The following is a 55,030-nucleotide window of genomic DNA, read 5'->3' as shown; positions in this document are numbered from 1 at the left end:
CCCGCCCACGCCCTGGGTCGACCGGTTGGCTTTCTTCGAGCCCATCAGCGCGCCCGAGGACATGGCCCGCGTCACCCAGGACGCGGCGGCCAAGCTCTGCGCCCGGCTGGAGGCCGGCGGCCATGGCGCGCGCCGGTTCGAGATCGCCTTCCACAGGGTGGACGGGAAAACGCTGCCGCTCACCATCGGTCTGTCGCTGGCCGGCCGCGACGCGCGCCGCATCGCGCGGCTGTTCCAGCCCAAGCTGGAGACGGTCGACCCCGGCTTCGGCATCGAGTCGGTGACGATCTGCGCCTATGCCGTCGAGGCGGTGTCGGGCCGCCAGGCGCGCATCGAGACCGGGCCGGAGGCGGCGGTGGAGGATGGCCTGGCCCCCCTGGTCGACCGGCTGGTGAACCGCCTGGGGTCTGAGCGGGTGTGGCGGGCGGCGCCCGTGGAAACCCATGTCCCCGAGCAGGCGGTGGGCCGCCAGCCCGCTCTGGGGGCGCCTCTCTCCGAAGCCCGCCCTTGGGACCGCGAGACGCCCCGCCCGGTCCGTCTTTTCCGCCGGCCCGAGCCCCTGGAGCAGGTGTTCGCGCTGCTGCCCGACGACCCGCCCCGGCAGTTCCGCTGGCGGGGCCGCGTGCATCAGGTGCGTCGCGCCGAGGGCCCCGAACGGATCGGCGAGGAATGGTGGCGGCGCGAGATCGGCGACATCTCGATCACCCACGTCCGCGACTACTACCGCGTGGAGGATCAGGACGGCGGCCGCTTCTGGCTGTTCCGCGCCGGCCTCTACGGCGACCCCGACGCCCCGGCCAAGTGGTGGCTGCACGGCCTGTTCGCCTGAACTCGAGGAGACCCCATGAAGCCCAAGATCAGCCTCATCACCTTCGGCGTCCACGACCTGCCTCGCATGCTCGCATTCTACCGCGACGGCCTGGGCTTCCCGACCCACAACTACACGCCCGGCGACGACATGGTGATGTTCCGCCTAGAGGGGACATGGCTGGGCCTCTACCCGCGCGAAGCCTCCGCGGCCGACGCCGGCGTCTCGTCTGAAGGCTCCGGGCCCGGCGGGGTCGTGCTGTCTCACAACGCGCCCTCGAAGGCTGCCGTCGATGGCGTCTTCGCCAAGGCGCTGACGGCCGGCGCGACAGCCTTGAAGCCGCCGCAGGACGTCTTCTGGGGCGGCTACTCCGGCTACTTCGCCGACCCCGAAGGCAACCGCTGGGAGGTGGCCTTCAACCCGTTCACCGACCTGACGTGAGACACGCCCCGGGCGTATCAGCGCCAACAAGATTCAAAACACAGAAAACACGGAAAACACAGAAGGGCCGGGGATGCCCTGCGGCTCGGCCCCAGCTCGCCCCTTCCGTGTTTTCTGTGTTTTCCGTGGTTCAAAAAACTGCGCCTGCGGCGCGCTGTTAGGCCGTCACATGACCCGCTACGCCGAGCTGCAGACGACGACGAACTTCTCGTTCCTGCGCGGGGCGTCGCATCCGTGGGAGCTGGTCACCGGGGCCGATGCGCTGGGGTTGGAGGCCATCGGCATCTGCGACCGCAACAGCCTGGCCGGGGTGGTGCGGGCGTGGCGGCAGATGCAGGAGTTGCGCGAGAGCGGCTCGAAGATCCGCGCGCTCACAGGCTGCCGGCTCGACTTCGTCGACGGCACGCCCAGCCTGATCGTCTATCCCTCCGACCGCGAGGCCTATGGCCGGCTTACCAAGCTGCTCACCGCCGGCCAGATGCGCTCGCAGAAGGGCGAGTGCGAGCTGCACTGGGAAGACTTCGCCGCCCATGCGCAGGGCCAGCTCACGCTGGTGGTCCCGCCCGACCGGCTGGACGACGCGTTCGAAGGCGAGCTGCGCCGGCTGACCCACGAACTGCCCGACGTCTGGCTGGCGGCCTCGCGCCGCTATGGCCCCCGCGACCTGCACCGCCTGAGCCAGCTGGGCGCGCTCTGCGAACGCAGCGGGATGGCGATGGTCGCCACCAACGACGTCCACTACCACGGGCCCGAGCGGCGCCCGTTGCAGGACGTGCTGACCTGCATCCGCGAGACCTGCACCATCCACGAGGCCGGCCTGCGCCTGGCCGCCAACGGCGAGCGCCACCTGAAGCCGGGGGCCGAGATGGCCCGCCTGTTCGCCCGCTTCCCCGGCGCGATCGAACGTACGGTCGAGATCGCCCAGCGCGTCGGATTCGACCTGGACCAGCTGCGCTACGAATACCCCGATGAGCCCGTGCCGCCCGGCAAGACGGCGATCCAGCACCTGAGCGACCTGAGCTGGGCGGGGGCCGCGTGGCGCTATCCCAAGGGCGTGCCCGACAAGGTGAAGCGCCTCGTCGCCCACGAGCTCGCCCTCATCGAGAAGCTGGACTACCCCAACTACTTCCTGACCGTGCACGACATCGTCCGCTGGGCGCGCGAGCAGGGCATCCTCTGCCAGGGCCGCGGCTCGGCGGCCAACTCCTGCGTCTGCTTCTGCCTGGGGATCACCTCGGTCGATCCGACCAAGGAGGATCAGGACCTGCTCTTCTCGCGCTTCATTTCCGAGAACCGCAACGAGCCCCCCGACATCGACGTCGATTTCGAGCACGAGCGGCGCGAGGAGGTGATGCAGTATGTCTACCGTCGCTATGGCCGCGACCGCGCCGCCATCGTCGCCACCGTCATCCACTACCGCCCGCGCATGGCGATCCGCCAGGTGGGCAAGGCGCTGGGCCTGACCGAGGACATCACCGCGGCGCTGGCCAACACCGTCTGGGGCAGCTGGGGCGACGAAATCCCCGAAGACCACATCCGTCAGACGGGTCTCGATCCCAACGCCCCCGAAATCCGCCGCGCCACGGCGCTGGCCCAGGAGCTGATCGGCTTCCCGCGCCACCTGTCGCAGCACGTGGGCGGCTACGTGCTGACCAAGCGCCGGTTGGACGAGACCGTGCCCATCGGCAACGCCGCCATGGAGGACCGCACCTTCATCGAATGGGACAAGGACGACATCGACGCCCTGAAGCTGATGAAGGTCGATGTCCTGGCGCTGGGCATGCTGACCGCGCTGCGCAAGAGCTTCGCCCTGCTGCCGCCCATCGACGGCCGCGAGGTCACCGACGTCGCCCACATCCCGCAGGAAGACCCCGCGGTCTACGACATGCTCTGCAAGGCCGATTCGGTGGGCGTCTTCCAGGTCGAGAGCCGCGCTCAGATGTCGATGCTGCCCCGCCTGAAGCCACGGAAGTTCTACGACCTGGTGATCGAGGTTGCGATCGTCCGGCCGGGGCCGATCCAGGGCAACATGGTCCACCCCTACCTCAAGCGCCGCAACGGCGAGGAGCCCGTCACCTATCCCGAGCCGCACCCCGACCATGGCGACAAGGACGAGCTGCGCGAGATCCTTGAGAAGACCAAGGGCGTGCCGCTCTTCCAGGAACAGGCCATGCGCGTGGCCATCGTGGCGGCGAAGTTCACCGACGACGAGGCCGACCGGCTGCGGCGTTCCATGGCGACCTTCCGCAACATCGGCACCATCGGCGAGCACGGGCTGAAGTTCGTGAAGGGGATGGTCGACCGCGGCTACGACCGCGAGTTCGCCGAGCGGTGCTTCCAGCAGATCGAGGGCTTCGGCTCGTACGGCTTCCCCGAGAGCCACGCGATCAGCTTCGCGATCCTGGTCTATGTGTCGGCCTGGGTGAAGCACCACTGGCCTGACGCCTTCCTGGTGGGCCTGCTCAACAGCCAGCCGATGGGCTTCTACCAGCCCGCCCAACTGGTGCGCGACGCCCGCGAGCACGGCGTCGAGGTGCGTCCCCCCGACGTGATGTTCAGCGACTGGGACAGCACGCTCGAGGAGAAGGACGATCCGGGCGAGCGGCTGCGCCCCGTCCGCCTGGGGCTGCATCAGATCAAGGGCCTGAAGGAGAAGGCCGACGGCGCCGCCCTGGTCCGGGCCCGGGCGGCCGGCGCCCGGAGCGTCCAGGACTTCGCGCGGCTGGGCGGGTTCAGCCGCCGCTCACTGGAGCTGCTGGCCGAGGCCGACGCCTTCCGCAGTCTGGGCGTCACCCGGCGCGAGGCGCTATGGGCCGTAAAGGGCCTGGCCGGCGAATGGAACGCCGCGAAGGCCGCGCCCCTGCTGCTGCGCCAGAAGACCAGGGAGGCCCAGGTCCAGCTGCCGTTCATGAGCGCCTCGCAGGGGGTGGCCGAGGACTACCGCACCACCAGCCTGTCGCTGCGGGCCCACCCCGTGGACTTTTTCCGCGAGGCCCTGGCGCAGCAGGGGATCGTGCCCTGCGTGGCGCTGAAGACGGCGCGCGACAAGCGCAGGCTGGCGGTGGCGGGCCTGGTGCTGGTGCGCCAGCGGCCGGGGACCGCCAAGGGCGTCACCTTCATGACCCTCGAGGACGAGACCGGCATCGCCAACATCGTCGTCTGGCGCGACGTCTTCGAGGCCCACCGGCGGCTGGTGATGACCTCGTCGTTCCTGGTCGTCCACGGCCAGGTGCAGAGCGTCGAGGGCGTGGTCCACGTGGTGGCCGAGCGGTTCGAGGACCTCTCGGGTCAGCTCTCGAAACTGCGCGAGGACGGCGCCGAGATCGCCGCCCGCTCCAACGTCACCGGCGCGCTGATCCGCAGCCGGGATTTTCACTGATCCGAGGGCAATTGACCGAAACTTCGGTATGCCCCTAAGCTTCCAGCAAGGGGGAGCGACGGGGCCGGACGAGCCTCCCCATCATGCCGGGCGAACCTGGCTGGGAGGATCCTTCACCATGGCCGTCATCATCGATCGCCCCGTCATCCCCGCCGCCACGTCCGGCCGGACAGCGCCGCTGTCGGCGCCTTAAGGCTTAATTCGCCCTCGGATTGTAGGGTTACCTGATGCAAGGCGTCGCGGCAGAGCAGGTGCGACAGGCAGACAGGCGCCCGGCCCGGGCCCTTGTCGCCGCTGTCCTATGCCTGGGCTACGTGCTCAACCTGTGGCTCACCAACGTGCTGCGACAGCACGCGGGCGGCGTCGACACGATCTGGACAGCGAACGCCTTTGTCATCGGGGCCGTCCTGCTGTCGCCGCGCCGCTGGACGCTGGCGTGTCTCGCCGCCGGCTTCGCGATCCAGTCGGCCATGGTGTACGCCTTTTCCCACTCCGCGTTCGACGCGCTGGCCTTCTCGTTGCTGAACACCGTCGAGGCGGTGGTCGTGGTCACGCTGGCGCGCCGTCTCAATGCGGTGCGTCTCACCACGCCGGGACGCTTCGCGCGCCTGATCTTCATCGCCCTCCTCCCGATGCTGGTGGCGGGCACGCTGGTTCTGAGCCTCGTCGTCATGGCGATGAGCGGCGAGTTCCCGGTCGAGATGGCGTTGAGCCGCCTGGCCGCGAAGTTCCTCGGCATGTCGCTGATGCTTCCCGCCATCCTGCTGCTGGGCCAGCGGGCCGCACCGGCCAACAGCCGCACCCGCGGGTGGGAGCCGTTCGCCGCGGTCATTCTGCTGCTTGGCGTGGGCAGCCTGGTCTCCACGCCATTCGCGGGGCTGGCGCTGCTGGCGATCTTTCCGATCATCGCCGTGATAGGCCTGCGCTTGGGTCCGCGCGCCGTCACCCTGGCCATGGCCCTGATCACCAGCATCGTGCTGGTGTTCGCCGTCGTCCTGGACTCGCCCGCGATGATCGCCGGGAACAAGACCCCGGGCGGACGGATCAACATGATCCAGCTCTACCTGGCGATGGTGTTCGCCACCGGCCTCATCACCGGCCTCATGGCTACCCATCAGCAGCGCCTGCGCGCCATTCTCACCAACCGCGCCAGGAGCGACCGCCGCGCGCGCGACCGGGCCCAGGCCGCATCGGTGTCCAAGACCGAATTCCTGGCCACCATGAGCCACGAGATCCGCACGCCCCTGAACTCGATCATCGGTTTTGCCCAGCTGCTCGAGCGCGCCGATCTGCCCGACTCCGCCCGCCAGCAGGTGGGGGTGATCCGCCGCTCGGGCGACGCGCTGCTGACGGTGGTCAACGACATCCTCGACTTCTCCAAGGTCGAGGCGGGCCGCATCTCGCTGGATCCCAAACCCATCCAGCTGGCGACCGTGTGCCGCGACGCCCTGGCCATCGTGGCCGAGTCGGCCGAGCGAAAGGGCCTGGCGCTGGATATGGAGTCCACGGGCCCCGCCGACCTGGCCCATGTCTGCGACGACCACCGCCTGTGCCAGGTGCTGCTCAACTTCCTCAACAATGCGGTGAAGTTCACGGACCGCGGCGGCGTCACCCTGAAGCTCGACATCCAACCCGAAGGTCCCTCCGACCGCGTCCGCATCGCGGTCGTGGACACCGGCGTGGGCATCGCCCTCGACGCGCAGCCCACCCTGTTCGACCGTTTTCAGCAGGTCGACAGCTCGATCAGCCGGACGCACGGGGGCACCGGCCTGGGTCTCGCGATCTGCAAGGGTCTGGTCGAGGCGATGGGCGGCCGGATCGGCGTCATCTCCGCGCCCGGCAAGGGCTCCGAGTTCTGGTTGGACGTCAGCCTCCCACGTGCGCAGGCTCAGGAACTGGCCGAAGCGCAACAGCCTCGCGAAGCCCTGCCGGCGGCCCAGATCCTGCTGGTCGACGACCATCCCATGAACCGTGACCTGGGGGTGGCCGTCCTGGCCATGCTGGGGTGCGCGGTCGACGTCGCCTGCGACGGGCGCGAGGCGGTCGATGCGGCGCGCATGAAGCGCTACGACGCCATCCTGATGGACGTGCACATGCCTGGCATGGACGGCCTGGCGGCCACGCGGGCGATACGGGCCCTCGACGGACCGTTCAGCCGCACGCCGATCATAGCCATGAGCGCCGACGTGCTGCCCGAACAGGTGGCGCGGATGCAGGCCGCAGGCATGGTCGACAGCGTGGAGAAGCCGATCAGCCTGGAGGCGCTGCACGCTTGCCTCTCGCGATGGGTCGGCCGCGACAGCGACGGGGCGGAAGTCGCCGCCTGAGGTAGCCGGCGCAAGCCTCAAGGCTCACGCCGGCTCGGCCGGTCAGACGTTCCGGGTCAGAAGCTCAGCGCGCGGGCTTCCTTCACGTGGGGCAGGGCCTGGATCTTGGCCAGCAACTTGGCGTCCGGGGCTTGATCCACGCCCACCAGGGCGATGGCGTCATCGCCGGCGTCGATGCGGCCCAGGTTGAACGTGGCGATGTTCACGCCCGCCTCGCCCAGCAGGCCGCCCAACGCGCCGATGAAGCCCGGCTTGTCCAGGTTGTTGACGTAGAGCATGCGCGGCAGGAACGGGGCGTCCAGCTCCATGCCCTTGACCTCGACGATGCGCGGCGCGCCCGCCATCACCGTCCCGGCGAACGAGCGCTTGCCCTTTTCGGTGGTGACCGTGATCCGCATCAGGCTGTCATAGATCGGCGAGCTCTCCTGGCGGCTCTCCGAAACGGTGATGCCGCGCTCCTTCGCCACCGCCGGCGCCGAGACCATATTGATCTCGGCCAGCATGGGCCGCATCACGCCGGCCAGCGCCGCGGCGCTCATGGGCTTGGTGTTGAGCTTGGAGACCTCGCCCTCGAACGCGATGTCCACGGCCTTGATCCCGTAGTCAAGCATCTGGCCGGCCAGGGCGCCCAGCTTCTCGGCCAGGGCCACGAAGGGCTTCAGACGGGGGGCTTCCTCGGCGGTGACCGAGGGGCTGTTGAGCGCATTGGTCACCGCGCCGGTCAGCAGGTAGTCGCTGATCTGCTCGGCCACCTGCAGCGCCACGTTCTCCTGGGCCTCGTTGGTCGAGGCGCCCAGGTGAGGCGTGGCCACGAAGTTGGGCGCGCCGAACAGCACGTTCTCCTTGGCCGGTTCCGACGAGAACACGTCGAAGCCCGCCGCGCCGATGTGGCCGCTCTCCAGGCCGGCGCGCAGGGCCGCCTCGTCCACCAGGCCGCCGCGGGCGCAGTTGACGATCATCACGCCCTTCTTGGTCTTGGCCAGGTTCTCGGCCGACAGGATGTTGCGGGTCTTGTCGGTGAGCGGGGTGTGCAGGGTGATGAAGTCGGCGCGGGCCAGCAGCTCGTCCAGCTCGACCTTTTCCACGCCCATCTCCACCGCGCGCTCTGGCGACAGGAACGGGTCGTAGGCCACCACCTTCATCTTCAGGCCCAGCGCCCGGTCGGCGACGATGCCGCCGATATTGCCGGCGCCGATCAGGCCCAGGGTCTTGGCGTAGAGCTCCACGCCCATGAAGCGGCTCTTCTCCCACTTGCCGGCTTGGGTGGAGGCGTCGGCGGCGGGCATCTGGCGGGCCAGGGCGAACATCATCGCGATGGCGTGCTCGGCCGTGGTGATCGAGTTGCCGAAGGGGGTGTTCATCACCACCACGCCGGCGGCGGTGGCGGCCGGAATGTCGATGTTGTCGACGCCGATGCCGGCGCGGCCGATCACCTTCAATTTCTTGGCCGCGGCGATCACGTCCTTGTTGGGCTTGGTGTCCGAGCGGACGACCAGGCCGTCGTAGTCGCCGATGATGGCGATCAGCTCGTCCTTCGAGAGGCCGGTCTTGATGTCGGTGTCGATGCCGCGCTGCTTGAAAATGTCGACGGCGGCGGGGCTGAGGCTGTCAGCGATGAGAACGCGGGGCATATCGGAGCTCCATGTCCCCTCCCCCTTGCGGGGAGGGGTTGGGGGTTGGGGTGCGAGCGGGGAAAGGCGGGTGTTTCACCCCCATCCCCAGCGCTTCCCCGCTAGGGGGAAGGGTGCAGTGGGTCAGGCGGCGGCTTGCAGGTCGGCGAGGACCGAGGCGAAGGCCCAGTCGAGCCAGGGCGTGAGCGCATCCACATCGGACGTCTCTACCGTGGCGCCGCACCAGATCCGCAGGCCGGGAGGGGCGTCGCGGTAGCCGCCGATGTCGAGGGCGACGCCCTCCTTCTCCAACAGCGCGGCCAGCTTCTTGGCGAAGTCGGCCTGGGCGTCATCCGACAGCGCGGCGACCTGGGCGTCGACCACCTTCAGGCACACCGAGGTGTTCGAACGCGTGGCCGGGTCCTGGGCCAGGAAGTCCACCCACGGCGTCTTGGCGACCCAGTCGGCGAGGACCGCCAGGTTGGCGTCGGCCCGGCGCTGCATTTCCGGCAGGCCGCCGATGGCGTCGGCCCAGCGCAGCGCATCGATGGCGTCTTCCACGCACAGCATGGACGGCGTGTTGATGGTGGCGCCCGCGAAGATCTCGAGGTCCACCTTGCCGTTCTTGGTCATGCGGAACAGCTTCGGCATCGGCCAGGCCGGCGTGTGGCTTTCCAGCCGGGCCACCGCGCGCGGGCCCAGGATCAGGACGCCGTGCGCGCCTTCGCCGCCGAGCGCCTTCTGCCACGAGAAGGTGACGACATCGAGCTTGGCCCAGTCGAGCTGCTGGGCGAACGCCGCCGAGGTGGCGTCGCAGATCGTGATCCCCTCGCGGTCGGCCGCGATGAAGTCGGCGTTGGGGACGCGGACGCCCGAGGTGGTGCCGTTCCAGGTGAAGACCAGGTCCGCATCCTTGCGCACCTTGGTCAGGTCGGGCAGCTGGCCATAGGGCGCCGAGAGCACCTCGGCGTCGATCTTCAGCTGCTTGGTGACGTCGGTCACCCAGTCCTTGCCGAAGCTCTCGAAAGCCAGCAGCTGGACGGGCTTGGGGCCCAGCATCGACCACAGCGCCATCTCGACGGCGCCGGTATCCGAACCGGCCACGATGCCGACGTGGAAGTCGTCCGGGACTTGCAGCACGGCGCGCGTGCGGTCGATGGCGTCCTTGAGGCGCGCCTTGCCCAGCTTGGAGCGGTGCGAGCGGCCGAGGACGGCGTTGCTGAGGTTTTCGGGGGTCCATCCGGGGCGCTTGGCGCACGGGCCGGAAGAGAACTCGGGACGAGCCGGACGCATGGCCGGCTTCGGCAGGGTATTCATAGCGATGTCTCCCATCCTTGCAGATGAGCAGCGCCCCGTTGGGGGGGCGTGGCCCGCGGGCCAAGAGCCTCGGTTTGCGCTGCAGCGCAAGAAAAACTTTCCTAACAAGCGCTGAAGCAGGGCTGATCGGGGGCCTTCGCCGAGGGCGCGGGGTGGCCCTCGCTGCGACGATGTGATCCAAGCGCCGCTATGCAATCGCGGGCGTTCGACTGGGTGGTGATGGCCCTGCTGGTGGCCATCTGGGGCTCCGGCTTCGCCTTCCTGAAGGTGGCGACCCAGCACATCGACCCGCTGTGGACCTCGGCGATCCGAACCGGCGTGGCGACGCTCACCCTCGCGGCGGCCATGCTGTTGCAGGGCCAGCGCCCGCCGCCGCTCCGTCATCCGGCCTGGCGGACCTATCTGTTCCTGGGCGCCGTCGGAATGGCCATCCCGTTGGGCTTCTTCGCCTTCGCGTCCCAGAGAACGCCAAGCGCCGTGGTGGCGATCTGCAACGGCGCCTCGCCCATCTTCACCGGCGTGCTGGCCCACATGTTCCTGGCGGGCGACCGGCTGACGGTGCGCAAGACGCTGGGCATCATGGTTGGCTTCGCCGGTCTCACGACCCTGGTCGCCCCACGTCTGCTCGAAGGCGCCTCGGTGGAAGCGATGGCCCTCGCCGCGGCGCTCTTCGGCTCGTTCCTCTATGCGATCGCGAACGTCGCCACCCGCACGGCGCCCTATGTCACGCCGACGGTGGGCGCGTTCATGATGTGCGCCTGGGCCTTTGTCACCGCGCTGGGTCTCGCGGTCGCGTTCGAACCGCCGCCGGCCTGGCCGATCCCCACGCCTTCACTGGTCGCCGTCCTGACCCTGGGCGCCATCTCCACGGGCCTGTCGAACATCGGCTACGTCTTCCTGGTCCAGCGGCGCGGGCCGCTGTTCATGTCGATGTCGATCTATCTGGCGCCCTGCATCGCCACCGGCCTGGGGATGGCGGCCCTGGGCGAGCGACCGGGCTGGCCGGCGTTTGTCGCCCTGGGGTTGATCCTTGTCGGTGTCGGGCTGGCGACGATGACGCCGCGGCGCGCCCAGCCGACCTGATCGTCGGACGGCCGAGATCGGGCGTCACGGCCCCAGGCTCGAACAACTCAGGGTGTTGTCGACGCCGTGCTGGCGGCTTTGCGGCGGTTTATCACGCGGCGGCGCCAGGCCACGATCGTGCCGATGATGAGGCACGAGACGATGCCCAGGTAGTCCACGTTGTTGATCAGCGCGCGCAGGAAATCCGGCTTCCGCTCGGTCACGATGTAGAACGAATGCATGGCGAACTGCGCGGCGTAGAACAGCATCACGCCGCCCATCCAGAGCGCGCCGTATCGGACCGTGACGCCCAGCAGCAGCAGCGCGGTCAGGCCGTCGTTGACGAGGCGGATCTGGTCGTTGAGGCCCGGCGCGACCAGATGGCCGGTCTGGCCGATCACCACATTCGCCAGCACGGCGAGCGCGCCCATGCGTTCGGCCCGGCCGCCCTTCCACAATGCGAAGAGGCAGCAGAGGATCGCGAAAGTGTTCAGGATCAGCCGCAGATCAAACATGATTGAGCGCCCCTAATCAGGATTAGAGGCGCCCAACCAGTTAATCTATTGCAATGATCAGTCAGAAAATCGACCGATCTGCGGTCGGTCAGCCGACGTCCCGCATCACCGTCTGCTCGCGCGCGGCGCCTTCGACCGGCTTGTTCTCGAAGTCCATCTTCGTGCGGATGCCGAGACGGAGCTTCGCGTCGTTGAGCTCGGTGTGGACAGCCACCATGGCGGTGCGAGCTTCGCTCAGCGCCTTGAGAGCTTCCATCATCTTCACTTGCACGTCGTCGGCGAACACCAGCGAGGTGTTCACGTCCTTACGAGCCTTGAGCATTTCGCTCATCAGCTCGGACGCTTCGACCATCGCGCTGTCGACCGCTGCTTCGGTTTCGAAGAGCTTCTTGGCCACGCGCTTGGCCACAAAAATCTTGTCCATGTGGATACACCCCTTGAGAGAACCCGACACCCGTTAAGGTAAAGCAAAGGTTACCGCGCACGCAACTGACTCATCGGTTGTTAACCATATTTATTCCCGTGGCGGGTGGTATCGTGGCGCCAAAAGCACAGTTAGGCGGGACCACGCTGGGTTGAAATCGGTCTTGGAAGCGAAGCGTTAGCACCTTGCGCGCTATCCGTTGTGCATGGGCCTATTGGGGGACCACCTCGAAGACGAGGCGCCGCGAGCGTCGGCGCCGACAGCGACGTTCCACGCGCGAGTGGCCGGCGTGGGCCTTGTCACGACCGTCGTTGTCCTGGTCGCCGCCTGCCTCACCTTCATGCTCCAGCAGTGGGCCGTCGCCCGCACGCAGTCACACCGGTTCCACGAGGAACTGGCGGTGATCGCCGCCCAGATCGCGGCGCCCTCTGTGACCTCCGGACAGACGAGCAACCTCGCCCGAGATCTCGAGGCCGTGAAGATCAGCAAGGATGTCCGCACCGTCCGGCTGACCGACACGACCGGTCGCGAGCTGGCCGGCTTCCGCCTCACGGACCGGCCAAGCGCCTCGGTCGAGACGATCGACCAGCCGATCGTCCACCAGGGCAAGACCGTCGGTCACGTCGTCATGACGATCGAGCAGCCGTCGCTGGCGCCGATGCTGCCGCAGTTCATCGCGCTCACCTTCGTGCTGCTGTTCGGCGGCGTGGGGGTGGCGCTGTTTCTCGCGCGCAGTCTGGCGCACCGGGTGATCAAGCCGGTCCAGAGCCTGTCGCAGGCCATGCACGAAGTGGCCGCCGGGGGCAGCTTCACGCCGGTCACGGTCGACGCCTCGGACGAGCTGTTCAAGAGCCTGACCGAGAGCTTCAACCACCTGCTGGCCAAGCTCGCCGAGCGCGAGGACGACCTGATCCTGGCCATGCGCGACCTGGAAGTGGCGCGCGACGAGGCCAACGCCGCCAACGTCCTGAAGACCCAGTTCCTGGCCAACATGAGCCACGAGATCCGCACCCCGCTGAACGGCGTGCTGGCGATGGCCGAGGTGATGGCCCTGGGTCAGCTGGATCAGGTGCAGCGCGACCGCCTGGACGTCATCCGCCGCTCGGGCGGCCTGCTGCTGGCCGTGCTGAACGACGTGCTCGATCTGTCGAAGATCGAGGCCGGCAAGCTCACGCTCTTCGAAGAGGACTTCGACGTCGAACTCGCCGTCACTCAGGCGCGCGAGAACTTCGAAGTCATGGCCCGCGCCAAGGGTCTGGCCTTCGACGTCCAGGTCACCGATCCGGCCAAGGGCTGGTGGCGCGGCGACGCCGACCGCCTGCGCCAGATCGTCGGCAACCTCCTGTCCAACGCGGTCAAGTTCACGCCGCAGGGCGAGGTCAGCGCGGTGGTCGATGTCGGGGCCGCGGGCGGCCTCAAGATCGTGGTCCGCGACTCGGGCGTCGGCATCTCGCCCGAAAAGCTGCCCACGCTGTTCGAGAAGTTCACCCAGGCCGACAACTCGGCCACCCGCCGCTTCGGCGGGACGGGCCTGGGCCTGGCGATCTGCCGCGAGCTGACTCAGATGATGGGCGGCTCCATCAATGTGGAGAGCCTGGAAGGCGCCGGCTCCACCTTCATCGTCGAGCTGCCCCTGGAACGCGGCCGGCCGGCCTCGCTGCAGGCCGCCGAGACCGCCCAGGCCTCGGACGACGGCGACCTGCGCATCCTGGCCGCCGAAGACAATCCCACCAACCAGCAGGTGCTGGCCGCGGTCCTCGGATCGCTGGGCATCGAGGTCGACATCGTGCCCGACGGCAAGGAAGCGGTGGAAGCCTGGCGCACCGGCGCCTACGATCTCATCCTCATGGACATCCAGATGCCGGTCATGGACGGCATCACCGCCGCCTCGACAATCCGCGAGCAGGAACGGACCGCCGGCCGTCGCCGCACCCCGATCGTGGCGTTGACCGCCAACGCCCTGACCCACCAGGTCGAAGAGTACCTGGCCGTCGGGATGGACGCTCACGTGGCCAAGCCCATCGAGATCGCCAAGCTGTACGATGCGATCTCAGCGGTTCTCAACGCCGCCGCCACCGATGGGGTCGCGCCGGTCGCGCAGGCGTCTTCGGCGGCTTAGGCCGTCCCACGCCCTGACAATCGCGTCACGTAGATGAACCTCGCCGAACCGTGAGCCTCAGAACCGTTTCAGCCTGAAAGTGTTCTCCTGCCCCCACTGAAGGCCGAACCCAGCTCCTTGGGAAAGGCCGACACGGTTCTGGAGGACCAGATATGAAGACTCTGATGGCCACCCTGGCCGCCGTCGCCGCCGTGACGGCCGCCGCCCCTGTCGCCGCCCAGCCCTACGGCGACTATGATCGTGGCGACCGCTACGAGCATCGCGGCGAGGGACGCTACGACCAGCGCGACCGCTGGGAACGCGGCGGCCAGGTGAACTTCGACCAGCGTCGTCACCGCATCGACCGCCGCATCGAGCGCAATCTGCAGATGGGCGCCCTGACCCGTCGCGAAGCGATCCGCCTCAGCGAGCAGCTGAACGACATCGAGCGGCTGCAGAACCGCTACGAGCGCAACGGTCTCACGCGCTGGGAAGTCGTTGACCTCGACCGTCGTCTCGACCGCCTGGAACAGTGGGTCTACGCCCAGTCGCGCGACAACGACTACGCCTATCGGCGCTAACGGGTCCCGGCCGGCTCTCGGCTGAGACAAGGACGCCCCCGGAGCCTGGCTTCGGGGGCGTTTGCGTCTTCAGAGGCGCAGGCGGCTTTCCACCACCGTGACCGCACGGCCGCGGATCAGCACCCGGTCGCCCTGCATTTCGCATTCCAGGTCGCCGCCCCGGCCCGGATAGGCCTGATGGAACATCACCTTCGGCCGACCCAGCTTGTCGGCATAGAGCGGCGCCAGGATGCAGTGCAGCGATCCCGTGGCCGGATCCTCGGGGATTCCCGACCCGGGCGCGAAGAAGCGGTCGACCACGTCGTGGCCCGCCCCCGCTGCCGCGATCGCGGCCACGCCCACATTGCCCCGGCCGCCCGTCGCCGTGCTGGAGACGGCGTTCAGCGCGACTAGGTCGGGCTTGAGGCTGCGGATGACCGCGGGATCGTTGTAGATCGCGACGAGGTAGGCTGAGGCCCACACCTCGTCCGGCGCGACGCCCAGAGCCTCGGCCAGACCCGCCGGCGCATCGATCCGAACCGGCGGCTGGGATGGAAAGTCCATCTCGTAGCCTTCGCGGGAGCGTTGGACGACAAGCGGGCCCGACTTCGTCTCGAAGACGACCTCGCCCTCGGAAAGCCCCAGCTCGGCGAACAGCACGTGCGCGCTCGCCAGGGTCGCGTGCCCGCACAGGGGCACCTCCAGCATCGGCGTGAACCAGCGCAGCCCGAACCGCGCCGGGTCGGCTGTCCGGAGCAGGAACGCCGTTTCCGCCTGGTTGTTCTCGGCGGCCAGCGCCTGCATCCAGGCGTCCTGCGGCCAGGCGGCGAGGGGCTCGACCACACAGGCCGGGTTGCCCCGGAAAGGCTGGGCGGCGAAGGCGTCGATGGTCCACTGGCGCATTGGATCGGTCCCGGTTCAGTGAAGTGGTCCTTGCGGCCGCCGACGCCGGGCGGCAAGGGCCAGTTCCCGCGACACGGACCCACGACCATGCCCCACCAGACCACCGAAGCCGGCTTCACCCTCAGCGACGACCCGGCCCGCTTCGACCTCGCTCGCGCCCACGGCTGGATTGGCGGCCAGAGCTATTGGGCCCAGGGCATCCCCTTCGACACCTTCGCCAGGGCCTGCGCGGGCAGCCTGACGGTCGGCGCCTTCGCCCCGGACGGCGCGATGGCGGCCATGGCCCGGGTCGTGACCGACCGCGCGACCTTCGGCTGGCTTTGCGACGTCTTCGTCGACCCGGCTCATCGCGGCCGGGGCCTCGGCAAGATGCTGGTGGCCTACGTCAAGGCGCACCCCGACCTGCAGGGCTTCCGCCGCCTCCACCTGGCCACGCGCGACGCCCACGACCTCTACCGCCAGTTCGGATTCACCGCGCTCACCAGGGTCGAGACCTGGATGGAATACCGCGACCCGGACGTCTACCGGCGCTGAACCCCGACCCGCGCAGCCGGCTACGGCGCGATCACCTCGATCTCGGGCCAACGCGCCTTCGCGGCCGCGGCGATCTTCTCGTAATTCGGGCTTCGTCGCGTCGGATTCGGCCGCAGCGTCATGGCGAACAGGTCGCCCAGCCCGAACGGCGCGTGGACGGTCATGCGATCGGCCGCGTCAAGCTTCACACCGACCGCGAACAGCGGGCTCACGAACCGGCCCAGCGCCTCGGCGCTGGAGGTCAGCGGTTCGTAGGGCTCGTTGAAATGGTCCTGGAACCAGACGTGCACGCGGGCCTGGTTCCGCACCTCGACCAGATCCCGCAGCGGCGGCTCGAAGGCGGCGGCCACCCGTTTGATCACCACGTCCTCGGCGTCGTACGAGATGTCGGAGCCATCGAAATAGCCCACGTCATAGTCCTTGACGCCGTAGTCCAGCGGCCGGCCCGTCAGGTCGTTCAGCACCCGCTGGTAAATGGCGCCCGAGAAGACCAGCCAGTCGGGCGGATCCAGCCTGACCAGCGTGCGCAGCACGTGCATCAGCGGTTCGGATCGCCGCAGAACGGCCTCGAGCCGCGCCTCGGGCGCGCTCACGTGCGGCCTCGCAACGGCCAGCCGTGATCCAGCGGCCCATGCCCGGCTCCGAAGCCCGGCGCGCGCAGCATCGCCTCGTGCACATAGTCCCAGGCCCGCGCCACCGCCGCCGTCAGCGGCAGCCCCTGCGCCAGCCCGACCGCGCAGGCCGAGGCCAGGGTGCAGCCGGTGCCGTGGGTGTGGCGGCTGTCGATCCGCTCGCCCTCGAACACGGTCTCGCCGTCGGGCGTCATCAGGATGTCGACCACGCGGTCGCCGGGCACGTGGCCGCCCTTCATCAGCACCGCCTTGGCCCCCGCCGTCAGCAGCGCCTCGCCGGCCCGGCGCAGATCGTCGCTCGTCGCCACCGACAGCCCGGTCAGCGCCTCGGCCTCGGGCGCGTTGGGCGTGAGCAGGGCGGCGCGGCGCACCAGCCGATCGCGCACCGCCGCCACAGCCGCCTCGGCCAGCAGGGAGGCGCCGCCCTTGGCCACCATCACCGGGTCGATCACCGCCGGCGCGACCGTCTCGTCCAGGATCTCGGCCACCAGTTCGACCGTCGCCACATCGCCCAGCATGCCGGTCTTGATGGCGTCGGCGCCGATGTCCGACAGCACCGCGTGCGCCTGGGCGGCGATGACGTTGCGCGGGATCGTATGGACGCCGGTGACGCCCAGCGTGTTCTGCACCGTGACCGCCGTGATCGCCGTGGCCGCATAGCCGCCCAGCGCCGTCACGGTCTTGATGTCGGCCTGAACGCCCGCGCCGCCCCCGCTGTCGGAACCGGCGATGATCAGGACTCGACCCAGGGCTGTCATGCCCCTGACCTACCGCCTCCGTCCGCCGATTGCATCGGGATTTACGAAGGATCGCTTCGCCGCCAACGTCCGGCCCATGGACCCCCGCATGGACCCAGCCGCTTTCGCCACCGCCCTCGCCCAGGCGCATCAGGATATCTACCTGCACGCCGTGCGCCGGGTGCGCGACAAGCGCGAGCAGCTGACCCGCGAGACGGCGGCCTTCCTGCTGCACCTGGCCGAGGCCGGGCCGATGACGCTCACCGAACTCAGCCGTCACCTGGACCGCGCGCCCTCGACCCTCAGCGAGATGGTCGATCACCTTGAGGCCAAGGACCTGGTCCGGCGCGAGACCGACCCCGCCGATGGCCGCCGCGCCCTGATCTGGCTCACGGCCAACGGCCGCGAGGTCCAGGCGCGCGAGATGTACGCGCTGGACCGCGAGCATCTGGCGCGCGTCGCCACCCGCCTGTCCCCCGCGCGGCAGGCGCTCCTCATCGACCTGCTCGGCGACCTGGTCGCCGCCCTCAAGACGGAGAGACCCTGATGCACGACTGCGAGAGCTGCGGCATGCCGATCGAGAACGGCCGCTACTGCCAGTACTGTGTGGACGAGACCGGCAAGCTCCAGGACTTCGACACACGCTTTTCCCGCATGGTCGACTGGCAACTCCGCGAGAACGGCGGCGACCGCGCCGCCGCCGAACGCGACACGCTGGCCTACATGGCGACATTGCCGGCCTGGCGCGACCACCCGCGGGTGAAGGGGACAGCTTAGCGCCCATCGAGCGCTGCGCGTCATATATATTCTGCTTTAGTTATATTTCCTTTTGTATATATGTTTGGTCATGAGCCCCTTCGAAGCCTTGGCCGAGCCCAATCGCCGGCGCATCCTCGACGTCCTACGGGATGGCGAGCGGCCGGCGGGGGACTTGGTTGAGGCGTTGGCGCTCAGCCAGCCCGGTGTGTCCAAGCACCTGAAACTTCTGCGCGAGGCCGGCCTCGTCAGCGTTCGCGCCGATGGCCAACGGCGGCTCTATAGCCTGAAGCCGGACGGCCTTGCCGACCTCGAGGCCTGGCTCAAGCCCTACCGTCAATTCTGGGTCGGCCGGCTGGCGGCGCTCGACGAACATCTGGAGCGTGAACAATGACCTTGCTCGACAAGGACCTCGGCGAGGTCACCCGTGTGGGCGACACCGTCACCATCGTCTTCCGTCGTCGCTATGCGAAACCGGTGGAACGGGTGTGGGCCGCCATCACCGTACCCGAGCGGCTGGCCGATTGGTTTTGCGAGGTGGAGATAGAAGCTCTGCGCCCCGGCGCGGCGATCACGCTCTTCTTCCGCGAGGCGGACGTCAGGGCCACCGGTCGGATCACCATCTACGAGCCGATGCGCACCATGGAATGGACATGGCCCCAGCCCGAGGGCGGCGAGAGTGTCATCCGCTTCGATGTGGAGGCTGACGGCGCAGGAGCAAGGCTCACGCTCACGGAGTCGGGCCTCCCCCTGAAGGACGGGGCCGGAAACGCGGCCGGCTGGCATGCTCATCTGGACGGCCTCGAGGGCGCGATGGACGGCGTGCGTACGTCCTGGGCGGCGATCCTTGAGTCCGAGGGACGCGTGAACCAGATCTACAAGGACCGCGCGCCGGCATCGCTCGCCTGAGCGATCGCCGCCTGCACGTTCAACGCCTGGATCGTCTCGGCCACGTCATGGACCCGCACCGCGGCGACGCCCGCCGACGCTCCCGCCAGCGCCGCCGCGATCGAGCCGCCCAGGCGATGATCGGCGTCCGCGCCGCCCGACAGCGCCCCGATGAACGCCTTGCGGCTGGCCCCCAGCAGCACTGGAAAGCCCAGCGCCACGATCCGGTCCAGCCCGGCCATCAGCGGCAGGTTGTGGCGCAGCATGTGCTTGCCGAAGCCGATGCCCGGATCCAGCCAGATTCGCTCGCGCGCGACGCCCGCCGCCATCGCCGCCTCGGCCCGCTCGGCCAGGAACGCCGTCACCTCGGCCACCACGTCGTCATAGTGGGGCTCGGCCTGCATGGTGCGAGGCTGTCCTTGCATGTGCATCAGCACCACCTCGCAGCCCAGCTCGGCCGCGATCTGCAGACTGTCGGCCGCGTGACGCAGCGCCGTGACGTCGTTCCAGATCGAGGCCCCCGCCGCCACGGCCGCGCCGGCCACGGCGGGCTTCATCGTGTCCACCGAGATCGGGACTTCGCTCTCGGCGCGGATCGCCGTGATCAGCGGAACCAGCCGCTGGATCTCGACGTCGGCCTCCACCGGCTCGGCCCCGGGCCGGGTCGACTCGGCGCCCACGTCCAGGATCTCGGCCCCCTCGGCGATCAGCCGCCGCGCATGGGCCAGGGCCGCCTCGGGATCCAAAAACCGGCCGCCGTCGGAAAAGCTGTCGGGGGTCGCGTTCACGATCCCCATCACGCGCGGACGTCTCGATGCTGTGGAACTCATGAGGCCTCGGCCAAGTCATAGTGGTGACCGTGGCTGTTGGGAACGTCGGGAGGGATCATGGCGGACGGCCAAGGCCGCGGCTTCGCCTTCCATTGTCCTTGGCGTTCCCGGGCCCAAAGAGAAAGGGCGGTCGCTTCGTCAGCGACCGCCCTTCGTTTCGTTCCGGCTTCAGCCGTTACGCCGGCTCGGCGCTGGGCTTGGGCGAGATGGGGACCGCCACCGCGGGGCCTGTCGGACGCTTGGACTCCGACTCGTCGCGGTTGGGGGCCACGCCCTTCAGCGCGCCGATGATCTCGTCGCCGCTCAGGGTCTCGTACTCGAGCAGCGCCTTGGCCAGGGTGTGCAGGTCGTCGATCTTCTCGGTCAGGATGCGGCGGGCTTCCTTCTCGCCGCCTTCCACCAGCTTGCGGACTTCCTCGTCGATGATTTTCGAGGTCTCTTCCGAGACGTTCTGGTTGCGCGCCACCGAGTGGCCCAGGAACACCTCTTCCTGGTTCTCGCCGTATTCCACGGCGCCCAGGCGATCCGAGAAGCCCCACTTCGTCACCATGGCGCGGGCCAGCTTCGTGGCCTGGCTGATGTCGGACGAGGCGCCCGAGGTGATGTGCTCCTTGCCGAAGATCAGCTCCTCGGCCACGCGGCCGCCGAACAGGATCGCCAGCCGCGACGTCATCTGCTGGTAGCTCATCGAGTACTTGTCGCGTTCCGGCAGCTGCATGACCATGCCCAGCGCGCGGCCGCGCGGGATGATCGTCGCCTTGTGCACCGGGTCGGTGTTGGGGACGTTCAGCGTCACCAGGGCGTGGCCGCCCTCGTGATAGGCCGTCAGCTTCTTTTCCTCTTCGGTCATGACCATCGACCGGCGCTCGGCGCCCATCATGACCTTGTCCTTGGCGTCCTCGAAGTCGCGCATGGTGACCATGCGGCGGTTCTTCCGAGCGGCCATCAGGGCGGCTTCGTTGACCAGGTTGGCCAGGTCGGCGCCCGAGAAACCCGGGGTGCCGCGGGCGATGACCTTCACGTCCACGTCCGCGGCCAGCGGCACGTTCTTCATGTGCACGCGCAGGATCCGCTCGCGGCCGTTGATGTCGGGGTTCGGCACCACGACCTGGCGGTCGAAGCGGCCCGGACGCAGCAGCGCGGGGTCCAGCACGTCGGGACGGTTGGTCGCGGCGATCAGGATGATGCCCTCGTTCGCCTCGAAGCCGTCCATCTCGACCAGCAGCTGGTTCAGCGTCTGCTCGCGCTCGTCGTTGCCGCCCCCGAGGCCGGCCCCACGATGGCGGCCGACGGCGTCGATTTCGTCGATGAAGATGATGCAGGGCGCGTTCTTCTTCGCCTGTTCGAACATGTCGCGCACGCGGCTGGCGCCGACGCCCACGAACATCTCGACGAAGTCCGAGCCCGAGATCGTGAAGAACGGCACGCCCGCCTCGCCCGCGACAGCGCGCGCGATCAGGGTCTTACCGGTGCCGGGCGGGCCGATGAGCAGGGCGCCCTTCGGGATCTTGCCGCCCAGGCGCTGGAACTTCTGCGGGTCCTTCAGGAAGTCGACGATTTCCGTCAGCTCTTCCTTGGCCTCGTCCACGCCGGCGACGTCGTCGAACGTCACGCGGTTCTTGTTCTCGGTCAGCAGGCGCGCCTTCGACTTGCCGAAGCCCATGGCGCCGCGGGCGCCGCCCTGCATCTGGCGCATGAAGAAGATCCACACGCCGATCAGCAGCAGGATCGGCAGCGCGTTGAGCAGCAGGCCGGTCAGCAGGCCGCCGCCGGCGGGCTTCACCGAGATCGACGCACCCTGCGCCTCGAGGCGCTTGACCAGGTCTTCCTGGTTGTTGGGCGTGGTGGTGTGGAAGTCGCGGTTCGACTGGTCGGTGACCGTGACGCGCGGGCCCTCGATGATCGCGGCCTTCACCTCGCCGGCGTTCACCTTCGCGATCATCTGCGAATAGGGGATTTCCTGGTTGGCCGCGGCGCCGCCACGGGCGCCCGTCATCATGGAATAGAGTCCGATCAGGACGACGACGATGACGCCCCAGATGACCAGATTGCGGAGATTCATGTGCAGACCGTTCCCATGAAGGCGGCGCGAAAGGACCGAAGATAGGACGCCAACCGCTTACGGACCACTTTACGCGGGCCGGGCGCGACGAAAGATAGCGCCTGGACTGTATACGCAAAAAGGGCCGCACCGGTGGCGCGACCCTTCAAATAAGCATCATCCGTGCCAGCTTTTAGGCCCGGACAGCCGCCTTTTTAGCGCGCGGGCTTCTTCGGCGCCGCGATCAGGCCTTCACGCTGGGCGCGTTTGCGGGCCAGCTTGCGGGCGCGACGGACGGCTTCAGCCTTCTGGCGAGCGCGCTTTTCCGACGGCTTTTCATAGTGGACGTGCCGCTTCATTTCGCGGAACGAGCCTTCGCGCTGCATCTTCTTCTTCAGCGCCTTAAGGGCTTGGTCGACGTTGTTGTCGCGGACGAAAATCTGAACCAGAGGAGCCTCTCCTGCCTACGCTAGCCGCCCGCCTCGACAGCACAAAAGGCGGCGAGCGTGCAAAAATGGATCGCCCGAAGGTGTGACCCTTCGGGTTTGAGCGCGGGCAATTAGCAGAAGAGGGTTGGCCTGTCCACGCTACGATCTTCCTTTCCCACGCAGTGGGAGAGGGGGACCGCTCGCCGCAGAGCGAGCGGTGGAGAGGGCAGGCCTCCTCCACGACATCTTGGGCCGACCCGCTGAGCCGCGCAGGTTGAGGATCTATCCCGCCTGCCGGCCGCGCGCCCTCTCCACCACGCGCTCTACGGCCTTCGGCCTCGGCCCGCGGTCCCCCTCTCCCACTTCGTGAGAAAGGCAGGTTAGAATGCCCCATGACCACCGCCGCACAGCAATGGGCCGAAGAGACCGAGCAGGCGCTGCTCGACCACATGCTCCGGCTGGCGCCCGCCCAGGGCTGGACCCGCCGCACGCTGGCCCAGGCCGGCGAGGCCTTGGGCATGTCCGAGGGCGAGACCGGCCTGCTGGTCCCGCATGGCCCCGCCGACCTGGCCGCCCTGCTGTCGCGCCGGCATGACGCGCGCGCGCTCGCCGCCCTCGGCGACCCCCACAACATGAAGATCCGCGAGCGCATCCGCCGCGCGGTCGAGGCGCGCCTGGACGCCGCGATCCAGGACGAGGCGGCGGTGCGCCGCTGGATGGGCTTCATGGCGCTACCGATGCAGGCGCCGCTGGCCTCGCGTCTGGCCTGGGAGACCGCCGACGCGCTCTGGCGCTGGGCCGGCGACGAGGCGACCGACGAGAACCACTACACCAAGCGCGTCATCCTCTCGGGCATCGTCAGCGGCGCGCTGGCGATCTGGCTGGCCTCGGGCCGCGGCGCAGCGCTGGCCTTCGTCGACCGCCGGATCGACAACGTCATGGCCTTCGAGAAGTGGAAGGCCACGACCAAGGTGCGACCCGGCGAATGGGTCTCGGCCCTGGCGCACACCCTGGGCCGGGCCCGCTACGGCGACTGATCCACCCGCCACTACGCGTGCGGGTTCTCGAAGATCGTCTCCACGGGCTCGCCGAACAGCGCCGCGATCCGATAGGCCAGGTCCAGCGACGGGTCGTGCTTGTCGCTCTCCAGCGCGATGATCGCCTGACGCGAGACGCCCAGCCGCTTGCCCAGGTCCTCCTGCGTCCAGCCGCGGGCGCTGCGGAGTTCCTTCAGCCGGTTCTTCACCGGGTGGTCCGCACGAACGGCGTGACGAGGCCGTAGCAGAGCCAGAACAGCGGATAGACCATGTAGCCGCCCACATGCGGGGCGCGGGCGTACTCCTCGACGAAACCCCACGCCGTGAAGATCGCCATGGCGCCACCCGAGGCCAGGATGAAACGCTTGGCAGTTAGGGCGCGCACGAACTCGTCGGCGTCGTGCATCAGCGCCAGGGTGGCCCAGAGCTGGCCGATCACGGGCGCGGCGACCGCCAAGCCCAGCAGATACGATCCCGGAGCCGCCCGGTCATCGAAGGCCCCTCGGATGGCGGCCATGTTTATCGCGACATAGGGAACCATGAAGGCGAGCGTGCGGGTGACATAGCGCCGATGGGCGAGATCCATAGCCATAAGAAAGCTCCTCGAATGTCAGGTAAACCTGACACGAGATGCATGTCAAGTCAACCTTACATCAGAGACGCCGACACATCATCGCGAGCCAGCGCTCGCTGCCGTGGTCGTCGCGGACGTCGCCGGTCACGTCCATGGCCAGCAGCTCCAGACCCCCCACCGCCGCCAGCAGCGCCTGGGCGCCGGCCTCGTCCAGGTCGGTGAAGGCGCGGCCGCCTGTCTCGCGGTCTCGCGTCCCGTACTTGAACGACATCCACAGCACCCCGCCCGGCGCCAGGGCGTCGCGCAGGCGGCCCACCGCGCCCGCCAGGTCGGCGCGCGGGACGTGCAACAACGACGCGCAGGCCCAGATCCCATCGAACGCGGCGGTCCAGGCCAGCTGGTCAAAGGTCATCACCTGGACCGGAAGGCCCGTGTGGGCCCGGGCCAGTTCGGCCAGCGCCGGCGAGGCCTCGGTGGCCGTCACCTGGAACCCCTGCCCGGCCAGCGCCAGCGCATCGCGCCCGGACCCGCAGCCGACGTCCAGCACGCGCCCGCCCGGCGGCAGGCGCGCAGCGAATGCCGCCCGTGGGGCGCTCATGTCGGCATGCACCGTGCGGTCGAAGAAGGACTGGGCGTTGGTTTCGTAGAACGCGATGCTCATCGCGCGCAGTCTAGAGCATCCGGACCCGCTCAGGGGGCCCATCTCGCGGCCGGGCCGTGGTCAGGCCGCGTCGGCGGCGCTCCAGACCCCGTCCCAGGACTCGGCGGGCGGATTGGCGCGCAGCGCGTGGGCGCGCTCCATCATCAGCATGGCGGACTTGTCGCCCGGATCGAGGGCGACGGCCTCGGCGAAGGCGGCCGCGGCGGCGTCCCACTGCCGGGCCGCCAGGTAGGCCCGGCCGCGACGATAGGCCTCCAGCCCCGGACAGGCCGCGGCGTCCGCCAGCACCTGGAAGATCGTGACCGGCTGCTCGCGGCCCCGCACCCGGATGGTGTCGAGCTCGCGCAGGATGTGGATGTCCTTGACGTGCCCGGCGGTGGCCTCGTCGATGATGATGTCGACCCCGTAGGTCTTGGTGGCGCTCTGCAGGCGGGCGGCCAGGTTCACGCTGTCGCCGATCACCGTGTAGTCCATGCGCTTGGGGCTGCCGATGGTGCCGGCGATCACCTCGCCCGAGGTGATCCCGATCCCCAGGCGCAGGTTCGGCAGGCCCCGTTCCGGCCGACCGACGTTCAGCACCCCGATCATGCGGATCATCTGCACGGCCGAATCCACGGCGTGCAGCGGGTCCTGGCCGGTCGGCAGCGGGGCGCCATAGACGGCCATCAGGCCGTCGCCCATGAACTTGTCGAGCACGCCCTCGTGGCCGGCCACGGCCTCGAACAGCTCGGTGAAGATCTCGTTCAGCATCTCCACGACCTCGCGGGCCGCGAGGCGCTCGGCCAGGCTGGTGAAGCTGCGGATGTCGGCGAATAGCACGCTGGCGGGCACCGCGGCGCCGAACAGCAGCTCGTCGCCGCGGCCCATCACCTGGTCCACCACCTTCTGCGTCATGAACCGGCGCATCGCGCCCTGCATCCGCTTGCTGTCGGTGATGTCGTCGATGAGGACCAGCACCCCGGCGGCCGCGTCGTCGGCCATCAGGGGCACGATGTTCATGTTGGCCGAGACCTTGTCGCCCTGGGCGGTGGTGATCTCGGCCTCGAGCAGCAGCTTGGGCTGGCCGCTGGCCGCCACGGCCTCGAACTCGGGGATGAACCACGGGTTGCTGACGGCCAGCGCGGTGCGCGCGTCGGCCCCCTCCAGCATCTCGCGCGTGACCCCCAGGATGCGGCAGGCGGTGTCGTTCAGCTTGGCGACCTTGGCCTCGGGATCCAGGGTGACCACGCCGGCCGACATCGAGCGCAGGATGCTCTCGTTGTAGTTCCGCTCCGACGCCACCTCGGCGAAGAGCTTGGCGTTGTCGATGGCGATGGCGGCCTGGGCGCTGAGGGCGTTCATCCGGGCGATGTCGCTGTCGGTGAAGCCCTTGCCGGTCTTGGCGTTCAGCGCCTGCATGACCCCCAGCTTGCGGCCGTCGCGGGCCTTCACCGGGATCGTCAGCACGCTGGTGGTGCGGTAGCCCGTGGCCACGTCGACCTGCCGGTTGAAGCGCGGGTCGGCGTAGGCGTCGGCGATGTTGATGGCCTCGCCGGCGGTGAAGCAGGCGCCGGCCAGCCCGCCATCCGAGGGGAAGCGGATCTGCTGACCGCCCACGCCCTCGGCGGCGATCGACCAGAGCTCGTCGGTCTTGGCGTCGTAGAGGAACAGCGTGGCCCGATCGGCCCCGATGAACCGGCTGACCGCCTCCACGATCCGCGTCAGCAGCGCCTCCAGCCGGATCTCGGCGGTGATGGAGCTGTTCACGTCCAGCAGCTGCGCCAGGTCGTCCGAGCGCTGCTCGGCCACGCCCATGGAGATCGACCACCGCTCGGCCAGCACCACCAGGTGCGAGAACAGCATCACCAGGATGCCCAGGGGCAGCAGGTCCAGCCCGTTCAGCACGCCGACGATCACGGCGTTGGTCACCAGGTCGGAGTAGATGGCGGTGGCGACAACGACGACGGCGCCCAGCAAGAAAACCGGCGCGCCGTCCCGCCGGCGGACCGCGGCAAACCCGACGACGGCGATCATGTAGAGGAAGCTGGCGATGCGCACCCACAGCGCCATGCCCGAGACGCGCGACATGGCGAAGGTGTCGCCCATCATCGCAAAGCCGGCGTAGGCCGCCACGAACAGGCCATGCAGCCCGATAACCACCCAGAAGAGCGGACCCAGGCTTTCCTTCGGGAACAGGGCGCGGGTGTAGGCCAGGACCAGGGCCACGGCGACGCCGCCGGTGATGTACTGCAGCGTCAGCATCTGCAGGAAGCTGAGCTGCGGCAGGGCGACCATGATCAGGTTGTCGTGGCTGAACGCGCCGATCATCGGCGCCAGCAGCACAGAGCCCAGCGCGAGGTACAGCGACGCGCGGTCGTTGCGCCGGAACAGGAAGACGACGCCGCCGTAGCAGGCCAGCAGCAGCAGCGCGCTCAGCAGAAGGAGGCTACGGATCCAGTCGAGGGTGATCCAGTTCTGCATGGGCTCGGCCAGCCCGATCAGCGGCGGCGCCTCGAGGCCATTGTCGCGGTGCAGGAAGGTCGACTGGTCGATGCGCAGGTCGATCGGCCGCCCGTCGGCGATCAGGAAGACCTCCTGGGACCGGACGAGGTAGCTCGTCGTGGCTTTGTCCAGCCCCGCCCGGCCGCGCCGGGACACCACCTCGCCATCGACCGCGATCTCGGTCGCCGCGAACACCGCCGGAAAATGCAGGATGTATCGGCCGGCCGGCAGGTCGCGGATCTGCAGGTGATAGCTGACGGCTCCCACCGGCGGCAGTTGCGGCGCCGTGTTCGACCAGCGCCCGGGGACCTCGACGGTGACCTTCTGGTTCGGCGGGGGGCCGCCCGCGCCGCCGCGCCAGGTCAGCGACCAGCCGCCTTCCATCTCGACGGGACGGTCCAGCGGGCCCCAGCCCGCATAGCTCAGCACCCCGTCCTTGGCGACCGGGCCGTTGCGGTCGATGACGTCCACGAAGAAGGGCGAGATGAAGAGGCAGAGCAGGCTCAGGACCATGACCGCGAACATGAGCCGGCGGCCAGGCGTGCTGGTCCCATGCCGCCGCGCGGTCTCGCTTCCGGTGTCGCTCACCGCCTCAAGGACCCCCACCCGATCAGGCTGCGACTCTAAGTCGAGCCTTCGGCCTTTGGATACCCCGTTCGCCGGGTCCGGGTGCGCGTTGTCGGCGGATGAGGCGCGCGGGGTTCGCGGTCTAGGGTCCGCGCTCCTAGAGCATCCGGACCTTGTTCACGTGGCCCATCTTGCGGCCGGGCTTGGCCTGGCGCTTGCCGTAGAGGTGGATGCGGGTGTCGGGCTCGTGGGCCAGCTTCGCCCAGGTGTCCACCTCGTCGCCCAGCAGGTTCAGCATCTCGACCCGCGAGTGCGGGATCGTCGGGCCCAGGGGCCAGCCGGCCACGGCGCGGATATGCTGCTCGAACTGGTCCACCGAACAGCCGTCCTGGGTCCAGTGGCCGGTGTTGTGCACGCGCGGCGCGATCTCGTTGACCAGCAGGCGGCCGTCCTTCAGCTCGAACAGCTCGATGCCCACCACGCCCACATAGTTCAGGCCCTTCAGCACGCGCGCGGCGATCTTCTCGGCCTCCAGCGCGATCGCCTTCGAGACATTGGCCGGCGCCAGGCTGCGGCGCAGGATGCCGCCCTCGTGGTGGTTCTCGGCCAGCGGATAGATCGCCGTCGCCCCGTCGCGGCCGCGCGCGGCGATGATCGACAGCTCGCGCACGAAGTCGGCCGGCGCCTCCAGGATCACCGGCACGCCCCCCAGCGCCTCGAAAGTGGCCGCCGCGTCGCCCACATGCTCGACCCAGCGCTGGCCCTTGCCGTCATAGCCCTCGCGCCGCGTCTTCATCAGCAGCGGGCAGCCCATGACCGCCGCCACCGAGGCCGCCTCCTCGCCGCTGTCGGCCGCGGCGAAGGCCACCGTCGGCGCGCCGCTGGCGTTCAGGAACTGCTTTTCGGCCACCCGGTCCTGCGCCACCGCCAGCGCCTCGGCGCCGGGCGCCACCTCGACCCCCAGCTGCTGCAGGGTCAGCACCGCCCGGGCCGGGACGTTCTCGAATTCGAAGGTCACCACCTTGGCCACCGCCGCCAGCTCGGCCAGCGCCTTGGGATCGTCGTAGGCGCCCACGATCGTGTGGTTCGAGACCTGGCCGGCCGGCGAGTCCGCGTCGCGCTCGAGAACGGCCACGTCGAAGCCCAGACGGGCCGCGGCCAGGGCCAGCATGCGGCCCAGTTGACCGCCCCCCAGGATGCCGAGGGTGGAGCCGGGCGGGAGCGGCAGATCGACCATGATGCTACTCGACGGCCTCGGAAACGCTGGCGGTCTGTTCGGCGGCGAACGCCGCGACGCGCTCGGCCACCTGCGGATCGGACAGCGCCAGGATCCGCGCCGCCATCAGGCCCGCGTTCTTGGCGCCCGCCTCGCCGATGGCCAGCGTGCCCACCGGAATGCCGCCCGGCATCTGGACGATCGACAGCAGGCTATCCATCCCCTTCAACGCCTTGGACTCGATCGGCACGCCCAGCACCGGCAGGTCGGTGAGCGAGGCGGTCATGCCCGGCAGGTGCGCGGCCCCGCCGGCGCCGGCGATGATCACCTTGAAGCCGGCCGCCTTGGCGCCCTTGGCGAACGTGTACATCCGCTCGGGCGTACGGTGCGCCGAAACCACCTTGGCCTCGTAGGGCACGCCCAGGCGCTCCAGCATCTCGGCCGCGTGGCGCAACACGGGCCAGTCCGACCGGCTGCCCATGATGATGGCGACAGGCGCGCTCATTGTATGCTGAGTCCTTAGGGGGGCCCCGGAAGGGCGCGGAGTATAGGCGCCGCCTTTGCCCGCACAATGCCATGCGGTTAGATTCCCTTAACCGCCGTGACGTCGAATGGCGTTAACCATTCCGGATACCCGATGAAGATCACCGGCGCCCGCAACGAACCGATCCGACCCGAGCGGCGTCGCGTCCTCGCGCCGGGCGGGGTCGCGCCGTCAGGCCCGGCCGGCGCCGTCGATCAGGTGACCTTCCTGGGGATTCCGCGCGCGGAGATGACCCCCGCCGTCCAGGCCGCCATCGAGGCCCTGATCGGCGAGCTCGACCAGCTCAAGCGCGAAGTTTCCCAGCTGCGCGCCCGCCTCTCGGAAGCCGAGGGCCTGGCCGACCGCGACACGCTGACCCCGCTGCTCAACCGCCGCGCCTTCGTCCGCGAGCTCAGCCGCGCCCGCACCTTCGCCGGTCGCTACGGCTTCCCCGCCAGCCTGGTCTATTTCGACCTCGACGGCTTCAAGGCGCTGAACGACGGCCAGGGCCACGCCGCCGGCGACGCCGCGCTCATGGCGGTGGCCGACCGCCTGGTGGCCAACGTCCGCGAGAGCGACCTGGTGGGCCGCATGGGCGGCGACGAATTCGCCGTGGTGCTGGTCCAGGCCGATCAGGCGACCGCCGAGGCCAAGGCCGCCACCCTGGCCCAGGCCATCGAGTCGGTCGGCCAGGGGCTGAAAGTCAGCTACGGCGTCCGCGAACTCGACCCCGACACCGACCCCGAAGCCATCATCGCCGACGCCGACGCCAGGATGTTCGCCGCCAAGCGCGTCCGCAAGGCGGGGTAAAGGGCCTGCCTTTCCCACGAAGTGGGAGAGCGGGTGCGGGAGAGGGCAAGCCTAGTCCGACCAGGCCTTGCCGAACCGCTCGATCAGCGCGAACGCCCCCGACGGCCCCCAGCTGCCGGCCGCGTACGGCCTGGGATGCAGGCCCGCTTCCGACCAGGCGTCGGCCACGCCGTCCACCCAGCGCCAGGCCTCCTCCACCTCGTCGCGCCGGACAAACAGCGTCGCGTCGCCGTGGATCGCATCCAGCAGCAGCCGCTCGTAGGCGATCCGCCGCCGCGCGCCCGGCCCCTCGTAGGTCTTGAGCAGCGACAGCGACAGCGGCAGCGACTGCAGCCGCATGCCGCCCTGGGTCAGACCGGGCGCCTTGTTCATCAAGGTCAGCGAGATATCCTCGTCCGGCTGCAGGTCGATCACCAGCCGGTTGGGCGACATGTCCATCAGCGACGCCTGGCCGAAGATCGAGTGCGGCACCGGCTTGAACTGGATCACCACCGTCGTGCGCTTCTCGGGCATCCGCTTGCCTGTGCGCAGGAAGAACGGCACGCCCGCCCAGCGCCAGTTGTCGATGTCGGCCCGCAGCGCCACGAAGGTCTCGGTGCCGCTCTTCTTGCCCCGCTCGGTCTCGTAGCCCTCGGCGGTCTTCCCGCTGACGACGCCGGGCGTGTACTGCCCGCGCACCGACTTGTCGGCCGCATCCATGCGGGTGAAGCGGCGCAGACTGCGCAGCACCTTCACCTTCTCGTTGCGCACCGAGTCCGGCTCCATGTCGGCGGGCGGCTCCATCGCCACCAGGCACAACAGCTGCAGCATGTGGTTCTGCAGCATGTCGCGCAGCGCGCCGTACTCGTCGTAGTACGGCCAGCGCGCGCCCACGCCCTCGGTCTCGGCCACCGTGATTTGCACGTGGTCGATGGTCAGGTTGTTCCAGAGCGGCTCGAAGAAGGTGTTGGCGAAGCGCAGGGCGATCAGGTTCTGGACCGTCTCCTTGCCCAGGTAATGGTCGATCCGGAAGATCTGCTCCTCGGCGAACACCTCGCCCAGGGTGGCGTTGACGTGGTGCGAGGTCGCCAGGTCGCGGCCGATCGGCTTTTCCAGAACGATCCGGGCGTCAGGCGTCGTCACGCCGGCCGCCGCCAGCGAGCCGCAGATCTTCTCGAACAGGCTGGGCGACACGGCCAGGAAGCACAGCGGGGCCTTGCAGCCGTCCAGCGCGGGCTTCAGCGTCTCGGCCCCTTCGCGTGTGGTGGCGTCGGCGCCCACGTAGGTGATCCGGCCGGCGAAGCGCGCCCAGACCGCATCGTCCAGCCCCTCGGGACGTGCGCTCAGCGCCTGACGCGTCTGCTCGACGAAGGCTTCGGTCGAGAGTTCGGCGCGGGCCGTGAACACCAGCCGGAAGCCCTCCGGCAGGAACCCGTCGGCGTCGAGGAAGTACAGCGACGGCAGCAGCATGCGCCGCGCCAGGTCGCCCGTGGCGCCGAACAGCACGATGGCGTCAGCGGTGGCCGGCATGTCGTCTCCCTTTCCCGACGGAGGCCGGAGAAGGGCCCCAGTCCGCGCGCGGGTCAAGGGGCGAGCACGGCCTTTTCACGATGACGCGCGCGAGGGGATCGAAACCGCGCAGCCGGCGTTAGGTCCGTGTTCCGGGCGGGAGTGTCATGTCGCTGGATTCGCTTGTGGTCGCGCTGCCTCCGCCGAAGCCCCTCAGGCTGTCGGAAGCCGCTCTGTTCCTGGATATCGACGGCACGCTGGCGCCGTTCGCCCCGCGGCCCCAGGACGTACGCCCCGACCCGCGCCGCACCCGCCTGCTGGAACGCCTGCGCGAAGACCTGGAGGGCCGCGTGGCGGTGGTCACCGGTCGGACGCTGGAGGACGTCGACCGCATCCTGGAGGGCCGCATCACCTGCGTGGCCGCCGTTCACGGCCTGGTCCGCCGCGACGCCGAAGGCGCGCTGCATCAGCCCGAGCCGCACCCGGGGCTGGAGGCCGCCCTCGACACGCTGCGCCGCTTCGCGGTTCGCGACCTCGGCATGCTCGTCGAGGAGAAGGGCGCCAGCGTCGCGCTCCACTTCCGCCAGGCGCCGACCTACGCCGCCGAGGCCCGGGTCATGGCCCTCCGCGTCGCCCGTGAGACCGGCCTCTTCCTGCAGCATGGGGACATGGTCGAGGAACTGCGCACGCCCGGCGCGTCCAAGGGCGACTCCATCCGCGAGTTCATGCAGACCGCGCCCTTCCAGGGCCGCACCCCGGCCTTCGTGGGCGATGACATCACCGACGAGAACGGCTTCGCGGCGGTGGAGCAGTTGGGCGGGTTCGGCGTGCTGGTGGGTCGCCCGCGGGCCACCCACGCCCGCTTCGGGCTGCGCAACGTCGAGGACGTGATCGCGTGGCTGGAGGCGGCGCGATGAGCCCCGAAGGCCGCCTCATCGTCGTGTCGAACCGCGTGAACCTGCCGTCAGGCGACGGCGAGGAGAGCGTGGGCGGCCTGGCGATGGCGCTGGCCGCCGCGCTGAAGGCCTATTCCGGCCTGTGGTTCGGCTGGAGCGGCCGAACGACCGAGACATTCACGGGCGAGCTGCACGCCGAGACCGTCGGCGGGGTCACCGCGGCGACCGTCGATCTCGAAGAGGTCGATCTCGACGAATACTACAACGGCTACGCCAACAAGACGCTGTGGCCGCTGTTCCACTACCGGATCGACCTGGCCGCCTTCGATCGCGCGTTCGACAAGGGCTACACCCGGGTCAACCGTCGGTTCGCCGCGACCCTGGCCCCCCTGATCCGCCCTGACGACGTGATCTGGGTGCACGACTACCACCTGATCCCTCTGGCCAAGGAGCTGCGCGCGTTGGGGGTGAAGAACCGCGTCGGGTTCTTCCTGCATATCCCCTGGCCGGCCCACCAGGTGATGATCAACCTGCCCCGCCACCGCCAACTGGTCGAGGCGATGTTCGACTACGACCTGGTCGGCTTCCAGACGGCCGAGCACCAGCAGGCGTTCGAGGAATACGTCCTGAACGAGGCCGACGGCGAGGTCGTGCGACCCGGCTGTCTCAAGGGCTTCGGCCGCGGGCTCGAGACCGGCGCCTTCCCGATCGGCATCGACGCCGAGGACTTCGCGCGCATGACCCATTCGAGCCGGGCGCGGCGCATGCGCAACCTGATGATCGCCGCCACCGTGTTCCGGCACCTGATCGTGGGCGTCGACCGGCTGGACTATTCGAAGGGCCTGGAAGAGCGTTTCCTGGGGTTCGAGCATTTCCTCGCCCAGAACCCGGACCTGCGCCGCGAGGTGCTGATGCTGCAGATCGCCCCGGTCAGCCGTGAGGCCGTCGAGGCGTATCAGGAGATCCGCGGCCGCCTCGACGCTCTGTCGGGCCGGATCAACGGCGAGTTCTCCGACGTCGACTGGGCGCCGTTCCGCTATGTGAACAAGAACTACCGCCGCGACGAGCTGGCCGGCATCTACGGCGCCGCCCGCGTGGGCCTGGTGACCCCCCTGCGCGACGGGATGAACCTCGTGGCGAAGGAGTTCGTGGCCGCCCAGAATCCGGAGGACCCCGGGGTTCTGGTCCTCTCCCGCTTCGCCGGCGCAGCGCGGCAGATGGGCGACGCCCTTCTGGTCAATCCCAACAGCCCCGAGGAAGTCGCCGACGCGCTGAAGCGGGCCATCCACATGGAGAAGCCCGAACGCATCCGCCGTTGGGAGGCCCTCTACGATGGCGTCCAGCGTGAGGACGTCACCGCCTGGCGCGACGCCTTCGTCGCCGCCCTCACCGCCGAGCCTGAAACCGCCAGACCGGCAATGGCAGGGTAACCCCCTTCGCGGGGCAAGCTGACCTGCTCGGCAGGCTCGTCAGGGGTCGAGCCGGCGGCGCCGTCTATCCCCCGCACCCGCCCGCCAGGCGCCGCGCGTGGTCCATGCGCTGGTCCACGCCTGGTGAACGTTGCGGATAGCGTTTCGGCACTTCGTCCAGGGTGCGGCAGGCGTCGGCGTTGCGCTTGTCCTCAGCCAACAACAACGCCAGCGCCGCCCCGGCGTCCGGCGCCCAGGCCTGCTTGGGCCAGGTCCGCAGCGCCAGGAAGTATTCGCGGATCGCTGTGGCGCGCTCACCGCTGTCCATGGCCGCGCGAGCGGCCATGTAGTGATCGAAGGGCTTGGCGTTCGGGGGCAGCGTGCTGGCCGCCGCCAGCCTTGCGCCCGCCATCTTGGCCGCCATGGGACCCTGACCCTGTGGCCGCAGCGCCGCCACCTGCGCCGGCGGGCCCCTGAGCGTCGCGATGGCTGCCTTAGCCATCGCCGCGTAGGCGCCGTTCGGGTACTGCGCCAGATAGGCCTCATAGGCGGCCGCGGTGTTGAGCCACTCGGCGCTCTTCCAATTGGTCAACTCGGGGTTCTCGGCGGGCAGGCTTGGCGTGGCGGCCGGCGCCGTTACTGGCGTCGCCCCGGCCGCGCCGCCCACCAGGAAGATCGGATTGCCGGTCATGCTGGCGCTGACGAACGGCCGCTGCTGCTGGCCCGTGGCGCCCATCACATCGTCGCGGATCACCCCGCCCAACAACTGCACTGGCAGGCCGGGCTTGGGCAGCGTCCGCGCCACCGCCTCCGCGAACGGCGAGTTCACGCCCGACCCATCCGCCGCCCGCTCGCCCGGCGCCGCGGCGAAGACGATCAGCACGTCGTCGGCCTCGACCCGCGCCAGCCCGCGCGTCACGCTACGCGTCCCTGCCTTCCAGTTGCGTCCGAACGGATTGTCACGGCAGGCGTCCAGCAACAGGATGCGGACCCGAGCCCCGGCCACCGCCTCCAGCGCCAGATTGGTGTCGATGGCCTCATACGGCAGCGCCCGCTCGTCCGACAGCGTGGCGTCCACGGGGATCAGCCAGTTCACGCCTTTCGCCTCGATCCCGTGGCCGGCGTAGTAGATCAGCGCCACCTCGGCGCCGTCCGCCTGGGCCTGGAACTCGCGCAGCGCCTTTTGGAAGGTTTGGGTCGACAGGTCGGTTCGCGTGGTCACCGTCGTGAACCCGGCCTGCTTCAGCGCCGCGCCCACCAGGCTGGCGTCGTTGTGAGTGTTGGCCAGCGCGCCGGCCGTCGCATAGGCGCCGTTCCCGATCACCAGCGCCACGCGCTTGGGCCCTTGGGCCATCGCGGGCCCGGCCAGCACCAGCAGGGCGACCATAGCCACGATCCACCGCCAGAGCCTCGCCGCCCGCCTCATCGTCCCCACGACCTGTCAAATCACACCCCAGGATAGCGAGCCACGCTCCCGCTGGTGTCAAGAACGCGCGCCTCGGCAAGCGCTTTGCAGCTCATGCGGTGCGGGGCCTTTGGTGTATCTCGTAGCCTTTATGTTGCCAGAACGACGGACGCGCCGATGCCCAAGTCCCCTCAAGACGACCCAGACGCCGTCACCATCGCCGAGACCGGCGTCGGCCATTTCCAGGTCGAGGTGACCGCACCCGGCGCGACGTTCCTCGCTGACGAGCCCGAGCGGGCCGGCGGCCTGGGCTCGGGCCCCAACCCCTACGACCTTCTGGCCGCCGCGCTGGGCGCCTGCACCACCATGACCATGCGCCTCTACGCCGAGCGCAAGGGCTGGCCGCTGGAACGCGCCACGGTCCGCGTGGTCCACGCCCGCGACGGCCTCAAGGGCCGCGACCGCTTCGCCCGCGAGATCGTCCTCAAGGGCCCGCTCACCGACACGCAGACCCGGCGGTTGATCGAGATCGCAGAGAAGTGCCCCGTCCACCGGACCCTTGAGACCGGCTCCGACATCATCACCGTGCTCGCGGCCCAGCCGACGTCGGACCTCGCGTTGGCCGGCGAAGCGCATCTGCGCGACATGCTGGAGGCCTGCGCGGAGTAACTTCCCCTCCCCTACGGCGCCCTGCCACCGTCGACGCGACCGTCTCGCCGGAGCCTGCCGCCATGAACGACGTTCCCGTCTCCAAGCTCGTCCGCGACCCGCGCATCGATCCGCGCCTCAAGGCCCTGTTCGCCTGGCCCGACCGCCCCCCTGTCGGCGACATCAAGGACCGCGACACCCTGATCGCCGAGGCCAACACGCCCGAGGCGCTGGCCGCCGAAGCCGCCATGGTCATGCTGTTCAACGCCTGCGACACCGAGGAGAACGCGCCGCGGGCCGGCCTCTCCATCCGCACCGAAACCTACGTCTCGGCGCCCGACGGCAACACCATCCAGGCCGCCATCATCCGCCCCGACAACGACGAGAAGCTGCCCTGCGTGGTCTACCTCCACGGCGGCGGCATGCAGACGATGAGCGCCTTCAACGGCATGTACAGCGCCTGGGGCCGGATCATCGCCGCCCAGGGCCTGGCCGTGGTCATGCCCGACTTCCGCAACGCGCTGCGCCCCTCTTCGGCGCCCCAGGTGCTGCCCTTCCCGGCCGGCCTCAACGACTGCGTCTCGGCGGTGAAGTGGGTCCACGCCAACGCCCAGTCGCTGAACATCGACGCCTCGCGCATCGTGGTCGCCGGCGAAAGCGGCGGCGGCAACCTGACCCTGGCCACCGGCCTCAAGCTGCTCAAGGACGGCGACGTCGGCCTGATCCAGGGCCTCTATGCCCTGTGCCCCTACATCGCCGGCCAGTGGCCCCACCCCGACAATCCGTCGTCGGTCGAGAACAACGGCATCCTGCTCGAGCTGCACAACAACCGCGGCGCGATGGCCTACGGCATCGAAGCCTTCCATGCGAAGAACCCGCTGGCCTGGCCCGGCTTCGCCACCGAGGCCGACGTGCGCGGCCTGCCGCCGGTGATCATCAGCGTGAACGAGTGCGACCCGCTGCGCGACGAGGGCGTGAACTTCTACCGCCTGCTTCTCCGCGCCGGACAGCCGGCCCGCTGCCGCCAGATCATGGGCACGACCCACGGCGCCGAGATCTTCTCCATCGCCTGCCCCGACATCAGCCGCGACACCGCCGCCGACCTGGCCCGGTTCGCCCGGGGCTGAGATTCCCGGCCCTGGCGGCTTGCGCCAGATCAAGACGCAGCCCCGCCGCTGTGTCAGTCTGCCCTCGCGACGCCGCCCCATACGGGCGCGCGCGACGGGAGGGCCGCATGTACAAGTCCATTCTCATTCCGACCGATGGGTCGGCCTTCGCCACCAAGGGCGTCGAGGCAGGCCTCGCGCTCGCCGCCGCCCTGGGCGCCAAGACCTCGCTGCTGATGGTCACCGAGGACATCCCCACCTACGCCGGCCTCGACGGGGCCGCCTTCTCCGTGGCCTTCGCCGACTTCGACAGCTCGCAGGCCGAGCGGGCCGCCGCCGTGCTGGCCGCGGCGAAGCAGATGGCCGACGCCGCCGGGGTCGCGACCACCACCCATCACGTCTCCCGCTCCCAGCCGGCCGAGGCGATCCTGGCGACCGCACAGGGCCAGGGTTGCGACCTGATCGTCATGGCCTCGCACGGCCACCGCGGCGTGAAGCGCCTCCTGCTCGGCAGCCAGACCGCCGAGGTGCTGGCCCACGCCGCCATCCCGGTGCTCGTGGTCCCCTAGGGGCGCGAACGCCTTCGCCGGAACCTCTGCCATGCGTCAACCCGCCGCAGGGGTGACGCCGACGGCCTGCGGCTAACCGATCGACAACGAAGTCGGGGTTAGGACGCCGTCACCACCAGATGCTGTTCCTCCTGAACACCGACGTGATCTCCGTTCCGGCCGACGTCTCGCCGCCGGAAGGCTTCGAGGCGTTCCGGCGCCTGCCGAAGGACGCGGTCATCCCGACGGTCAAGGCCATCTTCGAGGAACACCCCCGGCTCGAGCGCGAACGCCCCGAGGTGGCGATCTGGCTGTGCAGCGTTCTCCTGGAGACGTTCCCGGGGGCCTGCGCGGCGCTGTTCTACCGCGATCTCAACACCGACCGCTTCATCGCCTGCGTGGCCGACGTGCCGATCCACCTGGTCGCCCGACTGTGGCGCTTCCAGCGCGACGGCCTGGAGATCACCGACGAGGTCTACCGCATGATCTGGAGCCGCGCGAAATTCCTCGGGTGAGCGGCGGCCGGGCGACCGGCCCGAACCCCCGCCTTGCCGACGCGCCGCGCCCTCATCGCCAGGCTGTGAACATGGCGATGGCCGCCGCCGCCATGCAGGCGGTGGCAACCCACCCCAGGATGCGCAGCGCGAGCGGCGCCACGAACGCCCCCATCGCGTCGCGTCGGGACGCCACGATCATCATCGCCGCCATCAGCGGGACCGAGATGACGCCGTTCAGCACCGCGCTCCAGAACAGCGCCCGGATCGGATCCAGCGGCGAATAGTCCACCGCCAGGCCGATCAGCACGGCCAGGCCGATCACCGAGTAGAAGCCCACCGCCTCGCGCGGCTTGTGCTCGAGCCCGATCCTCCAGCCCTGCGACTCGCAGATCGCATAGGCCGCCGATCCCGCCAGCACCGGGACGGCCAGCAGTCCCGTGCCGATGATGCCCAGGCTGAACAGGGCGAACGCCAGGTCGCCGGCGATGGGCCGCAGGGCCGCCGCTGCGTCGGCCGAGGTCTGGATGTCGGTCTGGCCCGCGGCGTGCAGCGTGACCGCGGTCGTCAGCATGATGAAGAAGGCGACCAGGTTGGCGAAGGCCATGCCGAGGTAGGTGTCCCAGCGGATCCGGCTGAGCTCCTGCGGCGCCTGTTCCGGGTGGTCGATCAGCGGATCGGTGGTCGGATCGGCCTCGTCGTCCTCGACCTCTTCCGACGCCTGCCAGAACAGCAGGTAGGGACTGATCGTGGTGCCGAACACGGCCACGATCACCGTGGCGGTGGCCCCTGTCAGAACGAGGTGCGGCGTCACCGTCCGCACCGCCACCTCACCCCAGTCGATCCGCACCGTGAGCACGACCCCGACGTAGGCGAACAGCGCCAGGGTGAGCCACTTCAGGAAGCGGACGTAGCGGTGATACGGGACCAGCACCTGCAGGCTCAGCGAGATCACCGCGAACAGGACGGTGAAGACGTGGCGTCCCCATCCCAGGGTCAGCTCCGCGGCCGCGCCCATGGCGGCCAGGTCGGCGCCGATGTTGATGGTGTTGGCGATGAACAGCAGCGACACCAGCACCAGCACCACCGGCGCCGGGAACACCCGGCGCAGATTGGCCGCCAGCCCGTGGCCGGTGACGCGCCCGATCCGCGCGCTGATGATCTGGATCGACGACACCAGCGGATACAGGAACGGCATGCTCCAGAGCATGTTCAGGCCGAACTGCGCGCCCGCCTGCGAGTAGGTGGCGATGCCGCTGGGGTCGTCGTCGGCCGCCCCGGTGATCAGGCCAGGCCCCAGACGCCGGAACAGCGCCGCGCGGCGGACCCGGTGGGTCGCCAGGCTCATCCCCTCCGGGCGTGGGGCGTGGGTGGCGGCCGGCGATCTTCGGCGCACTTCAACCATGGTCATCCCGCTTCCGCCGGCGCCCGTGAACGCTGCCGGCGCAAGGCCTATGCTCTGCACACCCGGCCTGCCGAGCGCCAGTCCAAACGCGGTTCATGATCTCAGGAGCGCCCGCGAGAGCGCCGCGCCCTGCGTCACACGAAGCGGAACGCCACGTTGGCCACCGTCGCCGTCTCGCCCACGCGGCGGCGGTCCCGCGCCTTCAGGTACAGCGTCATCAGCCCCCGGGGGCCGTCCCCGCTGGGCGTGAAGTCGATCCGCCGGTCGCCGAAGCGCACGCTGGAGCCGTCCAGCCGGCCCAGGAAGGTCGCCGCGGCGGTCCGGGCGATCGCCGCCGGATCCGGCACGGCCACCGCGCCGCCCATGATGTCCTCGGCGGCCTTGGGGTCGTTGTAGTCGCCGTGCAGCGGGTTGCCCCACCAGTTGTCCTCGGGCGTGTACTTGTAGAACTCGAACCGCGAGCCGAACGTCCGATAGTCGAACTGCATCAGGTGCTGGCCGCGGAAATCCGGGATCTCGAACGCCAGCTTGTGGCCGTTCGCCGCCGCTCGCGCCAGCAGGGCGTCGTCGTCATAGGTCTGCATCACCACCATGAAGCCGCCGTCGCCGCCGCGTTCGACGAAGAAGTCCTGCAGCTGGTGCTTCTCGCGGATCGGCGACACCACCTCCAGCAGGGTCGTGCCCACCCGGATCATCCGCGTGCGGAAGCCGAACGCCAGGGTGGGCTCGGGTCCCGGCGGCTTGGCCACGGGCTCCACCTCCAGCAGCGCGTAGAGCTGCCGGCAGACCGCGTCCATGTCCTTGGCGGCGATCACATAGTGACGAATGCGGCTGGGCCTCTCCACGGTCTTCTCCTGCGCCAGGGCCGGCGGCGCCAGGGCGGCCGCGGCCAGCGTCACGAGGGTCCGCCTGTCCATTCGGGTCCAATCCGCCACGGAGTCCCCCACTGCGTTCGGTTATGAAAGTCGCTCGACTTTACGGCCCCGCCGCCGCCGGGCAAGCGCTTTTGAAGGCCCCGCGGCCCAGTTCCTCCCCCTAAGGGGGAGGGGGCCCGCCGAAGGCGGCGGAGGGGCTTCAGCCCCAGGCCGAAGGCGCGCCGCCAAGGGAGATCGAGCCGTCCGTCCCGTTCCGACGGTTCCAGTTCAACGGAGGGCGCCGGGCGCCGGGCCGCAGCCGACGCCCGGCCCCAGAGAGGCCTGGAACAGAGAGGCCCGCAACAGAGAGGCCTAGAACAGCTCGTCGTAGCTGTAGGTCACGCCGCCTTCGTAGTTCTTGTACTGGCTGCCCTGGACCAGCCGGCCGGTCGGCGCGGTGTCGTGGTCGAAGGCGTTGCCGTCCAGCCGGAAGAACTCCTCATCCCGCCCGTACTTCAGCGCCGCGCCGGTGAACGAGGCGTCCTCCAGTTCGGGATTGCGCGCGATGATCTGGTCCAGCGCCGCCTGGTACCAGTGGTCCAGGTCGTCATCGACGCGGTCCGGAGTCTCGATCTTCACGAAGAAGAACGCGCGGTCCTCGCCATCCTCCGGCGTCAGGTCGAAGTAGAAGGTGACGTGGGACAGGTCCCTGGGCGTGGTGGGAAAGTGGTCGGCAGGCCCCTCGAGGGCGGTCAGGGCGTCGGACATGTCGGTTTCCTCCGGGGGTGAATGTCCCGCGCACTAGGTCGTCCCGAGCCTTAAGCCCCGGCCAATCCGAACCGTTAATTGAGGCTAACCCTGCCCCCGGGCGTCCGACCGCTTTTGACGCACCCGCCGTCCAAACTCCCGCCATGTCCGGCTTCACCCCCGCCCAACGCGCGGCCCTCCTGGAGCAGTTGCTCGTCCGCCGCGCCGCGGGCGAGACCTTCAAGGCCATCGCCGCCACCCCCGGCTGGCCCAGCCGCCCCACCCTGCGCAAGTGGCTGCGCAACCGCCCCGACCTCGACGTCCCGCCGCTGCGGGCCCGGCCCACCCGCTGGTCGGCGGCGCTGTCCCGCGACATCTGCCGCCGCGTTCTCGACGGCGAAAGCCTGCGCGCCATCTGCGCCGGCCCGGCCATGCCCGACCGCAAGTCCGTCCTGCAATGGGCCCGCGCCCGCCCCGGCTTCGCCGGGCGCCTGGCCGACGCCCGCGCCCGCTCGGGCGCCCCCGCCACCGGCCGCCCCAGCCGCTTCCGCCTGACCCGCGACATGGTCGTCAACGAGATCTGCCTGCGCCTGTGCGACGGCGAGACGGCCGAGCAGGCCTGCGCCGCCGATCCCGACTATCCGGGCCACCGCACCCTCTACGACTGGCGCCGCGACGATCCCGATATCGACCGCAAGGTGGCCGAGGCCTCCCGCATCGCCGCCGAGACGAAAGCCCAGGCCAACCTCCCCTGCATGCGCGCCTACCTCGCCGAAGTGGAGGCTTACCGCCGCTGGATCACCGAAACCGCCGCCCGACCCCCGCCCCCGAAACCCGAGACTCCGCCGCCGCGGACGAGCACCGCCCCCCGCCGCCGCAGCCCGTAGAACCGGAGGCGGCGGGGCCACCGCCGCACGCGCCGCGAGTTCCTCACCCTCAGGGGGAGGGGGACCGCCGAAGGCGGTGGAGGGGGCGTCCGCCGAGACGGAAGAGCCTCACCTCCCCGCGCGGCGGCCGGCGGGTGGAGGGGGCGGGCCGTGGGCAAGGCGGCTCTTCGGGACTGACCTGCGGAACAGGGGTGTTTGCCCGGGCTATCCGTTGACCCGCCTAATCCCGACCTCGCGCCAACCGGGTCTTCTCCAGCATCCACCTAACGCCGCCCACGATCATCATGCAGGCGCCGAAGACGCCGACACCCAGCGCCGCCAGGACGCCCAGGGACCGCAACACCCACTCGTCCTTCCAGACCATCGGATGCACCTCGAGGGTGATGCGGGGCCGCGCGGGCGCCAGCGCCGAAGCGTCGCGGTTCGACCGCACCTCGATGCGGTAGTCATGCCCCGGGCGCAGTCGTGCGGTCCCCAGATTCCGCGTGATCGTTGGCCCATAGGCCGCGGCCTGGCCTGACTCGGCGCGTCCGCGCTCCACCGGCTGCGCGCCCTCGTAAAGCACCCATTCCAGGTCGACCGGCGATGGCGTATCGCCGCAATAGGCGGGGCGCTCATAGTCCGGCCCGGTCAGGTCACGCGCGCCAAGCAGGCAGTTCGTGGTCTCGAACGGCATCACCCGCTCCACCTCAAGCCCCACCCCGTAGGGCTCGTTGTAGGCCGCGCGGAACACCGGCGAACTGGTCACGCCCGGCCGCAGGTCGATGGGAAAGCTCACGGCCACCGGCGCGCGGCGCCCCACGGTCTGCAGCCCTAGCCCGACGATCGCGGCGCCCAGGACGATGGCCGCGCCGCGCGCCAATAACCGACCCGACCCGTGCGCCGTCATGCGTCCCCATGTCCGGCCGCATCCCCAACGGGGATATAGCCCGCCCTGAAATCCATGGTTGATGCGAGCCTTGGGGCTGAGCCGTGTCAAGGACGCGCCTCCGGCGCGCCGCCCCGCGGCGGCCCTGCGGGCCGTCCTTGAGACGGCTCAGCCCCAAGGCAAACTCCGTCCATGGATTGAATGGCTCAGAGCGGCGGCTAAGCTTGGACATGAGCCGCGTCGCCGCCCCCTTGAGCCTCACCGCGGCCCTCGTGGCCGCCGCCGCCCCGACCCGCGCTGAACCGCTCGCCGCGCCGGTGGAAGGCCCGGCCCGGATATGTTTCCACGAAAGCGGGTTCGAGTTGGCCGCCGGCGAACGCATCACGGACTTCTCCGGAGGTATCCACGCCGCGAGCGTCACCGTGAGCGGCCCGCACGGCGGCTACACGGTCACGGAAGGCGAAATCTTCGTGACGCCCCGCGGCATGGGACTAACGGTCTACAGGACGCCGAAATTCCACATTCGCCGCGACGGGCAGCGCTACGCGGTCTTCGCCGCCACCAGCTTCAGCCCCGACGAACGGCGCCTTCTGATCTGGCTGTCCGGCCCCGCGCTGGCCCGCGCGCACCGGAAAGCGATCTTCCAGGGGATCTGGGTCGGCGATCCGGCCACGGCCAAGTGTGACCAAGGGTTCGGCTACGGGTGGAACTTCCTGGATCAGTGAGGCTCGAAGCGCCGGACGCACGCCCCACCGCCCCAATTGACTCCCCGCCATCCCTCTGTATAACCGCGCCTCCTCGTCCCCGGGCCCGTCTCGGGGGCGCAAACACGCTTTCAATTAAGAAGAAATACAAAGGCGCGAACGATGTACGCGGTGATTAAGACCGGCGGCAAGCAGTACCGGGTTCAGCCCGGCGACATCCTTGTGGTCGAAAAGCTCGATGGCGAACCCGGTGCGGCCGTTGCTTTCGGCGACGTTCTGCTGCTGGGCGACGGCGAGGCTGTGACGGTGGGCGAGCCCACTGTGGCCGGCGCTTCCGTGGCCGCCACCCTGATCGAGACCCGCAAGGGCGAGAAGGTGAAGATCTTCAAGAAGATCCGCCGCCAGGGCTATCGCCGCACCCGCGGTCACCGCCAGGCCGAGTCGGTCCTGCGCGTCACCGGCATCACGGCCGGCGGCAAGGAAACCAAGTGGGACGGCGAAGTGTCGCTGACCACCAAGGCCGAGTTGGACGCCCGGGCCCGCGGCCTGGACTTCGCCACCCTGAACGTGCCGAAGAAGGCCGTGAAGGCGCAGGCTGAAGCCCCGCTGGCCAAGGCCCTGAAGGCCGCGCCGAAGAAGACCGCCGCCGCGAAGGCCGAAGCTGCAGCGCCGGAAGCGGCCGCCGAAGCCAAGCCCGCCAAGAAGCCGGCCGCCAAGAAGGCCGCCGCCAAGAAGGACGACGCGGCCGAGTAATCGGACCGCCTCAGTTAAGGACAGGAGCACACAATGGCTCACAAGAAATCCGGTGGTTCGTCGCGTAACGGTCGCGATTCCGCGGGCCGCCGTCTCGGCGTGAAGAAGTTCGGTGGCGAGGCGATCAACGCCGGCTCGATCATCGTGCGTCAGCGCGGCACCAAGTTCTGGCCGGGCGAAAACGTCGGCATGGGCAAGGACCACACCCTCTTCGCGCTCGTCACCGGTGCGGTGAAGTTCGTGACCAAGGCCAAGAACCGTACCTACGCGACGGTGGTGCCGGCCGAGAAGGTGATCGCAGCCGAATAGGCGGACCCTGCCTTTCTCCGGGTCCGCCTCACCAGAATGGGCGGACCGGACAGACGACCTTCGCGGGGAGTCCGGTTTCGCCGGGCTCCCCGCAGTCGTTTCAGGGCCTCGCAGAGCGCGTTCAGCGAAAGTGGGGCCGGTTTCGCGTTCGAACGCGCTCAACTCTTGAAGTTGGCGCCTTCCGGGCGGCGAGCCGGTTCCCACCTCGCCTGAAGGCGCCAGAAGGCCGGGAGGTAAGTGAAATGTGCGCCGTCGATGTCAGACCCTGCATAGGGACCGACCGCCTGATCCTGCGGGGCGTCACCCGCAACGATGCGGCCGCCGTGGCCGAGCTCGCCAACGACCTGGGCGTCGCGGGGAACACCTCGCGGATGCCCTACCCCTATCGTCCGGCCGACGCCGAGGCCTTCGTGGCCGCCGCCGAGCGGGCCGATCCGCGCCATGAGGCGACCTTCGCCATCGAGCATCGCCAGTTCGGGCTGATGGGCGTGCTGGCGTTCGACCGGAACGAGGCCCCCGCCATGGGCGCGCCCATGGCGGATTCTTTGCCAGGTTCTCGTTCGCATAGCGAACGGGGCCGAAGCGAGGTGGGCTACTGGCTGGGCCGGCCGTTCTGGAACCGGGGCTATGCGACCGAGGCCCTGACCGCGGCGCTGCGCTGGGTGAAGTTCGACTGGCGCCGCCACGTGATGTGGGCCGGCCACTTCGCCGACAACAAGGCCTCGGGCCAGGTGCTGGTGAAGGCGGGCTTCCTCTACACCGGCGACATCGAGCAGCGCATGAGCGTCGCCCGCGCCGAGCCCGTGGCCACGCGCATGATGGTCTGGCTGGCCTGATATGGTATCGGCTCCCGCCATGACCGCCGCCGCATCCCGACGCCGCGCCCCCGCCGCCCACCCGCTGCCCGTCCAGGCGGCGATCGTGGTGGCGGGCGTTGTCGGCATGGCGGCGGCGTCGCGGGTGGCGTTCGACATCGGGCCGGTCCCGATCACGCTGCAGACCTATGCGCTGTTCGTGCTGGCCGGCCTGTTCGGCGGGCGGCTGGGGCTGGGCATCGTGCTGGCGTGGCTGGCGGCGGCGGCCTTCGGGCTGCCGGTGCTGGCCGGGGGCGCCGGCGGCTGGAAGGCCGTGGTCGGGCACACCGCCGGGTTCCTCGCCGGGATGGCCGCCGCGGCCTGGGTCTGCGGCGAGGGCGCGGCCAAGTGCCGGAGCTGGGTGTCGCTGACCGCCCTGTTCGTGGCCGGCCATGCCATCGTGCTGGCCGTCGGCTGGGCGGGACTGGCCAGTTTCCTCAGCCCGGCCAACGCGTTCGAAAGCGGCATCCTGCCGCTCCTCCCCGGCGCGGCCGTCAAGTCGCTGGCCGCCGCCCTCACCGTTCGAATGCTCGCCCGATGAAGTTTCTCGACCAGGTCAAAGTCTACGTCCGCTCCGGAAACGGGGGCGGCGGCGCCGTGTCGTTCCGGCGCGAGAAGTACATCGAGTACGGCGGCCCCGACGGCGGCGACGGCGGCCGCGGCGGCGACGTCTGGATCGAGGCGGTCGAGGGCCTGAACACCCTTATCGATTATCGATATCAACAGCACTTCCGCGCCGGCACCGGCGTCCACGGCATGGGCCGCAACCGCCACGGCGCCGCCGGCCAGGACGTCGTCCTGAAAGTCCCCGTCGGCACCGAAGTCCTCGACGAGGACAAGAATCTCATCGTCGACATGGACCACCCCGGCCAACGTGTCCTCCTGGCGGCGGGAGGAAATGGCGGATGGGGGAATGTGCACTTCAAGGGGCCAGTCAATCAGGCCCCACGCCATGCAAATCCCGGCCTCGAAGGCCAGGAGCTGGCCATCTGGCTGCGGCTGAAGCTGATCGCGGACGTCGGTCTTGTCGGCTTGCCTAATGCGGGCAAGAGCACCTTTCTTGCCGCGGCCAGTGCGGCGCGCCCGAAGATTGCCGATTATCCCTTTACGACCTTGGCGCCCAACCTGGGCATGGTCGACCTGTCGGTGGGCGAGCGATTCATCCTGGCCGACATCCCGGGCCTGATCGAGGGCGCCAGCGAGGGCGCGGGGATCGGGACGCGGTTCCTGGGGCACGTGGAGCGCACCGCAGTTCTGATCCACTTGGTGGATGGGACGCAGGAGGATGTGGCCCAGGCCTGGCGGACGGTGCGCCATGAGCTGGAAGCCTATGGCGAGGGCCTCGAGGACAAGACCGAAATCCTGGCGCTGAACAAGATCGACGCGCTGGACGAAGAGACCATCGCTGAGAAGGCCGCCGAGCTCGAGGCCGCGGCCGGGGTGAAGGTGCGGCGGGTTTCGGGCTTCGCGAAGATCGGTGTGACCGAACTGCTGCGCGAAGCCTACGCCCTGGTGCAGGCGCGCAAGGGCGAGATCGCCGCCGAAGAGGCCGGCCCCGAGGACTGGGCGCCTTGAGCGAGCTGGCCGCCGCGAAACGGGTGGTCGTGAAGGTCGGGTCGGCCCTGCTGGTCGGGCCCGACGGCGCGGCGCATGGCGCGTGGCTGGCCGACTTCGCCGCCGACGTCGCGCGTCTCAGGGCCCGCGGCCAGCAGGTGCTGGTGGTGTCGTCCGGCGCCGTGGCGCTGGGCCGCCGACGGCTGGGTCTGGGGAAGCGGGCGCTCTCGCTCCCGGAGAAGCAGGCTTCCGCCGCCGCGGGACAATCGGCGCTGATGCGGGCCTGGGAAGAAGCGCTGGCGCCCCTGGGCTTCACCTGCGCCCAGGTCCTGCTGACCCGCGACGACACCGAAGTGCGCCGCCGCTGGCTGAACGCACGCGCCACCGTCGAGACGCTGCTCGGGCTGGGCGTGATACCGGTCATCAACGAGAACGACACCGTCGTGACCGAGGAGATCCGGGTCGGGGACAACGACCGGCTGTCGGCGCGGGTGGCCCAACTGGTGGGCGCCGAGGCGCTGGTGCTGCTGTCGGACGTCGAGGGACTCTACACCGCCGACCCGCGCCGCGATCCGTCGGCGACCCTGATCCCGCGCGTGACCCACCTGACGCCCGAGATCGAGGCCATGGCCGGGGGCGCGAACGCCCAGGCCGGTGTCGGCACCGGCGGCATGGCGACCAAGCTGGAGGCCGCGCGGATCGCCAGCCAGGCCGGCTGCGCCACGATCATCACCCTGGGCACGCGCCTGTCGCCGCTGAACGCGATCGAGGGCGGGGCCAACGCGACGGTTATCGAGGCCGAGACCAATCCCCGCGCCGCCTACAAGGCCTGGATCGCGGGATCGCTGGCTCCGGCCGGCGCGCTGACCGTCGACGCGGGCGCGGCCGCGGCGGTCCGACGGGGCAAGAGCCTGCTGCCGGCGGGCGTCCGGTCGGTCGAGGGGCGCTTCGACAAGGGCGACGCCGTGGTCATCCGCGATGAGGCTGGGCGGGAGATCGCCCGCGGCCTCGTACGCTACCCGGCCGAACATGCTGCTCGCCTCTGCGGGCTCAAGTCCGACGCCATCGAGGCGGCGCTGGGCTACTCGTCCGGACCGCTGGTCCACGCCGACGACCTGTCGGTGGCCGCTCACGCGGGGACACCCGGGGTAGCAGCCGCCGCGCCGGGCGCGTAGTAAGGCTCAAGTTGAGCATATGGGGTCCGGGGTGGACGACAGCGGCGCAGCGCGGACGAACGGACGACTGGAGGCGCTCGCGCCCGGCCAGGCGATCCCGTTCGGCGGCGACCGCGTCGCCTATGTAAGCCCGGAACTGGCGGCGGCCTTCCGCCCCGGCGACAGGCTCGTCGTGGTGCAAGACACCGGCGACCTGCTGCACATTCCCGCCGCCGAGCACGCCGCCGCCCAGGGCGCCGTCGGGCGCGCCGCGGCCGCTTTCACCCGCATGGGCGAGGTGACCGATGCGGCCATCACCGCCTTCTTCGACACCTTTGCCGCCCGGCTGGCCGACGACGCCGCCTGGGCCGCCATCAGCGCCGCCAACGCCGCCGACGTCGAGAGCGCCAGGGCCCGGGGACGGTCCACCACGCGGCTGGCCGCCTCGGACGCCATGCGGCGCGACATGATCGCGGGCCTGCAGGCCTGGCGCGACGCCGAGGCCCCGCGGGGCCGGGTGCTGGAGCGCGTCGACCATCCCGGCTGGTCGGTGACCCAGGTCATGGCGCCGCTGGGACCCGTGGGCTTCGTCTTCGAGGGCCGCCCCAACGTCTTCGCCGACGCCACCGGCGTGATCCGCGCGGGCAACACGGTGGTCTTCCGCATCGGCTCGGACGCCCTGGGCACGGCGCGAGCCATCGTCGCGAACGCCCTGGACCCGGCGCTGGCCGAGGCCGGACTGCCCGAAGGCGCGGCCGTCCTGGTGGACTCCGCGGCCCACGCCGCCGGCTGGGCCATGTTCGCCGACAGTCGGCTGGCGCTGGCTGTCGCCCGCGGGTCCGGCCCGGCGGTGTCGCAACTGGGCGCCATCGCCAGGCAGGCCGGCACGCCGGTCAGCCTGCACGGCACGGGCGGCGCCTGGATGGTCGCCGACGCCACCGCCGACGCCGAGCGCTTCTACGCCGCCGTCTACCACTCGCTGGACCGCAAGGTCTGCAACACGCTGAACGTCTGCTGCATCGTGCGCGATCGGGCCGACGAGTTGGTCCCCGTGTTCCTGCAGGCGCTGGCGCGCGCGGGCGAGCGCCGCACGGGCTGCAAGCTGCACATGGCTGAGGCCGACTTCGAGCGGCTGCCCGAGGTCTGGCGCGTCGCGCGCACCACCGTGGTCCGCGCCCACGGCCCGGTGGAGGAGGCGCTGGCCGAGCCGGTCGCTGACGCCGACCTGGGCCGCGAGTGGGAGTGGGAGGAGACCCCCGAGGTCAGCCTGAAGATCGTCGATGACGTCGCCGAGGCCGTGGCGCTGTTCAACACCTACAGCCCCCGCTTCGCCGCCTCGCTGATCTCGGAGGATCCGTCGGCGCACGCGCGCTTCTACGAGACCATCGACGCGCCCTTCGTCGGCGACGGCTTCACCCGCTGGGTGGACGGCCAATATGCGCTGAACAAGCCCGAGCTGGGCCTGTCCAACTGGGAGAACGGCCGCCTGTTCGCGCGCGGCGGCGTGCTGGCCGGCGACGGCGTCTTCACGGTTCGGGCTCGCGTGCGGCAGACCGATCTCGACCTCGACCGCGGGGGCGCGCCCACCCCGCCCCGTCAGAGCTGACCGGGCGCATGTGGTTCGCAGGCCCGGCGCGCCGCGCGCCCGTCGCCGGTCGCCCGCAGGCGCTGCGCCTGGGATTCAGCCTGACCCGCGGGATGAAGGTCGGGCTGTACGGCGGCTCGTTCAATCCGGCCCATGACGGTCATGCCCACGTGGCCGAGACCGCCAAGCGCCGGCTGGGACTGGACCGCGTGGTCTGGCTGGTTTCGCCGCAGAATCCGCTGAAGTCGCGACACGAGACCGCCGACCTGGACGAGCGCATCGCCGGCGCGCGGGCCCTGACCCAGGGCATCGACATGATCGTGGTCGGCGCCGAGACGAAGCTGGGGTCGACCTACACCATCGACACCATCCGCAGCCTCAAGGCCCGTTACCCAGGCGTCCACTTCGTGTGGATCATGGGCGCGGACAGCCTGGCCACCTTCCATCGCTGGAGGGGCTGGACCCAGATAATGCAGGAGGTCCCGGTCGCCGTGGTCTCGCGCCCGTGGATCTCGCTGAAGAGCCGCTTCTCACCCGCAGCCCTGCGCTTCGCCCGCTTCCGGGTTCCCAGCCACGCCGCCGTCCGCCTGGCCGGCAGCAAGACGCCGGCCTGGTCCTTCCTGTTCGGACGCTTCAACTTCCAGTCCTCGACCGCCCTTCGCGAGCGCCAGCAGCGCGCGCGGCCCCCCAGCAAGGGATAGCCTTCGCCCGTGCGGGGCCGGCGGGCGGACGAGGGGGCAGCCCCTCTCGCGGCGATCGGGAACACGCGAGACAGCCCGCGGCTTGATGTCATGCGACGGCGCCTGACCCGGGCCGCGTCCTGTGATAGGGTCCTAGGAGCGTGGACATCATAAGGAGCAACCCCGCTGAACCGTGAGATTGCGCAATCTGCGCACGAGGCCCCGGCCGACGCCGAAGCCTCCCATACTGACCCGGCCCCCGGCGGCATCGAGGATCTGATCCTCAACCGGCTGGACGACGATCAGGCCCAGGACGTCGTCTTCATCGACCTCAAGGGAAAGAGCCCCGTCGCCGACGGCCTCATCGTCGCGTCCGGACGTTCGCAGCGGCATGTGGGCGCCATGGCCGACCACCTGCTGCGGTCGCTGAAGGACGCCGGCTACGGAAAGTGCCGGGTCGAAGGCATGCCCAGCGCCGACTGGGTGCTGATCGATGCGGGCGACGTCATCGTCCACCTGTTCCGCCCCGAAGTCCGCAGCTTCTACAACATCGAGAAGATCTGGTCGGTCGAGACCGGCGGCCACCGCCAGGCCGTCTAAGCCCGCGTTTCCCTCTCCCCTCGCGGGAGAACGTGGCCTGCGCCGCGCTTGTGCAGTCGCGCGCGGCTGGACTCTCTCCGGTCCGTGGCGGCACGATCACGTCAGGGAGAAACGCGACATGTCCGAGACGCTGAACCGCGACCTGCTGGACCAATCCGCCGGCGAGATCGTCGAGGCGCTGGCCGGCCGCAAGGTGGGCGCGCTGGAGCTCACCGACGCCGCCATCGCCCGCATCGAGGCCCGCGACAGCACGATCAACGCGGTCGTCGTCCGCGATTTCGAGCGCGCGCGCCAGGCGGCCCGGGCTGCAGACGCGGCGCTGGCCCGCGGCGAGCGTGGCCCGCTGTTGGGCCTGCCGATGACGGTCAAGGAAAGCCACAACGTCGAAGGCCTGCCCACCAACTGGGGCAGCCCGGCCTTCAGCGGCTTCGTGGCGGAGACAGACTCGGTGGCCGTTACGCGGCTGAAGAACGCCGGCGCCATCATCCTGGGCAAGACCAACGTTCCGCCCTTCCTCGCGGACTGGCAGAGCCACAACCCGGTCTACGGCCGCACCTGCAATCCATGGGACCTCTCCCGTTCGCCCGGCGGCTCGTCGGGCGGCAGCGCCGCGGCGCTGGCGACAGGGATGTCGGCGCTGGAGCTGGGCTCGGACATCGGGGGCTCCATCCGGGTGCCGGCCGCCTTCTGCGGCGTCTTCGGTCACAAGCCCACCTGGGAACTGGCGCCGTCCCGGGGGCACGCCCCGCCCGGCCTCGATCCCGGCCCGACCACGCTGGCGGTGATCGGCCCTCTGGCCCGCAGCGCCGCTGATCTTCAGCGCGCCCTGGACGTGATCGCGGGCCCGGAGCCGGATGTCGCCAAGGGGTATCGCCTGGACCTGCCGCCGCCCCGTCACGCCGACCTCGCCGACTATCGCGTCCTGGTGCTGGACAGCCACCCTCTGGTCGAGACCGACGACGAGATCCGCGCTGCACTCGACAGCGTGGCGGCCCGCCTGGACGACCTGGGCGTCCAGGTGTCGCGCGGCAGCGATCGGCTCCCCGACCTGGCGGCGCAGCACGGGGTCTACATGGGCATCCTGGGCGCGGCCATGTCGCGCGGAACACCGGGCGGCACGACCATGAACGCTCACGAGTGGATGGGCCTTCTCGACGCCCAGGTGGCCTTCCAGCGACGCTGGTCCGCCTTCTTCGAGCGTTTCGACGTGGTGCTGACGCCCACCATCGGCGTGACGGCGTTCCCGCACAACGACGATCCCGACACCCAGAGGCGCACCCATACGATCAACGGCAAGCTGACGCCCTATTTCAGCCAGATCGCGTGGCCGGGCGTGGCGCTGCTGCCCAACCTGCCGGCCACGGCGTTGCCGATGGGGTTCACCCGCGGCGGGCTGCCGATCGGCATCCAGGTGATGGGCGGGCACCTCGAGGACCGCACCACCATCGCGTTCGCGGGCCTCCTGGAGCGCGAGTTCGGTGGCTTTGTCCCGCCCCCGCCGATGTGATCTCACCCATCGAGGGCTTTACAGCGCCGCCTCCTGCCGCTAGAGGCGGCGCGATGTTCGCGTCCGCGCAAAAAATTACCCGCAAAATGACGACCCGCTCCGGCGGGGCGTTTGCGGGTGCGCGCGACTAGCAGCACACTCCCAAAGCGCTCCGCCCGATGTGCGGGGCGCGCTCTTCCAAAGCAAAGCCACCTCGCACTTCGGGCCTCAAACTCAAGAGGACACCGACGATGCTGACCCAGCCTTCCTACCGATCCCTGCGAAATCCCGTCGTCGCCATCGTGGGCGCGACCGGCGCCGTGGGCGCTGAACTGATCCGCTGCCTGGAAGACCGCGACTTCCCCGTCCAGGGCCTGCGCCTACTGGCCTCGGCGCGTTCCGCCGGCAAGGTGCTGCAGTACCGCGGACAGGACCTGATGGTGGGCGAGGTCGGCCCCGACAGCTTCAAGGGCGTGCAGCTGGCCCTGTTCGCCGCCGACTCGGACACCTCGCGCAAGTACGCCCCCGTCGCCCAGGCCGCCGGCGCCGTGGTCGTGGACAACTCCTCGGCCTTCCGCATGGACCTCGACTGCCCCCTGGTGGTGCCTGAGGTGAACCTCGAGACCCTGGCCAATCATCGCGGCGTCATCGCCAATCCCAACTGCACCGCCATCATCCTCTGCATGGCCGTGGCCCCGCTCCAGCGCCGCTTCGGCCTGCGTCGGCTGCAGGTGGCCACCTACCAGGCCGCCTCGGGCGCCGGTCAGCCCGCCATGGACGAACTGGTCGCCTCGACCCAGGCCTATCTGGAAGGCCGCGAGTACAAGCCCCAGGTGCTGCCGCACCCGTACGCCTTCAACGTCTTCAGCCACAACGACACCGTCGACCTGCAGAGCGGCTACAATGGCGAGGAGCTGAAGGTGATCGCCGAGACGCGGCGGATCCTGTCCAGCGGCGCCCTGCCGATCGGCGTCACCTGCGTGCGCGTGCCCGTGCTGCGCGCCCACACCATCGCCGTCACCGCCGAGCTGGACGCCCCCGTGCCGCCGGCCGCCGTGCGCGAATGCCTGGAAGAGGCGATGGGCGTGCGCATCGTCGACGACCGTGAGCGCAATTACTTCCCGATGCCGATCGAGGCGCAGGGCCAGGGCGACGTGCTGGTGGGCCGCATCCGGCGCGACCTGGGCGACCCGTCGGGCCGCTCGGTGGCGATGCTGCTGGCGGGCGACCAGCTGTTGAAGGGCGCCGCCCTCAACGCGGTGCAGATCGCCGAACAGCTGCTGGTGGCGTAACACTGCCCGCGTGAGGATCTGCATCGTCGCCATCGGCCGCCTGGCCCGCTCGCCCGAGACCGAGCTTGTGAAGCTCTATCTCGAGCGGGCGACCGCGGCCGGGCGGTCGCTGGGCCTGGGACCCGTGGAAGTGGTCGAGGTCGAGAGCCGCAAGCCAGGTAAGGCGGCCGAGGCCGAGGCGCTTCGGGCCCATCTGGCCGACAGCCACGTGATCGCCTGCGACGAGCGGGGCAAGGCCCGGGCCAGCCGCGCCTTCGCCGAGGAAATAGGGATGCTGCGCGACCGCGGCGTGCGGCGGCTGGTGTTCCTGATCGGCGGCGCCGACGGGCTGGACCCCGAGCTGGTGAGGACCGTCCAGGGCACGCTGGCGTTCGGACCCCAGACCTGGCCGCACGCCCTGGCGCGGGCGATGCTGTGCGAACAGGTCTATCGGGCAGTCTCCATTCTGGCCGGATCACCGTATCATCGGGACTGATGCCTCGCCTTCTCACCCCCGTTCTGGCCGTTGGGGCCCTCGCCGCCCTGGCGCTAGGGGTTGCGGCGCTGGCGGCGACGTCCAGTCTGGAGCGGCTGAACCTGGCCGAGACCGAACTTTCGGTCGACCAGGGCGTCAACATGCACCGCCTGTCGCGCCTGTTGTCGGTCCTGGAACAGCTGAAGCGCGACCCGCCCCCGGCCCTGCTGGTCTCGCCGCAGGACGCCAAGGACGCGGTGCGGGCCGCCATCCTCGTCAAGGCGCTGACGCCGCAACTGCAGGGCCGCGCCCAGAGCTATGCCGAGGGCGCGACCGAAGTGATGCGCCAGCGCCGGCTCGCGGCCGTGCAGAGCGAGGCGCTGTTCGAACGCGACAGCCTGGCCGCCGAGGCCCTGCCGGAGCCTGACACCTCGGTGGATTTGCGACTCCGAGGCACGGTCTCAGGCGACGCGCCCATCCTGACGCCGCCCGCGCGCCTGGTCCTGCCGACGCAGGGACCCATCATCCGGCGGTTCGGCGCGCCGCTCACGGGAGGCGGCCGATCGAACGGCCTGACGCTGTCGGCGGCCCACGGCGGGCGCGTCGTCAGTCCGGCCGCCGGGCTTGTCCAGTACGTCGGCCCCGTAAAAGGCTGGGGCGTCATCGTGATATTAAGACTAGCGGGCGGACT

General features: G+C 69.8%; 57 protein-coding genes and 1 pseudogene (1 of these 58 cut by a window edge). 35 read left to right on the top strand and 23 right to left on the bottom strand.

The features are described from left to right. From EPN98_RS16935 to EPN98_RS16920, 4 genes are all read left to right on the top strand, one after another. A protein-coding gene (locus tag EPN98_RS16935) for a DUF6504 family protein (RefSeq protein WP_293364195.1) crosses the window boundary here: on the top strand, positions 1-829 show its 3' portion. It extends 611 nt beyond the left edge of the window; only the last 829 of its 1,440 coding nucleotides appear in the window; the start codon falls outside the window, past its left edge; it ends in the stop codon at positions 827-829. 15 nt (positions 830-844) lie between these two features. Further along, the gene (locus EPN98_RS16930; RefSeq protein ID WP_293364086.1) at positions 845-1,249 is read left to right on the top strand and encodes a VOC family protein; all 405 of its coding nucleotides are present in this window, start codon (positions 845-847) and stop codon (positions 1,247-1,249) included. Positions 1,250-1,418: 169 nt separating this feature from the next. After that, positions 1,419-4,628, top strand: coding sequence for an error-prone DNA polymerase (locus EPN98_RS16925; protein ID WP_293364085.1), 3,210 nt, complete (start codon positions 1,419-1,421; stop codon positions 4,626-4,628). Between the two features lie 227 nt (positions 4,629-4,855). Further along, a complete protein-coding gene (locus EPN98_RS16920) occupies positions 4,856-6,955 on the top strand; it encodes an ATP-binding protein (protein ID WP_293364084.1) in 2,100 nt (699 codons plus the stop codon). 56 nt (positions 6,956-7,011) lie between these two features. Here EPN98_RS16920 and serA read toward each other — a convergent pair whose 3' ends face one another. After that, positions 7,012-8,586 carry a phosphoglycerate dehydrogenase gene (gene serA, locus EPN98_RS16915; RefSeq protein ID WP_293364083.1) on the bottom strand — a complete coding sequence of 525 codons (1,575 nt, stop codon included), beginning with the start codon at positions 8,584-8,586 and terminating at the stop codon, positions 7,012-7,014. 123 nt (positions 8,587-8,709) lie between these two features. Beyond that, positions 8,710-9,882 carry a phosphoserine transaminase gene (locus EPN98_RS16910; RefSeq protein ID WP_293364082.1) on the bottom strand — a complete coding sequence of 391 codons (1,173 nt, stop codon included), beginning with the start codon at positions 9,880-9,882 and terminating at the stop codon, positions 8,710-8,712. Between the two features lie 189 nt (positions 9,883-10,071). Here EPN98_RS16910 and EPN98_RS16905 point away from each other — a divergent pair, with 189 nt between their 5' ends. Beyond that, the gene (locus EPN98_RS16905) at positions 10,072-10,965 is read left to right on the top strand and encodes a DMT family transporter (protein WP_293364081.1); all 894 of its coding nucleotides are present in this window, start codon (positions 10,072-10,074) and stop codon (positions 10,963-10,965) included. A gap of 47 nt (positions 10,966-11,012) precedes the next feature. Here the strand turns inward: EPN98_RS16905 and EPN98_RS16900 are convergent, their stop codons facing one another. Beyond that, positions 11,013-11,459: a hypothetical protein gene (locus EPN98_RS16900; protein ID WP_293364080.1), complete on the bottom strand. Its 447-nt coding sequence runs from the start codon at positions 11,457-11,459 to the stop codon at positions 11,013-11,015. Between the two features lie 88 nt (positions 11,460-11,547). Then, positions 11,548-11,883: a hypothetical protein gene (locus EPN98_RS16895; protein ID WP_293364079.1), complete on the bottom strand. Its 336-nt coding sequence runs from the start codon at positions 11,881-11,883 to the stop codon at positions 11,548-11,550. 289 nt (positions 11,884-12,172) lie between these two features. On the opposite strand from EPN98_RS16895, the gene EPN98_RS16890 reads away from it, so the two are divergent. Both EPN98_RS16890 and EPN98_RS16885 read left to right on the top strand, forming a co-directional pair. Continuing rightward, positions 12,173-14,002: an ATP-binding protein gene (locus tag EPN98_RS16890; RefSeq protein WP_293364078.1), complete on the top strand. Its 1,830-nt coding sequence runs from the start codon at positions 12,173-12,175 to the stop codon at positions 14,000-14,002. 152 nt (positions 14,003-14,154) lie between these two features. Continuing rightward, positions 14,155-14,562, top strand: a complete 408-nt coding sequence (locus EPN98_RS16885) for a hypothetical protein (protein ID WP_293364077.1) — start codon at positions 14,155-14,157, stop codon at positions 14,560-14,562. Between the two features lie 69 nt (positions 14,563-14,631). Here EPN98_RS16885 and EPN98_RS16880 read toward each other — a convergent pair whose 3' ends face one another. Beyond that, entirely contained in the window at positions 14,632-15,444 is an 813-nt protein-coding gene (locus tag EPN98_RS16880) for a PhzF family phenazine biosynthesis protein (RefSeq protein WP_293364076.1), read from the bottom strand. 30 nt (positions 15,445-15,474) lie between these two features. On the opposite strand from EPN98_RS16880, the gene EPN98_RS16875 reads away from it, so the two are divergent. Continuing rightward, complete coding sequence (locus tag EPN98_RS16875; protein WP_293364075.1) at positions 15,475-15,978, top strand: GNAT family N-acetyltransferase; 504 nt, start codon at positions 15,475-15,477, stop codon at positions 15,976-15,978. A gap of 20 nt (positions 15,979-15,998) precedes the next feature. Here EPN98_RS16875 and EPN98_RS16870 read toward each other — a convergent pair whose 3' ends face one another. Further along, on the bottom strand, positions 15,999-16,517 hold the full coding sequence (locus EPN98_RS16870) for a nucleotidyltransferase family protein (RefSeq protein ID WP_293364194.1): 519 nt from the start codon (positions 16,515-16,517) through the stop codon (positions 15,999-16,001). 50 nt (positions 16,518-16,567) lie between these two features. After that, entirely contained in the window at positions 16,568-17,368 is an 801-nt protein-coding gene (gene thiD, locus EPN98_RS16865) for a bifunctional hydroxymethylpyrimidine kinase/phosphomethylpyrimidine kinase (RefSeq protein WP_293364074.1), read from the bottom strand. 88 nt (positions 17,369-17,456) lie between these two features. On the opposite strand from thiD, the gene EPN98_RS16860 reads away from it, so the two are divergent. From EPN98_RS16860 to EPN98_RS16845, 4 genes are all read left to right on the top strand, one after another. Then, complete coding sequence (locus EPN98_RS16860) at positions 17,457-17,894, top strand: MarR family transcriptional regulator (RefSeq protein ID WP_293364073.1); 438 nt, start codon at positions 17,457-17,459, stop codon at positions 17,892-17,894. Further along, positions 17,894-18,124 carry a hypothetical protein gene (locus EPN98_RS16855; RefSeq protein WP_293364072.1) on the top strand — a complete coding sequence of 77 codons (231 nt, stop codon included), beginning with the start codon at positions 17,894-17,896 and terminating at the stop codon, positions 18,122-18,124. Before EPN98_RS16860 ends, EPN98_RS16855 begins: the two co-directional genes overlap by 1 nt. An 88-nt stretch (positions 18,125-18,212) precedes the next feature. Beyond that, entirely contained in the window at positions 18,213-18,497 is a 285-nt protein-coding gene (locus tag EPN98_RS16850; RefSeq protein ID WP_293364071.1) for a metalloregulator ArsR/SmtB family transcription factor, read from the top strand. Next, positions 18,494-19,012 (top strand): SRPBCC family protein, encoded by a 519-nt coding sequence (locus EPN98_RS16845; protein ID WP_293364070.1) that lies wholly within the window; start codon positions 18,494-18,496, stop codon positions 19,010-19,012. Before EPN98_RS16850 ends, EPN98_RS16845 begins: the two co-directional genes overlap by 4 nt. On the opposite strand, the gene folP is transcribed toward EPN98_RS16845, so the two are convergent. From folP to rpsU, 3 genes are all read right to left on the bottom strand, one after another. Next, positions 18,979-19,788: a dihydropteroate synthase gene (gene folP, locus EPN98_RS16840; RefSeq protein WP_293364193.1), complete on the bottom strand. Its 810-nt coding sequence runs from the start codon at positions 19,786-19,788 to the stop codon at positions 18,979-18,981. The two genes, EPN98_RS16845 and folP, sit on opposite strands and share 34 nt — an antisense overlap. 208 nt (positions 19,789-19,996) lie before the next feature. Further along, positions 19,997-21,883, bottom strand: coding sequence for an ATP-dependent zinc metalloprotease FtsH (gene ftsH / locus EPN98_RS16835; protein ID WP_293364069.1), 1,887 nt, complete (start codon positions 21,881-21,883; stop codon positions 19,997-19,999). Positions 21,884-22,077: 194 nt separating this feature from the next. Continuing rightward, entirely contained in the window at positions 22,078-22,311 is a 234-nt protein-coding gene (gene rpsU / locus EPN98_RS16830) for a 30S ribosomal protein S21 (protein WP_091735317.1), read from the bottom strand. A gap of 371 nt (positions 22,312-22,682) precedes the next feature. On the opposite strand from rpsU, the gene EPN98_RS16825 reads away from it, so the two are divergent. Beyond that, the gene (locus EPN98_RS16825) at positions 22,683-23,327 is read left to right on the top strand and encodes a COQ9 family protein (protein WP_293364068.1); all 645 of its coding nucleotides are present in this window, start codon (positions 22,683-22,685) and stop codon (positions 23,325-23,327) included. Between the two features lie 11 nt (positions 23,328-23,338). On the opposite strand, the gene EPN98_RS16820 is transcribed toward EPN98_RS16825, so the two are convergent. The 6 genes from EPN98_RS16820 to purE form a co-directional block, all read right to left on the bottom strand. Next, positions 23,339-23,536: a helix-turn-helix transcriptional regulator gene (locus tag EPN98_RS16820; RefSeq protein WP_293364067.1), complete on the bottom strand. Its 198-nt coding sequence runs from the start codon at positions 23,534-23,536 to the stop codon at positions 23,339-23,341. Further along, entirely contained in the window at positions 23,533-23,919 is a 387-nt protein-coding gene (locus EPN98_RS16815; protein ID WP_293364066.1) for a hypothetical protein, read from the bottom strand. The genes EPN98_RS16820 and EPN98_RS16815 overlap by 4 nt, the downstream gene beginning before the upstream one ends. A 61-nt stretch (positions 23,920-23,980) precedes the next feature. Next, positions 23,981-24,562 carry a class I SAM-dependent methyltransferase gene (locus EPN98_RS16810; protein WP_293364065.1) on the bottom strand — a complete coding sequence of 194 codons (582 nt, stop codon included), beginning with the start codon at positions 24,560-24,562 and terminating at the stop codon, positions 23,981-23,983. Between the two features lie 60 nt (positions 24,563-24,622). Continuing rightward, a complete protein-coding gene (locus tag EPN98_RS16805; protein WP_293364064.1) occupies positions 24,623-27,631 on the bottom strand; it encodes an adenylate/guanylate cyclase domain-containing protein in 3,009 nt (1,002 codons plus the stop codon). A gap of 136 nt (positions 27,632-27,767) precedes the next feature. Beyond that, a complete protein-coding gene (locus EPN98_RS16800) occupies positions 27,768-28,847 on the bottom strand; it encodes a 5-(carboxyamino)imidazole ribonucleotide synthase (RefSeq protein WP_293364063.1) in 1,080 nt (359 codons plus the stop codon). Positions 28,848-28,851: 4 nt separating this feature from the next. Beyond that, on the bottom strand, positions 28,852-29,331 hold the full coding sequence (gene purE / locus EPN98_RS16795) for a 5-(carboxyamino)imidazole ribonucleotide mutase (protein WP_293364062.1): 480 nt from the start codon (positions 29,329-29,331) through the stop codon (positions 28,852-28,854). 132 nt (positions 29,332-29,463) lie between these two features. On the opposite strand from purE, the gene EPN98_RS16790 reads away from it, so the two are divergent. Beyond that, complete coding sequence (locus EPN98_RS16790) at positions 29,464-30,159, top strand: GGDEF domain-containing protein (RefSeq protein WP_293364061.1); 696 nt, start codon at positions 29,464-29,466, stop codon at positions 30,157-30,159. A gap of 51 nt (positions 30,160-30,210) precedes the next feature. On the opposite strand, the gene zwf is transcribed toward EPN98_RS16790, so the two are convergent. Then, positions 30,211-31,668 (bottom strand): glucose-6-phosphate dehydrogenase, encoded by a 1,458-nt coding sequence (gene zwf, locus EPN98_RS16785; RefSeq protein ID WP_293364060.1) that lies wholly within the window; start codon positions 31,666-31,668, stop codon positions 30,211-30,213. A gap of 146 nt (positions 31,669-31,814) precedes the next feature. Here zwf and otsB point away from each other — a divergent pair, with 146 nt between their 5' ends. Both otsB and EPN98_RS16775 read left to right on the top strand, forming a co-directional pair. Beyond that, positions 31,815-32,564, top strand: a complete 750-nt coding sequence (gene otsB / locus EPN98_RS16780) for a trehalose-phosphatase (RefSeq protein WP_293364059.1) — start codon at positions 31,815-31,817, stop codon at positions 32,562-32,564. Beyond that, on the top strand, positions 32,561-33,973 hold the full coding sequence (locus EPN98_RS16775; RefSeq protein WP_293364058.1) for a trehalose-6-phosphate synthase: 1,413 nt from the start codon (positions 32,561-32,563) through the stop codon (positions 33,971-33,973). The genes otsB and EPN98_RS16775 overlap by 4 nt, the downstream gene beginning before the upstream one ends. A gap of 64 nt (positions 33,974-34,037) precedes the next feature. Here the strand turns inward: EPN98_RS16775 and EPN98_RS16770 are convergent, their stop codons facing one another. Next, positions 34,038-35,339: a caspase family protein gene (locus tag EPN98_RS16770; protein ID WP_293364192.1), complete on the bottom strand. Its 1,302-nt coding sequence runs from the start codon at positions 35,337-35,339 to the stop codon at positions 34,038-34,040. Between the two features lie 195 nt (positions 35,340-35,534). Here EPN98_RS16770 and EPN98_RS16765 point away from each other — a divergent pair, with 195 nt between their 5' ends. The 4 genes from EPN98_RS16765 to EPN98_RS16750 all read left to right on the top strand — a co-directional run bounded on the left by EPN98_RS16765 (position 35,535) and on the right by EPN98_RS16750 (position 38,174). After that, the gene (locus EPN98_RS16765) at positions 35,535-36,026 is read left to right on the top strand and encodes an OsmC family protein (protein ID WP_293364057.1); all 492 of its coding nucleotides are present in this window, start codon (positions 35,535-35,537) and stop codon (positions 36,024-36,026) included. Between the two features lie 62 nt (positions 36,027-36,088). Continuing rightward, entirely contained in the window at positions 36,089-37,132 is a 1,044-nt protein-coding gene (locus tag EPN98_RS16760; RefSeq protein WP_293364056.1) for an alpha/beta hydrolase fold domain-containing protein, read from the top strand. 107 nt (positions 37,133-37,239) lie between these two features. Then, positions 37,240-37,680 carry a universal stress protein gene (locus EPN98_RS16755; RefSeq protein ID WP_293364055.1) on the top strand — a complete coding sequence of 147 codons (441 nt, stop codon included), beginning with the start codon at positions 37,240-37,242 and terminating at the stop codon, positions 37,678-37,680. A 119-nt stretch (positions 37,681-37,799) separates the two neighbouring features. Next, positions 37,800-38,174 (top strand): hypothetical protein, encoded by a 375-nt coding sequence (locus tag EPN98_RS16750; protein WP_293364054.1) that lies wholly within the window; start codon positions 37,800-37,802, stop codon positions 38,172-38,174. 52 nt (positions 38,175-38,226) lie between these two features. Here the strand turns inward: EPN98_RS16750 and EPN98_RS16745 are convergent, their stop codons facing one another. The 3 genes from EPN98_RS16745 to EPN98_RS16735 form a co-directional block, all read right to left on the bottom strand. Next, positions 38,227-39,501 (bottom strand): NRAMP family divalent metal transporter, encoded by a 1,275-nt coding sequence (locus EPN98_RS16745; RefSeq protein ID WP_293364053.1) that lies wholly within the window; start codon positions 39,499-39,501, stop codon positions 38,227-38,229. 191 nt (positions 39,502-39,692) lie between these two features. Next, positions 39,693-40,475 (bottom strand): hypothetical protein, encoded by a 783-nt coding sequence (locus tag EPN98_RS16740; protein ID WP_293364052.1) that lies wholly within the window; start codon positions 40,473-40,475, stop codon positions 39,693-39,695. Positions 40,476-40,784: 309 nt separating this feature from the next. Beyond that, positions 40,785-41,180: a hypothetical protein gene (locus EPN98_RS16735; RefSeq protein WP_293364051.1), complete on the bottom strand. Its 396-nt coding sequence runs from the start codon at positions 41,178-41,180 to the stop codon at positions 40,785-40,787. A 143-nt stretch (positions 41,181-41,323) separates the two neighbouring features. Between EPN98_RS16735 and EPN98_RS16730 the strand changes: the two genes are divergently transcribed. Beyond that, positions 41,324-42,046: a hypothetical protein gene (locus EPN98_RS16730; RefSeq protein WP_293364050.1), complete on the top strand. Its 723-nt coding sequence runs from the start codon at positions 41,324-41,326 to the stop codon at positions 42,044-42,046. Positions 42,047-42,266: 220 nt separating this feature from the next. On the opposite strand, the gene EPN98_RS16725 is transcribed toward EPN98_RS16730, so the two are convergent. After that, the gene (locus tag EPN98_RS16725) at positions 42,267-42,935 is read right to left on the bottom strand and encodes a hypothetical protein (RefSeq protein ID WP_293364049.1); all 669 of its coding nucleotides are present in this window, start codon (positions 42,933-42,935) and stop codon (positions 42,267-42,269) included. 209 nt (positions 42,936-43,144) lie between these two features. Between EPN98_RS16725 and EPN98_RS16720 the strand changes: the two genes are divergently transcribed. The 9 genes from EPN98_RS16720 to EPN98_RS16680 all read left to right on the top strand — a co-directional run bounded on the left by EPN98_RS16720 (position 43,145) and on the right by EPN98_RS16680 (position 50,528). Then, positions 43,145-43,639 (top strand): hypothetical protein, encoded by a 495-nt coding sequence (locus EPN98_RS16720; protein ID WP_293364048.1) that lies wholly within the window; start codon positions 43,145-43,147, stop codon positions 43,637-43,639. A gap of 141 nt (positions 43,640-43,780) precedes the next feature. Further along, complete coding sequence (gene rplU, locus EPN98_RS16715; RefSeq protein WP_293364047.1) at positions 43,781-44,371, top strand: 50S ribosomal protein L21; 591 nt, start codon at positions 43,781-43,783, stop codon at positions 44,369-44,371. Positions 44,372-44,404: 33 nt separating this feature from the next. Next, positions 44,405-44,680 carry a 50S ribosomal protein L27 gene (gene rpmA / locus EPN98_RS16710; protein ID WP_293364046.1) on the top strand — a complete coding sequence of 92 codons (276 nt, stop codon included), beginning with the start codon at positions 44,405-44,407 and terminating at the stop codon, positions 44,678-44,680. Positions 44,681-44,922: 242 nt separating this feature from the next. Then, the gene (locus EPN98_RS16705; protein ID WP_293364045.1) at positions 44,923-45,516 is read left to right on the top strand and encodes a GNAT family N-acetyltransferase; all 594 of its coding nucleotides are present in this window, start codon (positions 44,923-44,925) and stop codon (positions 45,514-45,516) included. 19 nt (positions 45,517-45,535) lie between these two features. Then, the gene (locus EPN98_RS16700) at positions 45,536-46,075 is read left to right on the top strand and encodes a biotin transporter BioY (protein ID WP_293364044.1); all 540 of its coding nucleotides are present in this window, start codon (positions 45,536-45,538) and stop codon (positions 46,073-46,075) included. Continuing rightward, positions 46,072-47,109 carry a GTPase ObgE gene (gene obgE / locus EPN98_RS16695; protein WP_293364043.1) on the top strand — a complete coding sequence of 346 codons (1,038 nt, stop codon included), beginning with the start codon at positions 46,072-46,074 and terminating at the stop codon, positions 47,107-47,109. The genes EPN98_RS16700 and obgE overlap by 4 nt, the downstream gene beginning before the upstream one ends. Further along, the gene (gene proB, locus EPN98_RS16690; RefSeq protein WP_293364042.1) at positions 47,106-48,263 is read left to right on the top strand and encodes a glutamate 5-kinase; all 1,158 of its coding nucleotides are present in this window, start codon (positions 47,106-47,108) and stop codon (positions 48,261-48,263) included. Before obgE ends, proB begins: the two co-directional genes overlap by 4 nt. Positions 48,264-48,294: 31 nt before the next feature. Then, complete coding sequence (locus tag EPN98_RS16685; protein WP_293364041.1) at positions 48,295-49,848, top strand: aldehyde dehydrogenase family protein; 1,554 nt, start codon at positions 48,295-48,297, stop codon at positions 49,846-49,848. Positions 49,849-49,856: 8 nt separating this feature from the next. After that, entirely contained in the window at positions 49,857-50,528 is a 672-nt protein-coding gene (locus EPN98_RS16680; RefSeq protein WP_293364040.1) for a nicotinate-nucleotide adenylyltransferase, read from the top strand. Between the two features lie 147 nt (positions 50,529-50,675). On the opposite strand, the gene EPN98_RS24555 is transcribed toward EPN98_RS16680, so the two are convergent. Continuing rightward, the gene (locus tag EPN98_RS24555) at positions 50,676-50,900 is read right to left on the bottom strand and encodes a hypothetical protein (RefSeq protein WP_366558489.1); all 225 of its coding nucleotides are present in this window, start codon (positions 50,898-50,900) and stop codon (positions 50,676-50,678) included. Here EPN98_RS24555 and rsfS point away from each other — a divergent pair. The 5 genes and pseudogenes from rsfS to EPN98_RS16655 form a co-directional block, all read left to right on the top strand. Next, positions 50,799-51,107, top strand: coding sequence for a ribosome silencing factor (gene rsfS / locus EPN98_RS16675; protein WP_366558495.1), 309 nt, complete (start codon positions 50,799-50,801; stop codon positions 51,105-51,107). The two genes, EPN98_RS24555 and rsfS, sit on opposite strands and share 102 nt — an antisense overlap. 118 nt (positions 51,108-51,225) lie before the next feature. Next, the gene (locus tag EPN98_RS16670; protein WP_293364039.1) at positions 51,226-52,614 is read left to right on the top strand and encodes an amidase family protein; all 1,389 of its coding nucleotides are present in this window, start codon (positions 51,226-51,228) and stop codon (positions 52,612-52,614) included. A 230-nt stretch (positions 52,615-52,844) separates the two neighbouring features. Next, positions 52,845-53,885 carry an aspartate-semialdehyde dehydrogenase gene (locus tag EPN98_RS16665; RefSeq protein WP_293364038.1) on the top strand — a complete coding sequence of 347 codons (1,041 nt, stop codon included), beginning with the start codon at positions 52,845-52,847 and terminating at the stop codon, positions 53,883-53,885. Positions 53,886-53,895: 10 nt separating this feature from the next. Next, positions 53,896-54,360 (top strand): 23S rRNA (pseudouridine(1915)-N(3))-methyltransferase RlmH, encoded by a 465-nt coding sequence (gene rlmH / locus EPN98_RS16660; RefSeq protein ID WP_293364037.1) that lies wholly within the window; start codon positions 53,896-53,898, stop codon positions 54,358-54,360. After that, positions 54,360-55,030 (top strand): annotated as a pseudogene (locus tag EPN98_RS16655) (peptidase M24); the annotation flags it as partial. The gene rlmH and the pseudogene EPN98_RS16655, both read left to right, overlap by 1 nt.

It is taken from the genome of Phenylobacterium sp. (assembly GCF_004299445.1).
In the GTDB taxonomy this organism is placed as follows: Bacteria; Pseudomonadota; Alphaproteobacteria; order Caulobacterales; family Caulobacteraceae; genus Phenylobacterium.
This window is presented reverse-complemented; position numbering and strand designations above follow the sequence as displayed.

Coding starts and splice junctions, on each gene's coding strand:
- EPN98_RS16930 (WP_293364086.1), top strand. CDS start 845: ATGAAGCCCAAGATCAGCCTCATCACCTTCGGCGTCCACGACCTGCCT.
- EPN98_RS16925 (WP_293364085.1), top strand. CDS start 1,419: ATGACCCGCTACGCCGAGCTGCAGACGACGACGAACTTCTCGTTCCTG.
- EPN98_RS16920 (WP_293364084.1), top strand. CDS start 4,856: ATGCAAGGCGTCGCGGCAGAGCAGGTGCGACAGGCAGACAGGCGCCCG.
- serA (WP_293364083.1), bottom strand. CDS start 8,586: ATGCCCCGCGTTCTCATCGCTGACAGCCTCAGCCCCGCCGCCGTCGAC.
- EPN98_RS16910 (WP_293364082.1), bottom strand. CDS start 9,882: ATGAATACCCTGCCGAAGCCGGCCATGCGTCCGGCTCGTCCCGAGTTC.
- EPN98_RS16905 (WP_293364081.1), top strand. CDS start 10,072: ATGCAATCGCGGGCGTTCGACTGGGTGGTGATGGCCCTGCTGGTGGCC.
- EPN98_RS16900 (WP_293364080.1), bottom strand. CDS start 11,459: ATGTTTGATCTGCGGCTGATCCTGAACACTTTCGCGATCCTCTGCTGC.
- EPN98_RS16895 (WP_293364079.1), bottom strand. CDS start 11,883: ATGGACAAGATTTTTGTGGCCAAGCGCGTGGCCAAGAAGCTCTTCGAA.
- EPN98_RS16885 (WP_293364077.1), top strand. CDS start 14,155: ATGAAGACTCTGATGGCCACCCTGGCCGCCGTCGCCGCCGTGACGGCC.
- EPN98_RS16880 (WP_293364076.1), bottom strand. CDS start 15,444: ATGCGCCAGTGGACCATCGACGCCTTCGCCGCCCAGCCTTTCCGGGGC.
- EPN98_RS16870 (WP_293364194.1), bottom strand. CDS start 16,517: ATGCACGTGCTGCGCACGCTGGTCAGGCTGGATCCGCCCGACTGGCTG.
- thiD (WP_293364074.1), bottom strand. CDS start 17,368: ATGACAGCCCTGGGTCGAGTCCTGATCATCGCCGGTTCCGACAGCGGG.
- EPN98_RS16860 (WP_293364073.1), top strand. CDS start 17,457: ATGGACCCAGCCGCTTTCGCCACCGCCCTCGCCCAGGCGCATCAGGAT.
- EPN98_RS16855 (WP_293364072.1), top strand. CDS start 17,894: ATGCACGACTGCGAGAGCTGCGGCATGCCGATCGAGAACGGCCGCTAC.
- EPN98_RS16845 (WP_293364070.1), top strand. CDS start 18,494: ATGACCTTGCTCGACAAGGACCTCGGCGAGGTCACCCGTGTGGGCGAC.
- folP (WP_293364193.1), bottom strand. CDS start 19,788: ATGGGGATCGTGAACGCGACCCCCGACAGCTTTTCCGACGGCGGCCGG.
- ftsH (WP_293364069.1), bottom strand. CDS start 21,883: ATGAATCTCCGCAATCTGGTCATCTGGGGCGTCATCGTCGTCGTCCTG.
- EPN98_RS16825 (WP_293364068.1), top strand. CDS start 22,683: ATGACCACCGCCGCACAGCAATGGGCCGAAGAGACCGAGCAGGCGCTG.
- EPN98_RS16815 (WP_293364066.1), bottom strand. CDS start 23,919: ATGGCTATGGATCTCGCCCATCGGCGCTATGTCACCCGCACGCTCGCC.
- EPN98_RS16810 (WP_293364065.1), bottom strand. CDS start 24,562: ATGAGCATCGCGTTCTACGAAACCAACGCCCAGTCCTTCTTCGACCGC.
- EPN98_RS16800 (WP_293364063.1), bottom strand. CDS start 28,847: ATGGTCGATCTGCCGCTCCCGCCCGGCTCCACCCTCGGCATCCTGGGG.
- purE (WP_293364062.1), bottom strand. CDS start 29,331: ATGAGCGCGCCTGTCGCCATCATCATGGGCAGCCGGTCGGACTGGCCC.
- EPN98_RS16790 (WP_293364061.1), top strand. CDS start 29,464: ATGAAGATCACCGGCGCCCGCAACGAACCGATCCGACCCGAGCGGCGT.
- zwf (WP_293364060.1), bottom strand. CDS start 31,668: ATGCCGGCCACCGCTGACGCCATCGTGCTGTTCGGCGCCACGGGCGAC.
- otsB (WP_293364059.1), top strand. CDS start 31,815: ATGTCGCTGGATTCGCTTGTGGTCGCGCTGCCTCCGCCGAAGCCCCTC.
- EPN98_RS16775 (WP_293364058.1), top strand. CDS start 32,561: ATGAGCCCCGAAGGCCGCCTCATCGTCGTGTCGAACCGCGTGAACCTG.
- EPN98_RS16770 (WP_293364192.1), bottom strand. CDS start 35,339: ATGGTCGCCCTGCTGGTGCTGGCCGGGCCCGCGATGGCCCAAGGGCCC.
- EPN98_RS16765 (WP_293364057.1), top strand. CDS start 35,535: ATGCCCAAGTCCCCTCAAGACGACCCAGACGCCGTCACCATCGCCGAG.
- EPN98_RS16760 (WP_293364056.1), top strand. CDS start 36,089: ATGAACGACGTTCCCGTCTCCAAGCTCGTCCGCGACCCGCGCATCGAT.
- EPN98_RS16755 (WP_293364055.1), top strand. CDS start 37,240: ATGTACAAGTCCATTCTCATTCCGACCGATGGGTCGGCCTTCGCCACC.
- EPN98_RS16750 (WP_293364054.1), top strand. CDS start 37,800: ATGCTGTTCCTCCTGAACACCGACGTGATCTCCGTTCCGGCCGACGTC.
- EPN98_RS16745 (WP_293364053.1), bottom strand. CDS start 39,501: ATGAGCCTGGCGACCCACCGGGTCCGCCGCGCGGCGCTGTTCCGGCGT.
- EPN98_RS16740 (WP_293364052.1), bottom strand. CDS start 40,475: ATGGACAGGCGGACCCTCGTGACGCTGGCCGCGGCCGCCCTGGCGCCG.
- EPN98_RS16735 (WP_293364051.1), bottom strand. CDS start 41,180: ATGTCCGACGCCCTGACCGCCCTCGAGGGGCCTGCCGACCACTTTCCC.
- EPN98_RS16730 (WP_293364050.1), top strand. CDS start 41,324: ATGTCCGGCTTCACCCCCGCCCAACGCGCGGCCCTCCTGGAGCAGTTG.
- EPN98_RS16725 (WP_293364049.1), bottom strand. CDS start 42,935: ATGACGGCGCACGGGTCGGGTCGGTTATTGGCGCGCGGCGCGGCCATC.
- EPN98_RS16720 (WP_293364048.1), top strand. CDS start 43,145: ATGAGCCGCGTCGCCGCCCCCTTGAGCCTCACCGCGGCCCTCGTGGCC.
- rplU (WP_293364047.1), top strand. CDS start 43,781: ATGTACGCGGTGATTAAGACCGGCGGCAAGCAGTACCGGGTTCAGCCC.
- rpmA (WP_293364046.1), top strand. CDS start 44,405: ATGGCTCACAAGAAATCCGGTGGTTCGTCGCGTAACGGTCGCGATTCC.
- EPN98_RS16705 (WP_293364045.1), top strand. CDS start 44,923: ATGTGCGCCGTCGATGTCAGACCCTGCATAGGGACCGACCGCCTGATC.
- EPN98_RS16700 (WP_293364044.1), top strand. CDS start 45,536: ATGACCGCCGCCGCATCCCGACGCCGCGCCCCCGCCGCCCACCCGCTG.
- obgE (WP_293364043.1), top strand. CDS start 46,072: ATGAAGTTTCTCGACCAGGTCAAAGTCTACGTCCGCTCCGGAAACGGG.
- EPN98_RS16680 (WP_293364040.1), top strand. CDS start 49,857: ATGTGGTTCGCAGGCCCGGCGCGCCGCGCGCCCGTCGCCGGTCGCCCG.
- EPN98_RS24555 (WP_366558489.1), bottom strand. CDS start 50,900: ATGCCGCTGCGAACGTCCGGACGCGACGATGAGGCCGTCGGCGACGGG.
- EPN98_RS16670 (WP_293364039.1), top strand. CDS start 51,226: ATGTCCGAGACGCTGAACCGCGACCTGCTGGACCAATCCGCCGGCGAG.
- EPN98_RS16665 (WP_293364038.1), top strand. CDS start 52,845: ATGCTGACCCAGCCTTCCTACCGATCCCTGCGAAATCCCGTCGTCGCC.